This is a genomic window from Candidatus Nitrosopumilus sp. bin_7KS, assembly GCF_054095835.1.
In genome coordinates this window covers 1-56,607 of the sequence record NZ_JBSWSO010000005.1, presented here as the reverse complement: position 1 = coordinate 56,607, position 56,607 = coordinate 1, and the positions used below count along the sequence as shown (strand labels likewise).

Here is a 56,607-nt window from a genome sequence, read left to right as displayed (position 1 = left end):
TATTAGAATTTTGTATTTGATTAAAGTCTTTGATTTTCAGATAGAAATAATCTTGCTGGGAATATAGACAAAGCCCTAGAAATGTCACAAATAATAAGAAATTAAAAAAAACAGATTGGTAAAATATAAGCGATCTTATCGATAATCACTTTTTAAAATTGATTGTTTACCACACAATTCTGTGGCTACACCTATGAATTACTTTATGAAAGAGAATATTTAACAGATTTTTATGGTCGAAAAGAAATTACGGATTTTTGTAAGCGGTAAAGAAGATGAACTTTTCAATGAAAGAATTATAGCTAACGATACAATCGAATCTTTTGAATTCTTACCCGAAGGGTCTGAAAATCGCTCTGCATCAGATGATCCTATTGAATCCGAATTTTTAGAAGAGGTTAGAACATCCCACATCTATGTAGGGATTTTTGGAGATGAATATAGCTCTCCTTCAATTAAAGAGTTTGAAACTGCTCGCACATATCAGATTCCAACATTAATTTTTGTTCGTAATTTAAAAAAAAGTCGAGATGTAAAATTAACTGAATTTATCGATAAAGTTCAAGAATCCCAAACAGGAATTGTCTATAAAAATTTCAACAATGTTTTAGAATTACAAAAAGAATTAAAAAAATCCCTCTCACAAATTCTTTCAAAAAGATTTACCAAGTTTGAAGAATTTCGTAAGGAAAATGAAGAGTTAAAAAATAAATTAACTGCTAAAAAATCATCTGACAAAACATTGTCCACGCAGGATAGAATAACTGACACCTCATCCATTCAAATTATACCGCCTAAAAATTTAGCAGTCACTCCTTCTTTAGAATATGGGCGTATCAAAATTCAAAATTTCATTATTCCACAAAATATTGTTCGTGGCAAAAAATTTAGTGTATCTGCATCAATTAAAGGAAAAACCCGTAATGGATTTTTAGATCTTGTATTGATTTCACCTGATGATATGCATTATTGGATTCCTGACCCTACAAGTTGGAATTCGATAAATGATAATGGAACTCTTGAATTTGATGACGATATATTTTCAGCATCTTGGCTTTGTGAAATCCCACCCAATTGGGAGGTTGGGAAATATCGTGCAGTTATGGGAATTTATGAAAACAAAGCTGTAAATAGAAAATTACTTCACTATCTTGAAAATGAAGTTACAGTTAGCTAATTGAATTAAATTTCAATCACATCTATCCTAATGAGAAACAATAGTGAATCATATCTAGAACGCTGGAGGATTCTATTTTTTATAATCTGTTAGGACTAACTTCAACCATGGCTTTTTGGAATTCTTCCATTCCAGAATATCCAAATATTTCATTAAATGCATCTAAATATCGTTTTTGTTTCTCAAACATTTCTTTTTGAAACGCTTGGTTTTGATTACCAAAATTAGCTACATTTGCCCCATTATGATACGTTGCTGAACATATTGCTCTTTTTATCATTTTACTATGAATATCCAATTCAATACTATTTGATTCACCTAAAATCTTCAATAGAATTTCTGCAGAGTTTAACTCGTTGACGTACATGTATTTTAGGGCATCCGACTCAAAATCCTTCTTAGCGACTTTAAGTGTCATAAATTCTTTATATTTTATTAAAGAATCTTCCAGTAGATCTTTTGTAAAATTATCTAATTGTTTTAGAACCATATATGCATACTTAATCACTATGATTTAAATTTGATTATTCTCGTTTCTTATTTTTAAAAAATAGTTGTATTTCTATTATCAAATTATGAAATTAACATTTTTCCAATTTTTAATCTATATTGTATCTATAAAATTAATGTAAGTGCCTAACGACATTGACAAAGTGTCTTTGAAGGGTTTAAAGTTATATTTCATTAGGCTTTTTGAATTTATCCGGATCATAATTTGAATCAATATCAAATTCAGTTGCCAAAATCGAACTCCACATATGATCATATTTTACTTCTGCATGATCTGGAAGTGTTTTAACAAAATCTCCATCCCAATAAACTACAGATTTTCCACATTTTTTACAGATAGGGTTTGGAGTAGAATCTGAAATCATAGTATACACAATCAAACATTTTGGGCATCCACGATTTGACATTTTAGTTCACATATTGTTCTTGGTTCTAGGAGAATGTTCATCTCCTAGATCCGGAATTACTAAGGAATTAAACATGCTGGATAATGCATAAACTCTACTAGCACACTGAATACCAATTTTAACTTCTTCAGATTGATGTTCACATTCTATGTATTTGAGACGAACTAGAGTATTTTTTGCCCATGTATTGAGTTGTTCAAGAATTTGATATGTCTCAGTAATTGCATCAGGAATACCAAGTGGACAGTCACAAGGAAACCCATCCATCACAAAATGATCACATTTTTGAGAATGATTGTGAAAACACATAGAACAAACCACTACATTAACAGATTCATTTTCCATACTGTATAGTACGGTTCAGTACTTTATAAGATTATTGAAAAATATTCTGAATCATAATCGATCTAGACATTATTTAGAGAAAATTTTAGATATTTTTTCTAAGATCTTCTTTCTAAGTATGATTCTCTTACTACTTTCCAGTTTCTTTTTCAACCTGTAAAACTCTCTTCTATCCAGTCCAATTTCTAAAGCCTTTCTCAAAGTCAAACTTACAATAATTTCTCTAATCCTCTTTTGTTCATTCACATACTCGTTGCTATCCTCTGCAAAGGCACCCCTTACCATTGAAAATTCAATATTGTTTGCCTCTTTTCCAATGTATTTGATGGAATTTTTGTCAATCTCTAGGTGTTTGCGCTCTAAAACTCCGATATCCCCGTTTGATTTTGCTTCATCATGATTGATGTAGTCCTCAAAGACCTTATCAAGCATCTTCCAATATTCTTTGGCATCTAACGAGCCTTCATGAGGATAGACCTTGCCTGTCTTGTGATCAAGGAATTCCATGTATGGCACTTGAGTGTGTTTTGATGAATCAACTTTTGGAATCATCGGTATGATTGGTTCGCCCGTTTCAGGATCAGACAGAACAGCAGTTCCAATGGTAAAAAAATTAAATGCAGTTATCGAATCAGAGTATAATTTCCCCTTGTTTAGTTTTGAAAATCTTTCATAGATTGGAAAAGTGCTTACTCGCAGTGTAGAAATTGCAGGTCTGTTTTTGTATTTTGAAATAATCTCGTCTTTTCTTTCTGGATGGTAATGACATTCAAGAATATCTTTCCACCATTGCTCATGGTCTACTCCTTCTAAATGTCCTAGTCCATGTGAAGAATACTTGTAAATTTTAATCTCGTCATTTTCAAATCCGTAAAGAACATACCTCTTTGCAGATATTCCGTAAAACCAAACATCGTCTGCCAAATGTTTTTTCTTGTTTTCATCTTCATACTCTTCAATCTTGAACATCTCCACGTCATGTTTGTACGGGTTTAGTGGCTTGAAGAAATCCTGAACCAATTGAACATGTTCGGGGGAAATGAAAACTGCATCAGTGTCACAGTATGCCATGTAACCCTTATTCTCTAAAACAAGTGATTCAGATGTTGCCAAGATTAGTCTGGCACCAGATGTCAGAAAAACACCCATTATAGGATTGAAAAAAGTACCGTTCTTCTCTATTCTCTCCACACTGGTCTCAAATGACTCATCAGAGCCAAACACTGAAACGTCATTGCTTTTGTTTGGATGTTCAATATCTTGTTGAATAAAAATTCCATAGGACGCGGAATTTGCAACTATCTTGAGATGATTCTGGATTAATTTTGAGATGGCACCATCAAATGGCATGATGTTATTTTTTATCTCCAATCTCTTTTCAATTATTTTTTGGATAAAATCCTCATCAGGTTTTACCGTTATCCCTTCAAAAATATCAATTTCTTTGAGATTTTCCTGCATTCCTTCAGGAACAAATGTAAATGATTCTAGTATTTTGGGCGTTTTTCCGGATAAGAATTTGGAGCCAATCAAGTCATGCAATGTAACCCAAATGGCAGTACTATCACGTGATTTTAGATAATTTATGCCTATATTGGTAGTATTTTGTGTGTTGTACTTTGATCTGGCAGGCAGTATGTCATCATTTGGAATGACCTTGCAGATGGTTATCGATTTTTTCCAAAATTCTTTGTTTGTAATGTCTTGTTTTGTTACGGTGTCAAGTAATTTCTGAGTTTCCTTTGTGGATTTATGATGAGTTATCTTTTTTGCTTTAAGGAATTTATCCATCTGTAATAAAACGTAGATTGTTGGATACATGCTAGTAAAGTCAATGTAGGATACTTTGGTTGGGGTCTTTCTAATCCTACAATCAGTTCTGCCACCATAATATGTCATCATGACATAGCCCAACAGTTCCCTTGAAAAATCTGGATTTTGTTTTAAGAACGGCACTATTCCAATTTGTTCTAGATATGATTTCCCAATTGAAGCCGGAGAGTATAATTCACTTTCATGCTTGCGAATATGATAAGTCAGATATCTCTTCATTGCTTGCAAGTACAAGTCATGTGTTGCTAGAGTGTCATTGATGTTGTACTCTACATAATTTTCAGACATTACACCATGTTCGTCCGTATCTAATTTTCTAAATTTTGAACCAAAATCTATCAGAGCATTTTTTAGAGTATAGGATTTGTTTGTAAGTGCAAATGTAAACGTCTTGAGATCAACAAAACAACCGCGATAGGTTCTAGATTTTTTCTCAGTTTCTGTTTTAGAGTGAGATGCAAACTGGATGAATGCTGATTTTCCATCAAGACTTTTAATTACAATTCTAGGATTACTTTTATTTTCTGATAATTTTAAAGAGAATCCATTGTGTTGAAGTTTTGATTTTCCAGAGTATATTGCAAGTCTGGATAAATCAAAAGGCAGATTAAATCCTACACAGATTGCCCTTGCACGATAAACATTTGGAATGAATACTTTCTCTACAAAGTCTTTTCTTGAGAGTAATTCGCATTTGTGCTTTGATGCAATTTTTACGAGTTTTTCAATGTCTTGATCTGATAGATTGTCATCATAAAATATGTAGAATTGTCGTAACTTTCCAAATGACCACACCCCGCACGAGCCAAAGACCAGTCCCTGAAATTCGTCAGATCTTGTCTCAGTGTCCAAAACTAGAACGAGGTTTTGATTTGCCTCTAGTTTTAGGCGTGGTTTGTCCTTTTTCTTGCCTTTTTTCTCAGTGTAACATCTAAAATAGAGAGGCAATCCGGTCATTGCCATCTTTCCAAAAGGACGTTTATCTTTTCATTGTATGAATAGGCTAATTCTGTGTAAATACTGTTTCCTGTCTTGATTGTCTTTAATTCCAAAATGTTTTGCAATCCCAAAAGGAAAAATGCCTGTCTGAGATTTTTAGGTTGGTTCTTTTCAAGCCATCTTTTGTCCCAAGTTTTCTGCTTGTCTGATAGCCATCTGTGACAAGCAAGACATGCAGTTATAGTTCGATAATCATGTTTTCTCCCAGAGATATGGTGAAGTTCTAAATTACAAAGATCCTCTTTTGAATTACAAATTTCACATCTTTGTTTTTTGATTTTTGATTCCCGTTTAGTTTGATGGAATAAATCATCAATCCATTTTTGCGCATTGTCGATTTCTGATTTTGTATTATCAAGTAATTTCATAATTCTTTCATTTGAGAAAACAGATAATGCTAAAACTATATCACTATTCAAATTCATACACCTGTGGTCTGTCTGGCTCTTGCTCTACACGCTCCTCGATTTCAATTATCTTCTTAGGTCTTGTCTCTAAAGAATGAAGTTTTCCATTGCTGTCTCTGATTTTCTTTTTGGAAAACTCTGATAATTTTTTCCTGTTTCCTGTGTTGAGAAATTCTTTTTTTGCATTGTGATATTTGCCAATGGTACTGGCATGCCTTGAATCCCTAATCTCAACTGAAATCATTTTTCCCTTTTCGTTTATTATCATAGAGCGGGAAATCTTGTCAAACCTTTTTGCAACCCACCTTCTGCTTACTTTTTTGAAGGCATTGGTATGACTGAGAACTGTTTTTACTGAGAGTTTGTTTTGTCTTGCAATTTTAGTTAGTGATTTGTTTGTAGTACGTGCCTCATTAACAACCTCAAGTGACCTTATGCGAATGTCTTTTTCTTCGGGACTGAGGCTACTCCAAGATTTTTTGTAAATCGCGGTTTTCTTTTTGAGAGTTGGCACATGGGATTTTGCATTTGAGCTATACTTATTTACTTAACTAAGTATAGTAACTATACCATGTATGACTCATACCACGCACAAAAATCCACTAGAGACAAGAACAAAGCAGTAATTTTGGATGCTCTAAAAGATTCTCCACAGAGATTTACAGAACTGCTAAAAATAAGCGGACTGTCTCCAGCAGGTATCACAAAACTTCTACTAGATATGGTCAAGGAAGATTTGATTCACAAAGAATCTGACAAAAGATATTCTGTCACAAATACTGGCAAAAAGATTCTTCAATCAGCAGATATTTCCTACATTACTAATCGTATACGAAATGAAGGAGGAACATATCACCCCCGATATTCCGGAGTAAAAGAGGTCTTGAAGAATTTTAGACTGAATGATGCCATCTATCCGTTTCTGTATGTTGATAAGAATCTGGATTCAGAAATTCTTTCTACATCGTATGTAGAAAAAATCCAAGAAATGATTTTAGAAAAAATCAAAAAATCAATTGAGAAAGAAAAGAAGAAAGACAAATTTTCAGGACAGATGGTCTTGGGGTTTGTAATTGATTACACTGAAGCAAAAGATCTTTTAAAGCCAACGGAGAAAAAACAAAGATGAACCCTTTGTTAATTTCAGGATTTGGAACATCCATCAATGTTGATAAGAGAAAACTAGTCATTACAAACAAACTAAAAAAAGAAAAACTTGAATTCTATCCTCACAAGATTGATCACGATAGTATTATCATTGATTGTCATACTGGAAACATTTCATTTGAGGCAATGCGATGGACTGTAAAACATGGAATCAATCTATCTTTGTTAAACTGGAATGGCAATTTGCTATCAGTTACACTTTCTGAGGAGCCAAAGTCAGGAGGATTGAAAATTAAACAGTATCAGAAATACCTTGATGACTCATTTAGACGAAACATTGCTACCAAGATTATCCAAGTAAAAGTAAATCATTCTCAGAATCTATTGGAGCAACTCTCAAAATATTACAATGTAAATTATCCAAAAATAAAACAATCATTTGAAAAAGAATCAAAATGGCTAGAGACAAACTCTGAAAAAATCTACTCTGATCTTATGACGTATGAGGGAAGGATTGCGGGAATCTATTTTGAGCAAATATCCAAAATAATCAATGAAATTGTGCCTGAATTTGGGTTTAATGTGCGTAAAAGCAAGGAAAACTCTAGGAACTATAACGCATCAGACGAGGTAAATGCCCTGTTCAATTATGGATACGCTATTTTAGAATCAGAGATACGAAAAGTAGTAAATTCAGTAGGACTTGACGGCTCCATAGGATTCCTGCATGAAATCACGCCATCTAGAACTCCATTGATTTATGATTTACAGGAATTGTTCAGATGGATTATTGATTTATCTATAATACAATTACTGGAAGATAAAAAACTCAAGAAATCCGACTTTATCGTTACTGAGAATTACAACATGCGACTGCGTGAAAAGACTGCAAAATTACTGATAGACAAAATATCTGCAAACTTTAACACCAAAGTTCCATACAATGGCAAGAATTATTTTTATCAAAATGTATTGTTTGACAATATTCGCAATCTTGCACACCACATTTCAGATAAAAAGATAAAGTTTGACTTTGATGTTCCAAAATTAATTATTCAAAGAGAGGATACGATTCAGTTAAGAAAGAAAATTCTTGCACTGACTCCTGAAGACAGAAAGAGACTTGGAATCAACAAGTCTACTTTGTGGTATATCAAGAAGAATATTTCAGACGGAAAGACTACAAAAATCTATGAAAAAATAATGTACAAACTAAATTGTATAAATTAATTCTTGTTTACCTCATATTGAGACAATGATATTCATAATGAGAACAAGTTTACAAAATGAATTATTCAAAATGTGAATATATTCATTGAGGAAAAGACTTGAATTTACTAAATTTTAGGCGTTAATTTACAACAATTTATGTATGTGTGAAACAAAAAGAGATTACTTTTGTAAACAGTCTAAAATTGTTTTACTGTATTTACAAAACTAGTTTTCATTTGACTGAGTAAAATTTACAATTCCTCATTTTGTATTAATTGAAAACATAGTAAATTTTACAGATTGTGTTTTTTCTAAAATACAGTAAACTCGTGAATAAATTTACAAAAATAGTGTAAAATTTACAGATTTAGGCGTGGATTTTACTTGTAAAATGAATAATTTAGGCATGAAAAATGATGTTATGAGTGTACGATTTTACTGATTTTTAGTAAAGTTTTCAAATGTAAAGTGATGGAAAAAACTATTCAATCAGGAAAGAGAAATGGATGAAGAATTACCATATAAAATTTTGAAAATAATGCGGGATATTTACAATAAAGATCCTACTGGGTACATGGGGATGGATTATTTTGAACCAGCACTAAATCTCTCTGAAGAAGTCATTCAAGGTGCATTAATTTATCTAAAAGAAAAAGGATGGGTAAAGTCAAACGCAAAGTGGTGGTCAGATGGGGCGATTCCGTCTGAGGAGTTTGTCAGGGGATTGCAGTATTTGGTGAAGATGGGAATAATTCGTGTTTGATTTGTTCAATTGATAAAATGTTTGACGGTAGACAGAGTATGTGGATTTTCAAAAAAGACTACGGGAAATTATTGAGGATTTGACTTTGGAAAAGGCTTTAGAAATTGGACTGGACAAAAGAGAGTTTTACAGGTTGAAAAAGAAACTGGAAAGCGATAAACCAATTGTATTTCGAACAAAGACATTAGAAAAAATTATTGAAAATAATTAAAATCTCTTAACATCAAAAATGTATTAAATCTCACAAATGACTTCGCTGTTCTTGCTTCCGTCATACAGCGATGCTATTGCATCCACATTACACTCTGAAACGTAAGGAAATTCAGTCTTAATGATAGGATGCATCAGATCCTCAGAAGCTGTAGAATGAGCAAGACCTAGTGCATGACCCATCTCGTGGCGCAGTATGGTCTCAAACTGTGCCTTGGACAGGTTTTTTGCATCGTATATCGTAATCTCCGATTTTAAAATCTGATTTTGTGAGCTATCTGCAATTGATTTTGTAAACCCTGAATACCCGTCACCGCTTCTCATGTCAGTTAGCCTGATGGTGATGTCGCCTTCCCCCGAATTGGATTCTATTATCTCTAGCTTGTCTGGGATGTATGTCTCAGTGGGTTTTTTGGATGCTTCTGCCAATGCTCCTGCCCATCCCAAATAATACAGTGATGTAGTTCCCTTTGCCCCCTTGTGCAGCAAGGAATTGTCGATCTCTATTGCCTCATCTGAGTTTACAACCTTTCTTATGATGTCCATTCTTTCAGGATATTTTTTAGAGTCAATTACATTCACATAAAGTGTGGTTCCTTCAACCAATCTCCAAGAAAGCCAAGTGTCCATTGTTTCTCCTCTGAGATTCTGTATGACATAACTTGACTTTACCTCCCCTATGTCAGCCACTCTGTATTCTTGACCCATCAGATCTACTATCAACAAGGAATAACCTCCAGAAATTGCTGCTATCGCTATGCCAGCCACAGCTATTGTTAGAAGGTGTTTTTTGGAAAGGTGTCTATTTTTCTCTTGTTCTGTTTTGATGGATTTGTTTAGAAATATCTTTTTTTGGTCAGATTCTAGTTTTTCATGTGACAGATTTTTTATTGTTTTTTGAAGATCATTCTTTTCTTCCTGTAGCTTATCCAGACGGCTTGTTAAAGAATTATTTAGTTTTGCTGTTATCTTTTTTTCCTGTTTTAATTCATCTATTTCGTGTTTTGTTTTACCGTCTTGATTTTGTATTGGTGATAATGTGTCATCTAAGGAGTTAATTGTGTCTAGTAATTGTTTGGTGTTCTCATGGATGATCTGTGTTTTTTTCCTTTGCTCGTCATTTAATGAACCGAATTTATCTGCAAGTAACATCTCAGTGTATGCCAATATCGGAGTCATCGGAGTGCGGAGACCATGATGTACTTTCTCCAATGTGCCTTTTACATCTGTGGCTTCTGTTAGTAATTTTGAGATCTTTTTTGTCACATCATTTGAGGAATCTAGTGTATCAAGTATGAATGGGAAACCCGAGTTATCTGTATTTAATTTGCTTTGCGAGGCAAGTAATTCTGATGTCTTTTTTTGAATCAGCGCTAACTGTTCTAGTTCGTTGATAACATGTTGGTCATTCATGTATGTGCATCTGTTTTTTGATTTTGCTTACATAATCTAGTAGATCATCCGGATCAATTGGTTTTTTCAGTATGGAATGAACGCCTCTTTTCTTCAGCAAATCTTTTTCCTCGTCGGAAATAGATGATGCAGTTAATGCAACAATCAATTTATCACTAATCAAATTACGGCTGTAAAGAGACTCGACAATGTCAGATCCTGAAAATTCAGGCATTGCTATATCCATTAGAATTACATCAAATGAATTGTTTTCAATCATGCTTAACGCATTTTGTCCATTATTTGATACAGAGCACTCGTGACCTAGATGAATAAAATATTTAGAAAACGCAGTAGATATGTCTTCATTATCATCAATCATTAATATTTTCATAGGTGCATACTAGCTTCACTCATACTATATTACAATTTCATAATGCCACTATTGCATTTGACGGTAATCGTATGAAAAACGTTGTTCCTGTTTTTACATTACTTTGAATAGAGATGGTGCCTCCCAATTTCTCCATTATGCCCCTTGAGATTGCAAGTCCAAGTCCAGTTCCACCAGCAGATCTTCTTTCCGATGTGTCAATTTGATAGAATTTTTGAAAAAGATTTTTCTGTTTTTCTGGTAACATCCCAATACCATTGTCTTTTACATAAAAAATAAGAGCGTCGCTTTCTTTCATGGAGCCTATCTCGATCTTTCCCTTGTTTTTTGGGACAAACTTTATTGCGTTACTTAATAGATTATCAAAAACTTGTCTCAATCTTGTTTTGTCTGTTTTTATAACCATGTTTTTGGTGTGTAAATTTGTAATAAACTGATGTTGTTTATTTTCCATGACTCTCCTATAGTCTGAATCAATACTGGAAAAAAACTTGTCCAAAGATAAATTACCTATGTTGAATTTAAGCTGGTCAAGATCAAGCTTTCTTACATCCATGATGTCCGTTATTAGCGTCTCAAGTCTTTTGGCATTTTTTTCTATTATTGTAACTGCATCTGCTTGCTCCTCATTTATTTTGCCAAGCATTGATGTTTTAAGCATCTTACAGTATACTCTTATTGGTACAAGTGGAGTGTTTAACTCATGAGTTATCATTGTAGAAAATTCGTCCTTTGCAACTCCTTTTAGTTTTTCTGATAATGCAGTTGCATCAGTGAGCTCCAACTGTGTTTTTGCTTTTGCATCAGTGAACTCCAACTGTGTTTTTGCTTTTGCATCAGTGAGCTCCAACTGTGTTTTTGCTTTTGCATCAGTGAGCTCCAACTGTGTTTTTGCTTTTGCATCCGTGAGCTTCAACTGTGTTTTTGCTTTTGCATCCGTGAATTCTGCTAGTAATTGTTCAACCTTCTTTGTTTCAGTGATATCTCTTGCTGCAGCAAATACACCTAACACATTACCTTCGTCATCTCTATAGACAGATGCATTGTAAAGTACGTCGGTGATTTGTCCAGATGAATGTTTTATGGATAAGGGATAGTCTCTGACGGTACCTTCCTTGAACACTCGCTCATATCCCTCTCTTGCTTTTATTGGCTCTGTGAAATAATTGGAAAAATCTGTGTTTATTAGATTTTCACGAGACATGCCTGTAACAATAACAGTAGCTTCATTTACGTCAGTAATCTTTCCTTCTGGACTGATTGTAACTAGCGGATCCAGACTTGCTTCGATAAGACTACGTGCATATTGTGATGTTTCATAGAGGTTTTTTGCTTTTGCATCAATGAATTCCATTTGTTTTTTCTATTGACTATTCAATATGATGCGTTATAAGGAATCAATAAGAAAACATGTAATTAAACGCTAAACCAGACCATGGTCTTTTTTAAATTTCTCATTATTTGTGACATTTCTAGGGCTCTGTCTATATTCCCGAAATAATCATGCTGGGGATATAGTTAGCCGCATGGATTTTGCACTAACTTTCCCTTATTCTTTAGAATTTAGAGGGTTGATTTTGCACTAAATTTGATGTGTTAGGAGTTTTTGATTTCTTGTCCTTTAAAAAATAAAATCAGAATTACTATGGCTATAACAGCTGCCCCTACCAAGTTTCCGGCTACAACATTATTCCAAAGGTTTGGTAGTTGACTGGTTGCGGCATATGATATTATTGTTCCAACAAAAATAAGACCTAGAATCCGTATATTTTCTTCGCCTTGGTCTAATCCTAGACGACCTTTCCAAATTGCTATACCGATACTTGCTACAAAACCTACACTAGTTAATGGACTAAGGTTCCAAAGTGTAACCGCCATCTCTTTGAAAACAAAAATTCCAACAAAAATTACAAGTCCAATTATGATTAGAGATACTATTGTCTTGGGAAGATCCATAATGGTGTAACATTGAACAAATAATAATACTGATCTAGGAATTTGAGATTTTTCCTGAAATTAAGAGTCGATTTTGCACTAATTCCATCATCTATTTTTGTGAGTGTTTCATCATAACGATATGGTAGATATTACCGAGTTTTCATCAAATGATTTCCTAGAGATGGCACTTCGTTGCAGACATAATTCAATAGTTCTAAAGGATTCTGCAAAATTGTTACAGCAAAATGAATCTAGTAAAAGACATGGATTATTCTTGTACTATACTGCATCTGAAGAGTTTCAAAAGGCGTTGTTTTGCATGTTTGCCCATCGTGGAATAATGCGACCTGAGCAATTAGGAATCATATTCAAAAAACATGAGACAAAGACCACTCTTTTTCACATGATATTTCGTAATCATAATTTCTGCGTAAAAGATGGTAAATTCTACTATGGGGATACTTTGCTAAAGAATATGAATTTGAGGGATTTGACAAATAGTGATCCTGACTATGTAAAGCAATACAATTCAAAAAGAGAGGACTCTCTCTATGTCAAACCCCATGATGACGGAACATCTTATGATCCTAGTCAACAACCAATTGATGTCGGTGCAGAATGGGAAAGAATCCATGATGAAATCACATATCTTAATGGAATCTTTGACTTGGTCTGGACTAATGACTTCTCTGGGGATTTGGGTGATTTTGATTACTACGTACTAACACCAAAGGATCTACCAAAGAAATACAATTTCACATTCAATGGTTCAGGGGAATTAATCAAACGAGAGCAATACAAACCAGATGGATTTGATGAGAGGATGGGACAACCAAGTAGTTGAGATGATCATATGATTGAAAAAGACTTGACAATTCCAAAAAAACTAGAAAAACAATTTGATAAAGAATATGAACGATTTTGTAACTGGGCAAGGGTAAAAATGTCAAAATCTGAATTTCTTGAATTCAGCATGTTACAAACCCATGATCAAATACTTCATCATAGGGCTATGTTGTTATTTTTTTCAATAACTCCAACTAAAATAGGAATCTTAGACAGAAAAAACAAAGAAAAAATAATTGTAAAAAGAGTTCATGATTATCTATTGTGTAAGAAAGATAATGATATTGCATGTTTACATTGTAATTTCTGCCAAAATGATAAAGAAGTGAAAAAATCACTCAATCCAAAATATGCTTTTTATGTAAGACAAGTTTTCAAACCCAAAATTGAATGGCCTGAGTTCAAGGGACAAAAACTTGATTTTGATACAATAATTGGTAACAAAACCTTTTTTGATGATATTCCTACTGGAGATTATTCATTAGAACTTTAAAAAACACCTAGTTTTTAGGAATTTTCTTTTTAACATATTCTGCAAAAAGAGTAGTACTTATTTTTCCTTTTTTGAGATTTTTGATTAACTCTTCTAACTCTTTCTTGCTTAATACGCTGACTCCATTCAACACACACTCTCTTCTTGCTAGATCATCTGTGAATGTATCATCAGCAGTGCAAACCAAAATTGGATACACTATGAGTTTGCTCCATGATTTGTATTCTTCTTCATATTCAATTTTTCGACCGACGATTTGATCTACTTTCTTCTTAGATATCTTTCCAGTGGTATTTTCACAAATACATATTATTTCGTGTAATGAATCAATTGCAATAACATCGATATTTCCTGCAATAACAGGATCATAAATTTCAGTATCAAAACCTGACAAGTGTAATAATTTATCTACAAAACGATCCAATACATTGCTGTTTTGATTTTCAAGATTTTTTAGTAATTTTTTGAGGTCGGGATCTAATTTGTTATATGCTTTCAGTCTGGTTTCTCTTTTTTTCTTTTCTATTTCATTTATAGTTGCATTAACTTGATTTTCAGAATATTTATTTTCAGATGAACCCTTATTCATCGCATTAGTGACTTTGATTGCTCTTTCAAGAAAATTTATGTCATTTAGTAAATCCCATGAAGGTTGAAAAAGTGAAGCATCATCAGGGGTTTGTTCATTGTTTAATTGAAGTGCAATGGAATAAAGTTGTGTGGCAGATTGAGTAATTTTTTGTGTGTATTGCTCCCAACTATCATGATTTAATTCATGATTAATTTCGGCAATTCTTGTCACTATTGACTCTGATATTTCGATGATCTGATCTCTTTCATTTTGTTCAAGAGCAAAAGCAGGCAAACAAACCCAAGCTCTTCCACTAGCATCCTCTTTTGGAAGATGATCATTCAATACTGTTCTTACATAATCTACATCTTTTTTGATTGTTGTAATATGATCTAAAACAAGATCAAATCCCATATTTAATCACAAAATCAATTCATAATTCACATTTAAACAATTTTTCTATTTTGGGTATTTTCACATAGCAAATACTCAAATGCAAAAATTCTGCGTAATTAAACCTAATATTTCATAAAATATGAATTCTCTCTAATGTCAAACTTAGAAAAAAACAAAGAGTTTGAAAAAAATGTAAAATTACAGAAAATAAAAGATACAATTTTAGGTTTTAGTGGCGCCTTATCTATTGCAGGAGGGATAGCAAGTGGAAATCCTTTATTGGCAATAGGTGGGGCTACAGCTGTTTTTGGAAGTATCGTTAATCCAACTATACAGAAAAGACGAGAGGAATGGTGTGAAAACCTCCTTTTGGACTATTATGAATTAACTCAAAATAAAAAAATAGATTTAGAATCATTATTAAAAAATGAAAAAATCATAGATGCCATAATTCAAGCCTCACTTATTGCAATCAAAACTAGATATGAAGAAAAAAGAAAACTACTACGTAATGGAATTTTGAACGTTTCTCAAGGGACATCATTAGAAGAAGATATGCAAACCATGTTTTTTCAATGGATTGATGAATTGACTTTAACTCACATACATCTATTATTGTTTTTTAATGAACCATCAAAGTGGAAAGAAATTGATGGGAAAGATTGGCAAACAAACTTTCGTGGAACATTTAGCATTAATGACTATTTTACAGACAAATTTCCCAAATTAACAGGTTATGAACAATATTGTAGAGAATTGCATTCTAAAGGATTATTACATATTTTACATCATGAAGCAACACACGAAGAAAATGAAATGTGGAGAAAACCTCTTTTGTATTCATGGACGTCTGAACTTGGAAAAGACTTTCTCAAATTTATTAAAGAATCCTAAACATCAATTTCTTTAAAATTTTTTCTTTAAGTTTTATAGATTCTCTGTGTTTTAATTTCTCTTTCAAATAGTAAAATTCTCTCCTAGAAATTCCAATCTCTAATGCTTTCTCCAAAGTCAAATTCTCAATTATCACTCGTAACCTCTTTTGAAAATTCACATACTGTATTGTATTCTCTTTTGATACTCCGAAAACTTGTGATTGCTCCAGCTCATTTGATTCCTTGCCGATATACCGTATGGAATTCTTGTTAATTGTAAGATATCTTTTCTTCAAAAAACCTACATCTCCCTCATATTTTGACTCTTTATGATCGATATAGTCATCATTTAACACAGATTTCATGTCTTTCCAGTAATATTGAGGCTCAAGTGAGTCCTTGTGAGGGTATTTTTTTCCTGTCTTGTAGTCTAGAAACTCCATAAATGGAATCTCATCAAGTTTGTCCATTTCTGATAAAAATGGAATTATTGATTCATTGGTATTAGAATCCTTTCTGCAAGCAGTTCCAACTGTTGCAAAGTTGTATGGTTTTATCTTTTTAGAGTATGGTCTGGATTTGTTTATCTCATCAAATCTTGACAACATTGGATAGTTTGTAATGGATATTTGAGATATTGCATATTTGTTTTTGTACTTTGATAGGATAGCATCTTTTCTTTCTGGATGGTGAAATATCAATATTAAATCCCTCCACACTTTTTCCCCATCAATGCCTTTTAGATAACCTAATCCATGTAGAGAATATTTGTAAATTGTAATCTCTTCTGTTATCTCATCATAGTCATACAGTACGTATCGCTTGGATGAAATAGCAATACACAACACGTTATCTAAAATCTTTTTTGTTTTCTTGTCATCTTCTATTTTGAACATCTCCACATCTGCGTTGTATGGATTAAGAGGCTTGAAAAATTCTTGAACTAGTTTTACATGTTTTGGTGATATGAATACACTGTCCGTATCACAGTATGCAACATATCCGTTATTTTTCTCAACTAACTTTTCAGCAGAAGATAAAATCAGCCTTGCCCCCGCAGTAAGAAACACTGCCATTATTGGATTGAAATATTTTCCTTCAATCTCCGTCTTGTCCACCATACAACCAAATGATTCCAGCCCATGTACTGTTACCTTTTGATTCTTTCTGTGTTTGGGATCCATCTGGATAAATATTCCATATGCTGTTGCATTTGCAATTATTTTTAGAATATTCTGGTTTAGTTGTGATTGTCTGTCTGAGTTCTTTTTGATGTGTAATCTCTCTTCAATTAATTTTTTTATAAAATCCTCTCCGCTTTTAACATGGATTCCTTTTAGAACCTCGATATCTTGCAGTCCTTCTTGGATTCCTTGCGGTGAAAAAGTGATTGCCTCTTGAATTATCGGAGTTTTTCCAGATTCTATCTTTGATGCTACTAAATCAGGCAGAGCATACCAAATTGCAGTATTATCCGTACTTTTGAGATGGTTAATTCCAATGTTTGTAGTATTTTTGTTCCCATATCTTGATCTTACAGGCACAATATCATCATCAGGTATGATTTTGCATATTGTAGTTAGGTGCCTCCAAGTCTCTTGTTTGCGAATATCGTCAATAGTTATGCCATTGAGAAATTCCTGAGTTTCCTGTGTCGTATAGTTGTAATCAATCTTTTTTGCAACCAAGAATCGATACATTCCGAGCAACACAAAAAGCGTTGGATACATGCTTGTAAAATCAACATAACTTACAGGCATCGAAGTACCTCTGATCATCACTCCTGTTTTACCTCCAAAGTATGTACTCATGGTATAGCCTAGAATTTTTTTAGGAAAATCAGGATTTTGTTTGAAAAATGGTTTTATTCCAATCTTTTCAAGATAACCTTTCCCAATTGATGCAGGTGAGAACAGTTTGTTTTCAGATTTTGCAAGACAGTAATTTTCATACCGTTTCATTGCATGCCTGTACAAATCATATGTTGCCAAGGTATCATTGATGTTGTATCCGATGTATTCTTCTGAAATAATTCCATGTTTCTTTGCATCTAGTTTTTTTAGATTACATTCAAAATTCTCCAATGCACTCTTTAATGTATATGATTCATTGCTCAATGAAAATGTAAATGTCTTACAGTCTATGAAACATCCCTTGTAAAGTTCTTTTTTCTGCTCATGTTTTTTTCTTAGTGGTTTTGTAAATTCTATGAACTGTGATTTTCTGTTTAGACTTTTAATTACAATATTTGGATTCTGTTTGTTTTGCGATAGTGTAAAGGAGAATCCGTTGTGATGCTTTCTTGACTTTGTATGGTATGTCGCAAGTCGTGACAAATCAAAAGGAAGATTAAATCCAATACATTTTGCTCTAGATGTAAAGACTAGCGGATAAAATACATCGTCAACAAACTTTGATCTTGAAATTACTATTACGTTGTATTTTGAACAAATTCTCTGAATCTTGTTGATATGAGATTTCCTTAAATTATCATCATAAAAAATATAAAGTTTATTCAGTCTTTTGTTAACCCATACTCCACAAGAACCAAAAGTTAGTTGTTTTGATTCATCAGATGTAGTCTCTGTATCTAAAACTAATTCAATAGAATTATTGTATCTAGGAGGATTCTTAGGCGTAAAATCACCATTATAGGAAGGATTTTCAACAAAACATCTCAGAAAAAGTGGAATCTCGTTCATTTTAGCCTCGTTTTAACAGTTCAAAAATGATTTCAGTGTAGGAATATCCAAGATTCTCATAAAGGAAATTTTCAGTCTTTTTTGATTTTAAAATTAGAATGTCTGCTAATCCTTGTAAAAAGAATACTTGTTTCAAATTCTCTGATTGATTTGATTTTAACCATCGTGCATCCCATTTCTTTTGCATCAATGATAACATGTCATGACATGGAATGCAGGATGTAATTTGCCTAAAATCATGCTTTCTTCCTCCTATGTGATGTCCATCAAATCTTATCTCTAAACAAGTACAAATTTCACATCTATCTTTTCTGATTAGAGATTCTTTGTGGGATTGGTTGATTATATTGTTTAACCAAATTTCCATTTCATTAATTGTATAATGAGTATCATCACGCAATGCTCCAATTTTTGAATTAATTATTACTGAAATATTTGAAATGGATGTCAAATTCAATTTCCGTCTCCATAAATTTCACGAAGTTCTCTACTCTCAACTTTCTCCTCAATTTCTATTATTTTTTGTAGATTTGTTTCAAACTTGTGACTCTTTCCATTGACATCTTTAATTCTCTTTTTTGAGAATTTCTTTAGTGATTTAGGATTTCCTGTATCCAAATATGTCTTCACTGCATTATGATATGATCCAATAACAGAAGATACTCTGGAGTCTTTTACTTCTATTGACTTTGCTTTTCCATTTTCATTAATTACTAACATTCGTGAGATTCTATCAAATCTTTTTGGAATCCATTTTCCATTTTCTTTTTTGAATGCATTGGTATGATTTTGAACTGTTCTAAATGAAATGCCTTTTTCTTTTGCAATGACTGATAATGATTTTTTAGTATTCTTTGACTGTGTAATTACATCTAGAGACTTTACTCTCTTATTCTTTTGTCTTGGAGTGAGTTCATTCCAAGATCTTTGATGTATTGGAATTGTTTTTTTCTTTTTTACTGTTGGCACATGTTATCTTGCACTTAAGATATCCTTAACTACTAAGTTGGGTATAGTAACTATATCCAAAACCATGCCTGAAAGACCATATCAAGCCCAATTTGACACAAAAAACAAGAACATTGCCAAAGTCTTGAATGCGTTAAAGGATTCTCCAAAACTAAACAAAGATCTGAAAAGAATTTGCAAACTCTCAGATGCAGGTCTATCTAATATTTTAAAGCGTATGATGAAAAATAAACTAATAGAGTACGATTCAAAAAACAGAAATTACTATATTGTAGATAAGGGATTTAGGGCTTTAGAAGAGTCAGACATTTCATACATTACAAACAGAATAAGAGATGATGACGGTACATTTTATAGATATTATTCAGGGGTATATCAAACACTTATTCCACGAAGAAGGGTAGGGGCGATAAAACCATTCATGTATATCGATAAAAGTTTGGATTCATTGAATTTGTTTTCAACTGAAGATGTAGAAGAGATTGAAAAACTTGCATTCAAGAAACTATCTCAAAGCATAAAGAGAAACAAATTAGTTGAAAAGAATACTGGAGATATTGTATTGGGGTTTGTAATTGACTATCGTAAAGCAGAAATTCTAGTAAAGACAGGTAAAATGAAATGAAACCATTACTGATATCTGGATTTGGCACATCCATCAATGTTGATAAGAGAAAACTAGTAATTTCAAACAAGATAAAGAAAGAGCATATGGAATTCTACCCACACAAGATTGATCATGACAGTATAATCATAGACGGACATACTGGAAATATTTCATTTGAGGCAATGCGTTGGACTGTAAAGCATGGAATCAATCTATCTTTGTTGAACTGGAATGGCAATCTTTTATCAGTTACACTTCCTGAGGAACCAAAATCAGGGGGATTGAAAATTAAACAATACCAGAAATATCTGGATGATTCATTTAGAAAGAATATTGCGACAAAGATTATCAAAGTAAAAGTAAATCATTCTATGAATATGTTGGAGCAACTCTCAAAATATTACAACATCACTTATCCTAAAATAAAACAATCATTTGAAAAAGAAGCAAAATGGCTAGAGACAAACTCTGAAAAAATCTACTCTGATCTTATGACATATGAGGGACGAATTGCAGGAATCTATTTTGAGCAAATATCCAAAATAATCAATGAAATTGTGCCTGAATTTGGATTTAATGTGCGTAAAAGTAAAGAAAATTCTAGAAACTATAATGCATCTGATGAGGTAAACGCTCTATTCAATTACGGATATGCTATTTTGGAATCAGAGATACGAAAAGTAGTAAATTCAGTAGGACTTGATGGCTCTATAGGATTCCTACATGAGATTACACCATCTAGAACTCCCTTAGTATATGATTTACAGGAATTATTCAGATGGATTATTGACTTGTCTGTTATACAATTACTTGAAGAGAAGAAACTCAAGAAATCAGACTTTATTGTAACTGAGAATTACAACATGCGACTTCGTGAAAAGACTGCCAAATTACTAATTGAAAAGATATCTGCAAACTTTAACACCAAAGTTCCATACAATGGTAAGAATTATTTTTATCAAAATGTATTGTTTGACAATATTCGCAATCTTGCACACCATATTTCAGATAAAAAGATAAAGTTTGACTTTGATGTTCCAAAATTAATTATTCAAAGAGAGGATACGATTCAGTTAAGAAAGAAAATTCTTGCACTGACTCCTGAGGACAGAAAAAGATTGGGAATCAACAAGTCTACTTTGTGGTACATCAAGAAGAATATCTCTGATGGAAAGACTACAAAAATCTATGAAAAAATAATGTACAAACTAAATTGTATGAATTGATTCTTGTTTACATCATATTGAGACAATGATATTCATAATGAGAACAAGTTTACAAAATGAATTATTCAAAATGTGAATATGCTCATTGAGAATAAGACTTGAATTTACTAAATTTTAGGCGTTAATTTACAACATTTTGTGTATGGATAAAACAAAAAGAGATCACTTTTGTAAACAGTAAAAATTGTTTTACTGTATTTACAAAAACCAGTTTTCATTTTACTGAACAAGTTTACAATTTTTCATTTTGTATTAATGGTAAAACTAGTAAATTTTACAGATAGTGTTTTTTCTAAAATACAGTAAACTCGTGAATAAATTTACAAAAATAGTGTAAAATTTACATTTTCAGGCGTGGATTTTACTTGTAAAATAGATATTTTACGCATGAAAAATATGACATGTACGAGTAAAATTTCCTGTTTTTTCTTTGGAAAATTTACTAGGTTATTTTACAAATTGTTTTTTCTACAAATTTTATTTAGATTTTTGATTTTTTCTATACTCTTTTGTTTTTATCGAGAAAAATATGTGTAACTCATTTTTCTTTAGTTTTTGTTCTTTGAATTGTACGAATGTTTCAGCAAATTCAAAAACAAGTCGAAGAAAATGATATGAACCGTCCCACAATTGCTCAAAATATTCGGGTTTTTTTCTCATTTTATGAGGAGTTCTCATTGTGTGTACTATTTCATTTCTAATTGAAAACATCTCAAAAAACTCTTTTTCATTAATTTCAAAGTGTTCTGCTTCAACTTTATCTAGTAAATTATTTTTTGTAGCGATTTTCCCAAATTCAATTAAATTTTCAAAAAGTTTTATCCCTAGCAAGGTAGAAAATACCCAATTGGCTTCTTGAGGGTTTTGGAAATTAAAAGACATCGCAGTCATTTTCCCAATTGAAAATTCCTTTTTTCTTACATCGTCTAAATTGTTTAATTGTAAAGTGACCGTTCCGTCAGGAAACAGTTTGTTGATTTTTATTCCATGTTCATCAATTAAATGAGCAATAAGGTATTTCAAATGAGATTCAATTATAGTGACAAGTCTAATTATGATATATTTTTTTAGGTGTATTGAAATTTTGCTTCTTGGATTTTTGATGTTGTTAAAAATATCTGGAAATTCATTGAAAAGTACCTCATCAATCTCTTTGTTTGGTACAATGTTTCCAAATTTCTGAAATTCCCCAAAATGAAATTTTGGCTGTTTTTTAATTTTGGTCATGTTTTCTTTCCAATGTTTTTTTATTTTCTTCCAATATGGCGTTAATGTGAGATAATGCGATAGACAGATCATGGGATATGTTTTCTATGCTCAATAAATGAGGAATAGCCCATACGTGACCTCCTGGTCTGGGCACTTGAGAACTAACTTTACTTTTATCATAATCTTGTGGGATTGGAAAACGGACAAGGTTCTCACACATGTCTTCCATTGCAGTTGGAGAAATACAAATCAAAGGTTTTCTTTTTGACATGAATTCTTGAAACACACGATTAATTTGATAGTCTCTGAACGAAAATCCAATTACAATACATGCATCATGTTGTTCCATACGGTTTGAAAATATATTTAGAAGATCTGCATATGGAGAAGTTTCTTCCTCGTCTTTTGGTGTTCTGGTAGGCATTATTGCAATATGGCGGATTATGTTTGGATCGTCAATTTTTGTTTCAGATGTTTTAATAATTCCATGAGTTTTGTGGTCTTTCCAATTCAATGAGCCATGAAGCTTGAATAATCTGATTGGGGTTATGCTCTCGGGTGTCTTTATGTCGTAATTTCCATCCCAAACACTAAATTCACTATATGGAGGATCACGAGAAAAACCATCGATTAATTGATTAAAGGAACTTCTTAGATTGCAATACTCTTCTACGGATCTGTCATAATTTGTTGTAAAAACTGTAATGGATTCAGAATGAATTTTTAGAAAATTAAAAATTTCATCATATACGCTGAGTAATTCATTATCAAAGTCATGATTCCATCTATAAGTTTCATAAATCTCACGTTCTAGTTCTTTTTCCACATTTTCTAAGTGTTCAAAAAATTTTGAATATTGGATATTATTACTATCAAAATTCAGATAGGTGTTTTTTGTATGGTTGGAGAAATATTTGCCTCCAAGGGATTTTGAGAATTTTATAATATCTCGGATTGATTGCAAAACGTATTCTATATCCTTGTGCTCATGTGGTGAAAAAAACGACTGAAAAATAACTTCATCTAAGGATAGTGTGCCATATTTTCTTAATTTGTCTCTCATTTCTACAGTTGTAGGTTTTCCAAAAATTTTTGATGCGCCTGCACCCAAGAATAATGCTATTTTCATAGATTTTCATATATCTAATCCCAAATTAACTAATTGGCTTATAAGCACTCATACAATATGAAAATTATTGGGTACCGAAGACAACGTTGGAGATGATTCAAGACAAAATAAAAAAGACAAAATCAACAAAGCAAAATCTTTCGTCTCCAACATGTTGCAATTTTACTATGTATCTTTACCTTTACAAGTTGCATTGATTCTACTTTGGCAAATCGACAATTTTAGAAAAATCCCTGATCTTCATTCGCCATTACTTGAACCGGCATTTGAAATAGGATTACTTTTTGTAGTGATGGGTTCCACAGGAGCATTGGCAGTATTAGCCCAATCCAAATTGGAAACACGAAAACTCCGAAAAGAAATTAACCAATTAAAAAATTCCACTGATGAAAAAATTCACAGTATTGAAAGAAGTTTAAAACCTGATCTTTATTATTCTGCTACATACGCCAAAAAAATGAAAAAAACAGAAAATAAAATTAACTCTATGAAAAAAATTCCCTCAATTTCGTGGGGGCTATTAGTTGTGGGAGCAATTTTGTTACTAATTGGCATTTTTCTTTATCATGATGCTAGCATAAATGATAGATCAGGAATCCAAACATGGAATGGAATTAATTTTTACAAAACAAAATCTCTGTCACACACAGATGTGGATATGAATTTCATTGTGAAGGATGATGAATCTCTTATCCATATTTTCTACTCCACGAATAATATACAAAATGGCACCTTTATTGGACTATATTTGCCCTATGAAGGACAATTAACGAATAATCATGATTGGAACGTTCTTCCAATGGCAGAAAATTCTTCTTTTATTTACAAAAAATTTGATTGTGACGAAAACAATGAATGCAATTACCACTATTTTGAAGATTATTATGGCAATCCAGACGGAAATGATCAATATAATTTACTATTCAAAATAGATGGATTAATTGATACAAAAGAAGCATACACTCATACAATTGGAATTCCTTTTGGCGGAGCTAATCCTAATGACGTAATGGAGATGATTCAATTTGAAATTAGTGATGAAGGTGTTTGGTCTTGGCAAGAAAACTGGGAAAATGTTGATGCAAGCTTGTCAATATCTATTCAAGACGATGCCACTGAAATCAACCTTATTCCTGATGCACATCCAAAGTCACATTTATTCAAAGCCACCGATGTAACAAGAACCATTTACTCTTGGGGAATTACTAGTCAACAGACAGTATATCATTTAGACTACATCATGCCAGAAGAAAAAACACATTATGAGAACTATCGAACATGGGGCATTGTTTTTGTGAGTAATGGTATTTCTATATTGGGAGTGTTTATTGGCACAATAAAATGGAAAAATCGTTTTTCATAAATCTCTAGATGTTTAGTGCAAAATCAGAGCCTCTAACTTATCTATGACTTAGGTATTCGTTTTTTATTGAAAACATGGATTAAGGTTCTCATCATAGGAGTAATCATACTATTCATTGGAATGATCATGGCAGGAAATGCAATGATGACAAAACAATTCCAGTATGGCGGGTTAGGATGGGCTTTGTTTTATCTTGGAGCAATTCTGATTATGGTTGCCATAATAGCGGCTGCTAAAAGATTGTTTAGAAGAATGGTTAATGATTAGTTTTCAGATAAACTGCAATACCTGATGGAATCAATATGATTGAGATTATGATAAAGTTGTATAGTCTAGGGTAATCAAGCATGGGTTGACTACTTCCTACAGGTAATGTTTTGAAATATTCTATGCTTGCTTGAATTTCAACAAATGATATGATGCTCAAAAATGTAAACCCTAATCCAACTATCAGTAATCCAATTCCTAAAAAAGATATTTTTTTCATGGAACTTACTATCAAAATACAAACAAAAAAGTTGTTGGTTTAACCATAATCAACAATTTAAGTTAATGTCGATTTTTACACCTCCTTGCCATCTAGTTAAATCCGTAATTTAGTGCAAAATATGAAGGGCTAACTATATCCCCGAAATAATCATGCTCCCATCGGGATTTGAACCCGAGTCTTTGGCTTGAGAAGCCAAAATGCTTAACCGGACTACACTATAGGAGCTTGATAAAAAACAAATCAAATCATAATTTAAAGGAAATGTTTTGACTTTGAATGAATTTGTAAAACTTTGTGAGTTGATTCCTTTATAGAAAAATCAAAGATATGACATTCTATGGAGATTCAAAAATTCATCAAAGAAAATCAATTATCTGGAGGTCCTATCGGTCTTGGTGGGTGTAGAGTTTCTGATCTATCTTTTGATTCATGTGACTATGATCTTTTCATCTTTGATGAAAAATTAGAACCTGCAAAAATAGTCAAAGATGGAGATGAATTTGTAACCATTCATCATGCATCTTTGTCTGAAACAAATTCTGAAAAACTTCTCCAATATCACAAAATAGAAATTCTTCAAGACGAATCTTGGGATCTTCGAATGCTTCTCTCAAAGATTGAGGAAAAACATACTTTGTTATATTCTGATTTTGCAAAAAATTGCCTTATTGAATCTCAATTTTGTTCTCAAAAAACAATTGAGGCAATTCAATCATCAGATGTGTTTGCTCCATGTTGGCAAAAATGCGCCACATACTATTTGGCAAAATCTATCTCGTCGATTAACAATCTACGTCCTAGTCCATCGCACATGCTTGATTCGCTTCGAAAATTAAAGAAAAACACAATCAATGAGCATATCTCAGTTGTAATGCAAACAGTTGGGATTGAGAGGGCTACGCCAACACTACTTGAAAGAATGCTAAAATCAACTATAGGTTTCTCTGATATTATAGAAAAAAATAACTATTCTCAAATTATTCAACAAAAATATGATTTCTTTGTAAAAAATTCAATGCTTTCTGATTGCTATTTTTATCTGGGATATCTTAATCAAGAAAATTTTGTAAAAATCAAAGATTCCTTAAATCACGAGCAGGATTTGATGCATATTCTAAAGATTGCATTTGATGTTGAGGTTGATTCTAATCTTCTTGAACAGCAATCAGCACTAGTTCAAAAATCATGTAATGACATTCTTGGGATTCTTTCAAGTGCGTAAGTGTTCTATCTGGATGTACTAACCTTTTAAAATAAGTAAAATCTCTGGATTATCATGGTAGATCAAGCATGTGGATGCGAAGCTGACAGCGGCGATCCAGATTATTCCTGCGATTGTGCAATGCAAGGTCATTGTATATGCAGTGCTGATTGCAAATGTAATACAGACGTTTGTAAAGAAGCAGTTAAAGAAATGTAATTGGATTAGATCCAATACTAATTTTTTATTTTTTAATTAATCGTCTTCATCCTCAAAGCCCCATGATTTTACTAATTCTTTTTGGAACTTGTCAGCTTGTTTTTCATCTAGTGCAAATCCGCAGTTCTTATGAGTAGGGACTACGGTCATTCCATCTAGTTTGAATTCAACTTCAAACAGGTGGACTTTGGAACATTCGCACATTTCTGGAATTTCTGTACTTATTCCTCTATATTTGCTTATTTGAATAAGATTTCACTGCCTGGTTTTCTTATTTTTTACATTTTTGAAAAACGTTTAACTATCCGTTTTGACAATTTTTTTTAGATTGAAAGCATCATTCTTACTAATTTCAGCTATTACTGTACTCCTTTTTGGATCATTGGCAGCACCTTCTGCCTCTGCACAATTCCAATCTGGAGGTGTTGATAAAGAAGGTACTTGGTATGCTGGTGAAGGTCTCAAACAGGGAGATTTCTTTTCTTACTCGATGTGCCATGTGGATTACAAGGAATGTACAAACTTTGAATTGGACATGTGGATTAAAGGGGATAAACAAGTTGGCACTGAAACCAAATGGTTAGCTGATGTTGCAGTATTTGATGGAAATAAAATAATAGTTGGTGAAATAGAATTTGGAAAAATTGCACCAGAACCAACAGGTGGTAGTTCAGAATTAGGACTTTATCGTGGAGCTTTCAAATCTTCTATAGTGTGGTTATCTGCATTTGCAACCTCTGATGATAGTTCAGGTGGTAAAGGTCCAAAAAAATTCAGTGATAAATCTTGGGGTAAAATTGGAAATATTGGTGGGGAACAAGTTGTCCCTATGAAACTTGAAACAATCGTAACACCTGCAGGAACATGGGATACTGTTCAAATTGGTTGGAAAACTGGTGGTGTTACAAGTAAGGTTTGGATTGTAGATGATTTTCCATTCCCTGTTAAAGCTAAAACATACACTCATGTATCAGAAGGAATCCCTCCAACAGAATACGAATTTTCATTATTAGATTATAAACAAAATGTTCAAAAGTCTCCTATTGATCAATACAAATCTACCAGTACTGATGTGACTCAAGCTGGATGTGAAACTAATATTGAAAAATCAGTCAGCATAAAAAAACCTACAAATAATTTTGATTATCAAATTCACATTAACTATGGTCCTGAAGATTTAGTTCAAGGATGTGAGTCTCAATGGCTCATTAAATTTATCAGTAAATACGATGACACTGAATTTCTAAATCAAGTTCAGTATGATTTCTTGGTTGTAGATAATAATTTGACTCCATTAAGATCCATGGCTCAAGAAGAAGGACAGTCTTTCTTGTATTCTCCATCCGGACAGGCCATACTTGATTTTATTGTTAAAGAAGAACCTGGTACAGCAAAATATGTTGTGTGGATATATGGTCTAGCACCTCAAGGAATTGTACCTAGTGTTGCATCCGACTATCTACAATTCTCTGTTCCAATATTTGCCAGTGATGGAACCGCACCTGTACAAAAAATTCCAAGTTGGATTAAGAACAATGCAGGATGGTGGGCAGATGGTTCAATTGATAACAATTCCTTTGTTGAAGGAATAAAATTCTTAATCAAAGAAGGAATTATGAAGATCCCTCCTACAACTCAGGGTAGTGGTGGAAGTACAAGTGCAATTCCTGATTGGATCAAAAATAATGCAGGATGGTGGGCAGATGGCTTAATTGATGATGACTCATTTGTACAAGGAATTCAATTCTTAATCAAAGAAGGAATTATGAAGATTCCAACTAGTAAAACTACGACAAGTTCCGGTTCAGAGCCTCCTGCATGGTACGACTGATATTTTATCTAGTTTACATTCAAATTACAAAAATCTATTCCAAATAACGAGCAAATATGGCAGGCCTTTTCAAACATCCTAAACGTCGCATTAAGAAATTACTTAGAGATGGTGAATATGATGAGGCCATAGCATTTGGCAAAAGCTTAGAATCCCAATATTCTAATGATCATGATTTTATGTTTATTTTAGGTAGTGCTTTCTTTATTGTAGATGATGCAAAAAGGGCATTACCGTATTTTGAAAAAGCATTCCAATTAGATAATGAAGATGTGGAGACTCTTTCTCTTAAAACCAATGTGCATTTAGCATTAGAGCAAAAAGATGAAGCTATTGCTTGTTGTAAATATATTATAAAACTTGAACCAAAAAATACAGAAGCTCAGGATTTGTTAGAACAACTTGAGAGTGTTTAATTTAGAAAATTATTCTTTACTTTTCATCTCATAAGCATTTTCCATTAACCAATTACAAAATGCTGTGACTTTATCATCAAAGTCAGTCCAAATGTGAACTGAATGAGGTAAAATATCTATTTTCCAATTATCAGTAAATACTCTAACTCCTTCTTTATTTTCATACATGTATGCATCTTCAGTCTTTACATCCCCTAACATTTCAATTGCTTTTTGTTTGATGATCTCCCTATCTATTGGAAATCTTTTCTTGTCATAATCAATGATTAAACTCAAATCTCTTTTGCCATATTTTTCAAACTCGTCAATTCTGCCTTGCTTTGGAAAATTCACAATTAGTTTGATGTTGTATTTCTTACCAACTTCTTTTCCAATCTCGACAATTCGTGTATATGCCATGGCGGGATTTTTCTTTAACAGAAATCTGATTTGTGCTAGTTCTTTTTTTAGTTCAGATTGCAAGTCTGCGACCACTTCTGAAAATATCATGCTTTCTATCTGAAAATTTCCTATTATAACCATTAATTTCTCTCAAGATTAGTTTTTTTAGAACTTCGATTAGTTCAGAATATGGCAATGCCTATGGATTTTGATGGAATGAGAACAGATGATGCTTCGCTGAGAACAGATAACGTCGATGACTATAGACGAACATGTATGGATTTTATCGAGGATATCTCACATGATTATGAGGCATGGGTTGATTATTACAAATTGCCTGAAGATGAAGATAAACGACGACGTGCAGGAATCTGTGCCACAATTACCCGAACAAATGACTGGATAGCAAAAGTAGCTCAGTCAATCAAGGCAGTTGATGTTGTAATGAATGATGGAATTCAAAAAATGGCAGAAGCTACTGCAGGAAAGCCACTAGAAATTGGAGTCTTTGTAAATCACAAATCAGGTTACACTGAAACTAGTCCTGGAGTAATTGATGTCAATGTAAAGGGTGCAGGACGGGAAGGGAGAAAGATGAAACTTGGATTTCATTTTAAAGATGACAGGTTTAGAATTGAATCTACATGTGATGCGTATTTGGATGAGGAAAATTTACCTGATAAGGAATTTGATGTTTTAGATATTAATCTTAAACTTCATGCAGAGAATGCAAAACCTCGTGATGTTATCTCATTTACTGTAACTCTAAGTGAAGTTGAAAATGATGTTGAAATTGATAGACGTGGAGTTTCGACTATTGTTCATCTGGTATAGCTTCACGAATAAGTTCTCCTCCAATATAATCAATAAATTTTCCAGTGTTTTCAAGTTTTATTGAATTTATCTCATCCAAATTATTCAAAGAATTCATCTTCAAATATCCTTGAGAAGCAGTATACAAGACTTCATCAATGTAGAAACTTCTAGCATTACTCATTCCATAATATCGTGAATCCTCTGCAGAATGTGTTACTGTTCCTTTAAGATCGAATCCATCTGAAGCATTCACATCAAATACATAGAATCCACTCCAGCGATTATAATCTGGGGCAATCTTTTTTGCATTTGAGATCCCATTGAGGCTTTTTACATCTCCACTAATGGGAATTGATAGCACTCCGCTTTTTTTATCAAAGAAGAATGACTTGTGTTCGTATAGTGCTTCTGAATGAGTTGAACTATCGCCAATTATGATGTCATCTGCGACTTTGGGGTTTTTCACATCTGCCACATTAAACAATGCAATTTTGATGCCTAATTGCTGAACTCTACCATTATCTACTTCTTTTGTATCTCGTCCAATTCCAATAACATGTTCTTCATCATATGGGTGCAAATAGTTTGAAAATCCTGGAATTTTCAACTCTCCTAGAATTTTAGGCGTATCTGTTGATAAATCAATTACAAAGAATGGGTCAATTTGCTCAAATGTCACCAAGTATAGTCTATCCCCCATGAATCTTGCAGAGAAGATACTCTCATCTGGTGCAATTTCATCTAATTCACCTACTATCTTTAGTTGTTCATCTAAAACATAGACTGCATTTGCACGAACTGTACCTTGATGTTGAATGTAATATTCTGTAGTTGTTGCTACTCTGAATCTATCTCCATTTTCATCCATGGAAAATTGATTTAGTAATCTGCCGGGAACTGATCCTTTGGCTATGTATTCGATTTTATCCTCATCAATTGAAATTTTATGAATTATTGTTTTTCTAGTGTCTTCTTGGATTTTAACATCGTATTCATTAAGGGCTTCTCTGATTTTTTCAAATAATTTCTCTTTGTCATTTTTATCCATCTGGTTGTAAGATTTTTGCATTAGTTCTGAAATTTTTATCCATTGCACTGATGAGCTAATTGAAGAATCATTTTGTATTGCTTTGATTTGTTCTTGAATGTTGTTTGGTAACAATGGTACAACTACATCAAAGAATCTGTCTCGTGATGAATTCTCATAGAACCCAAATGGCATATTTTGTTGATATGTTAAATAGAAATTATCTTCCGAAACGTAGAATGCTCCTGTATATCCCATGAGAAATGACTCTGAATTTATTTTATCTCCAAAAATATCAATTGCAGTTATTGTGTTAAAGTTTGAAAATTGTTCCATATTATCAAAGTAAAATGCATCTGGTGTCATTATTCTAATTGAATCCTCCATTATTACTGGGAGTCTTGGATATTGATAATCGACATTACTGTTTGTAACAAAATAGGCATAATTTCCTATCATTCGTGCATCCATGAAATGCCCATCGATAGAATAGTCTTTTAGGATTGTTGGGTTCTCTTTGTCTGATACATCTACAATTAATGCATGTGTGACTGAACTGTATGAGCGTCTTGGAATAAAGTCATACTGTGGGATGACTTCATCATCACTTTGACCGTTGTAGAAAATTACTAGTCTGTCGTCATTTAGGAACATGTTCTGAATGTATTGTGATTCTATGTCTAATGCAATTTTTAAAACTAATTTTGCAGATTCTGCCGGATATGCGTCAATGATTGAAAGTGTGTTCTGAGATACAATGTATACGTACTTTGAATCGTTTTTGAGATAGTCTGGTTCATCTACATTTTGTACTTGAACATTTGTTGTTGAGTATTCTGATCCTCCAGTTTTTGCTACTCCATCTGAAGGCATAGGTGCAACTGCTGGAGCTCCTGTATTTTGAGCACTATCAAAACTTGCTGATTCTTCAACTGCAAATGATCTTACCATTCGGTCATCAAAGAAATTACCGCCTTGTGACGATGATGCTTCGAGAATACCTTTTAGCTCATCTTGAGATGATATTTTTTTAACATTGTTAGTTCCTTTGAAGAACTCTGAAACTGTTTTTTCAACATAGACTATTTCAGTTTGAGGGGTTTGTGTGATTTGCGGCTGATTATCATTTTCTACTGAAAACATAATTCCGGCAGTAACTATTACCGAAATGGCGATTACTATTGGTATTGTTATTTTTTGATTCATTTTTCTTTCCTCACTTTATCCATTTTTTGAAAACAGACATTTAGTGATTACTATCGTTTTGTAGGTTGGGATAAAAGGTTTAGTGAAATTCAAATTTCACCAAACAATTTACATATACTAGAATTAGATAATCAACTCGAATGTCCACTGATAAGTTACCTGATGATGGATTAACTGAAAATATCAGAATCCTTGCAACTGATGATGAAAAAATAAAATCATTTGGGGAGATACTCACCAATGATTCCAGTCGTGAAATCCTCCAATTACTATTCAATGATGAATTAACTGCATCTCAGATTGCACAAAAAACAGATGTCTCTCTTCAACTTGTAAAGTACCATCTCAACAAACTACAAGATCTTGGAGTAGTTCAAATATCTAGGATTGAAAAAAATTCAAAATCACAAGACATGAAAGTTTACACTGCATCAAAATTCAGTATTGTCATTGTTCCACCTAAACTCTCTGAGAAAACAAAGGAGAGTAAATTACTAGTTCGCTCTTTTAGGAATATCTACAAAGTTGCAGGACTTGGAATTGCAACTGGATTTTCTGGATTACTTTCACTATCTCAATTTCAAAACAAAACTATTCCTGTAGATGATTTTGCAATGGATGGTGGAATTCCTGTTATTGAAGAATCAGCTAAAAAAATACAATCACTACCAAATGATGAATCTGTAGAGTCCATCTCTGCTTCTCCGATGATTGCAGAATTTGAATCACAAGAAATTGCTCAGCGTAGTATGGATGTTGTAAATACTGCAGTAAGTTCTGAGATGACTGTAAATTCTGATTTCTTTTTACCCCTTGTTGTTGTTACTATAATTCTAGGTGGACTGACAGTATTCTATATGTGGAAATCTAGAAAATCTAGTTTAACGTAACTTCGATTGTAACTCTTTTCTCTTTAGCTCTTTCTTCTCCAGGATATTTTAGAAAAGAAATTTTCTCATCTAGTGTTTTGTCTGTAACTAATTTTGCATTTCCAATGAATTCATTATCGTTGTATTGTATTTTGACTAGTGGATTTACCAATGCGTTTTGAAACCAATCCCCATCTGGTTTATGCCTTGAAAAGTAAATTTTTCCATTATGATTAACTGCACGAAGCATAACTTTATGCTCCCTTCCTGTTTTCCTTCCCATTGTAATTAGGATTGGGCGAAACAATTCCTCCTTTATTTCCATGCGTGATTTCCTTCTGTCAAGTAATTTAACCTCATTGATAGAAATTTCTGATATTCGGTGTGATAAGCAAATCTGTTGATTTGGTGACATGTCCGTAAAACTTGAAGGCATGCCTACCAATTTGGCAACTGCAGATACATTTACTGGAAAAAAAGTCATTGATAGAGAAGGAATCGAATATGGTAAAGTCAAACATATTCACATCAACCAAGACACACTAGCTGTCAACGGTGTAACTATCCATCAAGGATTCAGAAGAGATTACTTTCTATCTGAAGATTATATTGACAAGTTTTCTGAGGAGACATTGCTACTAAGCAGACCTCCTGTGAGAACTGGAATTCCTGTAACTGATATTGATAGACACAAAATTGGTAAAGTAAAGCGATTGCATAAAAACCCAGATACAAATGAATTGGAATCAATTGAAGTCACTGATGGTTTAATGCATTCTAAAATCCTATCCAAATCTGAAATTTGGGGTGTAGGAGAAAAAGTCATTTTAAGAATGACTAAAGAAGAATTCAAAAAACTTGAATAATTTCTTTTAATTTTCTTTTTTCAAAATTCATCTATTGTTTAATCTGTTTTTTAGAGCAGACGTCACAAACAGGAATTCCTTCATGAACTGCAACTTCAACATTTGATGAGTGACATTTTTGACATAATCCTTTCATGCATTGAATTCATTATGTGGTCTTTAAATTTTTTATGAGGATCGGCTCAACCAATACTTAGCAATTTATAATTGATAACTGCGATCAATGTGATGTATTCTATAGAGACGCAATCTCTAACTAAATCATTTGGTGATACCATTGCAGTAAATGATATTTCCTTTTCAGTTAAAAAAGGAGAAATTTTTGGATTCCTTGGTCCAAATGGTGCTGGTAAAAGTACCACCATGATGATTCTGACTACTTTACTCAAACCAACATCTGGAAAAGCGATAATTTCAGGATTTGATGTATCTTCAAATCCAAAAAAAGTTAGAGAAAGTATTGGCTATGTTCAGCAAGAGTCAACAGTAGATGAATACCTGACAGGGCGAGAAAATCTCCTATTGCAAGCAAAATTAAATCACATCTCAAGAAATGAAATCAATTCACGAATTGATGATGTTTTAGAATTAATCGAACTTGTTGACAAACAAGATCAAGCTGTTGTGACTTATTCTGGTGGGATGAGAAAAAGATTGGATATTGCAGGGGGGCTATTACATAGACCTAAAGTATTGTTTCTAGATGAGCCTACAGTTGGATTAGATATTCAAACTCGTAGAAAAATTTGGGAATATATCAAAAAAATCCACACTGAATTTGATATGACTATTTTTGTTTCTACTCACTACATGGAGGAGGCTGACCAATTGTGTGATAGAGTTGGAATTATTGATGGCGGTAAAATTCAGGTAATTGATTCTCCAGAAAATATGAAAAATGCAATGGGTAATGAAGTGATTTCTATTGTAATTAATGAAGGTAAAAATCATGAAACTTTTATCTCTAAAATTAGAGAAATTGAATTTGTAAAGAAAATTAATGAAGATGGTTCAAAGCTTACTCTTTTTGCATCAAACGGCACTGAAGTGATTCCTAAAATTTTCCAAATTTCTTCAGAACTTGAAATTAAAATAAAATCTATCTCTCTAACGCAACCAACACTTGATGATGTTTTCATTTCATACACTGGACATGAAATCAAAGGTGATGATGCTGGATACAATAGAAGACGTGAGCATGCAAAAATGAAGAGGTTACGTGCATGAATCACTTACTTTATGATACATACACAATTTTTTGGAGGGAGTTAAAGAGATACAAAAAATCCCGCAGTGGTGTTCTAATTCGTTTAATTCAACCTGCAATTTGGATTATAGTAATTGGCAATACTTTTTCTGGAACTCAGCCATTAATTCAGTCAGTTGGATTTGAAGGTGAATATATTGAATTTATGGCACCTGGCGTCATAATTCTAACTGCAATTTTCACAAGTATTTTTGGTGGTGTCAATACCTTGTGGGATAGGCGATATGGGTTTATGAACAAGGCTTTGTCTTCTCCAATTTCTCGCTCTTCAATTGCATTAGGAAAAATGGCTGCGATTTCTTTGATTGCTGCATTGCAAGCTAGTTTGATTATAGGAATTGCTTTAGCTATTGGTGTTAATTTCCCTAATCCAATAATGATTGCACCAATAATGGCAATAGTTATTTTATTTTCTTTAGGATTTTCAGGAATATCTGTAATGATTGCAGCTACTGCAAAGTCTCAAGAAACCTTTTGGGGTATGATTAATTTTCTTGGTATGCCCTTATTCATGCTCAGTCCTGCACTATTCCCATTAGAGTTACTCCCTGATTGGCTTGCAGTAATTGCCAAACTAAATCCTGTAACTTACACTGTTTTGCTTGTTAGGGAATTAATGACGGGGGTTTCTGAAGGTGGAATTCCTATAATTTTGAGCCTAGGAGTTTTAATTGCATTTGTTTTGGTGATGGTGGGACTTGCAAGCTATGTCTTTACGCGTGAAGTGAATAAACCATTTTAACAAAAAATTGACAATAATTACAACATAAGCTAACTCTGGTTATGTTTCTCATATTTTGTTATCATTGATTGTTGAAATTATTCCTATCCTTGATGATTCTTTTTACAGTGTTATTGACTAGCTCATTCATACAAACATCATTTGCATCTGAAGATTATGATTTATTACACAAGTGGGGAAATTATGGACCTACAGACCCTAACAATTTTGCTTTTCCTCAATTTATTGCAGTAGGCGAAGATGGTAGTATCTATGTTAGTGACTTTGGTAACAAACGAATTCAAAAATTTTCTAGTAGTGGGGAATATGTAACTCATTGGGGAAATAGTGGAAAACAATTAGGGGATTTTTACAATCCTACTGGAATTGTTGTAAGTGATGATTCAGTTTTTGTAGTGGATCGTGATCTAAATAGAATTCAAAAATTTTCTTTGGATGGTGAATTCATTTCATCATGGGGTACAAAAGGAACTGCTGAAGGACAATTCTTCTATCCTAATGAGATAACACTGAGTAATGGGCTTTTGTATGTAGTTGATACGGGAAATCAAAGAATTCAAGTATTCTCCACTGATGGGAAATTCATTTCATCATTTGGTTCTAGTGGTTTAGGCCCTGGAGAATTCCTTAATGTTTCTGGAATTGATGCAGATGAATTTGGAAATATTTTTGTCACTGATAAAGGAAATGGAAAAATTGAGAAATTTAGCGCAGATGGAGAACTTTTACAATCATTTCAATTTTACTTTCCAAGTTATGTCTTTGCTCCTGAAGCAATAGCAATTGATCCTAATGGAGACATGTTTGTTGTGAATTCTCACACTGGTAAAATTTTACATTTATCTCAAAATTCTGATTTACGACTAATTCAATCTGAACAAAATGGTCCTTACACTGATTCTTTTAAACAAATCACTGACATGGCAATTGGGATTAATGGTGAATTACTAGTTGTAGATTCTCCAACGCATTCAATAAAATCATATGAAACTTCATTTTTTGAACCTCCAACTGAATCCTACTATGTTGCTCCTGCTGAAGTCAGACCTCCATCTAGAGATCAAATTAAACCTGTAATCGCTGCCCCAGAATCAATTACTGTTGAGGCTGAAGATATGTTTACTGATGTGTTTGTTGGAAATGCAGTCGCTACTGATGAGAGTGGAATTAAAATTATCATAAACAATGCCCCTGATGCATTCAAACCCGGTATCACTAATCTGATTTGGATTGCCTTTGATAATTCTGGACATAGTTCAACTGACACTCAAAGAATCACTGTCAATACATGTGGAAACAACCATTCTGATTATAATCTCATAGAAGGAACTTCTGGAGATGATATTATTTTTGGAACTGAAGGAAATGATCTTATCTTTGGATTGGGAGGGAATGATCTAATCTCTGGAGGTTTAGGAGATGATTGCATCTTTGGTGGTGATGGTGATGATATTATTTCTGGTGATGAAGGAGATGATGTGATTAGAGGAAATTCTGGAAATGATATTCTAAAGGGTCAATCTGGCAGTGACTTGATTTATGCTAATTCTGGTTCAGATGTGATTGATGGTGGCTCTAACTTTGATAGATGTTACTTTGATTCTAGCAAGGATCTACTGATAAATTGTGAATAACAGAAATTTACTATATGAAATAATTACCCCCATCTAGAACTATGTTCTACAAATAGAAAACCATCTTACAGCTTATAGGGTCAACATTTTATTTTCATTTAATGACTTTTAAAAATACCCAAAACATTGCAATTTTTGGAATTGTTGCGCTATTCACACTAGTCTCCTTTGGAATTACTGATGCATATGCAGAAGAAAATCAAGGATACAAAATGGTAGGTGATGTGCAACCTGTTCTAACGTTTATGTTCAGAGATGGAGTTGAAACATATGAATTTCCTGTCTTTAAAATGGGTGAAAGTTTTTCAGATAATTCTGGAATTTCATTCTCAGTAGAAGGAACTGTTACTGATTCGCCATTATTACATAAAGCAATGGATGAGGCATACAAGTACAGATTTTCTAATGCAGCATTTGATCATCAAATGAAATATTTTGATGTTGATGTTAATTTTGTAAAGGAGGGTGAATCAATTATTACAATTGATTACAATACTTGTAGAATAGATAATTATCAAGTTGAAACACTTGATTCCAATGATTATGAAAGCTATTTCAAAGAAATTGGATTTGCTATAGTCGATAAGATTGACTTTGTATGCAGTGGTCTAAATTTAGATAGTGATTCCAAAATCCCTAGGAGTTATTCTTTAACTGATTATGGTGATTCTGGATTTACATTTGCCAGCAATATGAGCACCTCAGTAACCTTTAGTTTTGAGAATGGAGCAGAAAAAATTCATTTCCCAGTGTTTAATCTAATTTCAGGTTATGGGGAATCCTCTGAAAATGTTATTGCAGAATTTGCAGTAGAAGGAGTTTTAGATTATTATCCATTGTTGTTTAACGCAATTGATAGATCGAGTCAAGTATCTGGACTATCTACTGCATCCAATGTTGATTTTGATGCATTGGTGGAATTTGCAAATAATGAATCCACCCTGAGGGGTTTTGATTTTAAATCTTGTCGAATATCTGATGCTCAAATTACAACACAGGCTGACAAAGAAGAAGGGTTTATTGGAAAAAGTGGATTTGTCCTAGTGCTTCAATCTACCTTTACTTGTTCTGGACTCGATGGAATGAACATGTATTATGATTCTCTGAGAGGAGATACTCCAACGTGGAAAACAGCACAATTTACAAATGAGTATGTAGAATCAATTCAAAATACTGATGGTGGCTTAGATGTCATTTCTACTTTTACATTTGCAGATGGTGTTGAGATAATAGAATTTTCAATGTTCAAACAAAGCCAAGTTCTATCAATCACTGAGGATACTAATACTGAAACAGTAACTGACAAAGCAACATATCCTACAATAGAATTTAGAGGAATCGTCGGTGATTATCCAATGCTGTATAATCATGTGGATGATAAGAACAAAGTTCAGGGAATGGCCGGTACTAGTCTTGTAGATCTTGTTGATATTGATGTTGATATTGTTTCTGATGGCAAAGTAGTTCGTGGCTTTAACTATGTGAATTGTAGAGCCATTGATTATACCGTTGAAACACATCCTAACACTGAAGAGAGTTATGTCAAGAATAAATTCGCTCTAGAAAATGTTTTTGATTTTGAATGTCAAGGATATCATCCAAACAATCCAGCATATGATGCAATGTATAAAGTAGAAAAAGCAAATACTCCAAGTTCAAAAGATCTTAGAAACACACAAGATTGGCGTTTTGATTTCACATCAAAGTAGATCTTTTTTTCTTATTTTTTATTTTTTTTAAAATTATTTACATATCCGATCAAAATAAAATACACTCTTTGATCGTGTCACTATATAGAACAATAGACATTATGTTCACTAGGCTTATGTTACCAAACACATTCCATGAGTTATGGGACAATGGTTATCTTGGATTAAATCCAATGAAAAAGAACTTTTAAAGATTTTAGATGATTTGGCAAAAAAAGCAGTTGAAACCTCTGAAGCCGTAGTGGTTTTATTTGATGATCTTACTAATGTTGAACAATCAAAAAAAATTCATCAACTTGAAACTGAAGCCGATGTTTTGACACGTGATATCTTCTCTGAACTAAACAAGACCTTCATCACTCCTCTAGATCGTGAGGATATGCAGAGAATTGCATCAAAAATTGATGATGTGATTGATTTCATGGATGGGATTGCAGCCAGGATTTACAGCTACAAAATTACAACTCCTCCACCATACACAGTTGAAATTGCACATGAGCTAGTCAAAGCTACCAAAGAAGTAGAGTATATGGTTTCAAAGTTACATCATATCAAAAACCCAAAAGATATGATTCAGCATTGCAGAAATACAAGTGATATTGAGCACACCGTTGATGACTTGTATAGAGAGGCCATCAAAGAACTCTTTGAGAGTACTGATGCAATTAAAATCATTAAACTAAAAGATATCTATGAAACCATGGAAACTGCATCTGACAGATGTGTTGATGTTGCAGATGTCATTGAAGATATCGTTTTAAAATATTCATGAGATGATTAAATGATAGAGATAGCAATAGGCGCAATCATAGTTGCATTAATCTTTGATTTTGTAAATGGGTTTAATGATTCTGCAAATTCTGTTGCTACTGTTATTGGAACCCGTGTTCTAAAACCAATTCATGCTGTAGGGTTATCTGCAGCAATGAATTTCATTGGACCTTTTGTTTTCGGTGTTGCTGTTGCAACTACTATTGCAAAAGGAATTGTCAGTCCTGATGACATTACAGTTTACATGATTGTTGGCGGATTAGCCGGAGCAATTGGGTGGAGTACTCTATGTACTTATTTTGGACTGCCTATTTCAAACAGCCATTCTCTAGTTGGAGGAATTATGGGTGCAGGTATCATGGGATTAGGATTTGAAAAATTAGTTTATGGTGGATTAACCAAAGTTCTTGCGGGAATTGTTATTGCTCCGGTTGGAGGAATAATTTTTGGTCTTTTGTTGACCACTTTGATAATTACGGTATTTGCAAGTCGTAGACCTGGACCAGTCAATAAAACATTTGGAAGATTACAAATAATTTCTTCAGCATGGTTTGCCTTAACTCATGGGGCAAATGATGGGCAAAAAACAATGGGTATTATCGTTTTAATTTTATTCTCAGCAGGATTGATCCCTGAACTTGATATGCCATTATGGGTAATTCTTGCTGCGGCAAGTGCTATGGGCTTAGGTACTTTCTTTGGAGGCTACAAAGTCATCAAAACACTTGGTGTAAAAATTACCAGACTCAGACCATACCAAGGATTTGCAGCAGAAACTGGAGGTGGACTGATGCTTGCAATATTTGCAATATTTGGTATTCCTGCTAGTACTACACATGCAATTACTGGAACTATCATGGGTTCAGGCGCTGCCCGAAGAAAACGTGCAGTAAGATGGAATGTTAGTAGACAAATTGTGTTTTCCTGGATTATCACAATTCCAGGTGCTGCTGCAATGGGAATTGGATTTACTTTTCTAATTCATCTATTTGTTTAATTTTCAATAATACCTTGATTTTTATTTCAGCAAAAATTTTTTGAAATATTCAAATGGAAATTTTACAATTAATTCAGTCAAATCTACTTACTCCGATAATTCTATTCTTTTTGTTTGGAATTATTGCAACTAGAATAAAATCTGATTTAAAAATTCCTGAAGCTATTTCTGAATTTTTACCAATCTATCTTCTTGCAGCAATTGGACTTCATGGTGGAATAGAGATGAGAAATACTGGATTTGAAAACATGTTGATTCCAATGTTAGTTGCAATTGGATTGTCATTGTTGTTTACATTAAATCATTATCAAATTTTAAGAAGGTTGGGCAAGTTTAATATTTTTGATTCCTATGCATTAGCATCTACATACGGTGCAGTAGGGGCCGTTACATTTTCAGTTGGGTTGTCATTTTTAAAGAATCAAGGAGTTACATCTGAAGGATATCTTGCAGCAGTCTTGGCAGTTTTAGAACCTGTTGCATTCATTATGGCAATATTTTTGACAAACATGGCAGTTTCAAAACAAATTCGTCAGAAAAAAGAATCTGTTTCTAAGGAGGATACATCTAGTTTTGATGTGGGTATTCAAGAAACAAAAACAAAACTTTCTCAGGTATTACATGATTCAATTACTGGCAAAGCAATTGTAATTCTCTTAGGAAGTATAGTTATTGGCTATGTTATTGGAGAAGATGGATTTAGCTCAATTAGAATTGTCTTTGATGAAATGTTTACTGGTGCTATTGTAATTTTTATGATTGAGATGGGAATAATTGCAGGTCAAAGATTAGAAGATATTAAAAAAGTTGGAATTTTTCTTACTGCATTTGCAATAATCATGCCAACCTTTAATGGAATAATTGGTGTTTTAGTTGCAACTGCCATGGGATTGAGCCTAGGTGGAGCAGTAATGTTTGGTTTACTATTGGCTAGTGCTTCATTTATTGCAGCACCTGCTGTACTACGCCATTCAATCCCTCAGGCAAAACCAAGTCTATACATTACATCTGCATTGGGAATTACATTCCCGTACAATATCATAATCTTACTTCCTATCATGTTTACAATCTCAACATTCCTTCACAGTGGCGATGGATCGATAGACTTATTCCATTATATCACAAAGGGTTGGATATGAAATTATACACCGTAAAATTACTTACAATTACCTGTGAGATTCTTGCTCAAAAGAACATTATTGATATTTTAGGTAAACATGAAATCACCGGATACACAACTTATGAGGTTGATGGAAATGGTGCACGTGGAATTCGTGGACAAGGATTGAAAACTGAAAAAAATGTTAAAGTCGAAGTAATTATGCGCGAAGAAAAATTACAAGATGTCGTTGAAGAAATTTCAAGAACGCTATTTGCAAACTTTGCAATAGTTCTCTATGTCAGTGATGTTGGCGTAGTGAGAACTGAAAAGTTTTAACAGCACTTTTCATCTGAACACAAAATTGGAATCTTTTTACTTGCTTTTGTAACGTTTGAAATTAATTCTGATAGTTGATTGCTTGAAATTGCATACATTGCCTTTTTACCCTCATCCCTTGATTTGACTATTCCACATTTTTTTAATGTCTTTAAATGATGTGAAACTAGCGGTTGATCTTTTTCTAATTTTTCTACGAAATCATTTACACATAATTCTTTATTTTTTTGCAATAATTCTAAAATTTCAAAACGTGTCTCATCACAAATACATTTTAAAAGACTTACTCCATTCATATCAATTTAAATTTATATAAACTAATATTTATGTGATAGTGAGGAATGCCTGAAAATATTCTGTTTGTATGCGTAGAAAACGCTGGAAGGAGCCAGATGGCAGAGGCTTTTTTTAGAAAATTTGCCTCAACCCAATTCAACGTGTCTAGTGCTGGCACGACACCGTCCTCCCAACTTAATCCAATTGTAGTTCAGGTAATGAAAGAAATTGGTATTGACATGACAAACCAACAACCAAAACTATTGTCTGATTCAATGATTGAGAATTCTTTCAAAACTGTTAACATGGGATGTATGGACAAAGAATCATGCCCTTCATTGTTTGTTAAAGATATAGTTAATTGGAATATCTCTGATCCTAAAGAAAAATCACTTGATGATGTAAGAAAAATTCGAGATGAAATAAAATCTGAAGTAATTCACCTAATTGAAACGCTTAAGGAAAATGACTAATGGCATATTCTAATTTACATATTTTTACAGTCGAGCTAGTTGGAACATTTATTCTTGTAGTCTTTGCAACTGGTTCAATAGTTTATGATGCTAAAGTTTTTGATGGTCAATTGGGAATTCCATTTGCAGCTGTAGCCCCATTTATTGCACTTTTAATTGGAGTCTATTCTTTTGGAAAAATTTCTCTTGCCCATTTTAATCCTGCAGTAACTATTGGTTATTACATTACAGGACATATTTCAAAAATTCAAATCCTGTATTATTTAGCAGCAGAGATAATTGGTGCAATACTGGGTTCTCTTTTTGTTTTATTATTAATTGGAGATGATGCAAATCTTGGAGCAAATGCTCCTAATCTTGATTTTTCAATATTTGTAATTTTTCCTGTTGAAGTTTTAGCATCTGCAATGCTTATGGGTGTCATTTTTTATGTTGTGTATACTAAAGGGCTTAGAGGATTTAGCGGGGTTGCTATTGGCGGAATCGTTGGATTGGATATTTTATTTTTAGCTTTTATCTCTGGAGCATCTATGAATCCTGCCAGAGCATTGGCACCTGCGTTATTGTCAGGAACGTTTGAAAATCTATGGCTCTATTGGACTGCTCCATATGTTGGGACTATGATTGCCGCATTTCTATTCAGAAAGAAATTCCAAGCACAAAGAGCAACAAATTACGAATAATAATGACTAAAAATACCAATTGTGTGGTGTCCGAATCCAAAAAATTATTCAATATTGCTAAAACGGTGATCCCTTCTGGCGTTAACAGCCCCGTAAGGTATTTTGAGCCATATCCATTTTTTACAAAAAAAGCAAATGGGGCATACATTTGGGATGTTGATGACAAGCGTTACATTGATTTCTGCAATGGTTATGGTGCATTACTTTTAGGACATAGACGTAAAGAAATTCTCAAATCTGTTTCCACTCAATTGAGCAAAGGTACTCTTTACTGTACTCCTACTGAGTCTGAAATTGAACTCTCAAAACTAATCATTGGAAATTTTCCATCTATTGACAAAGTGAGATTGATGAATACTGGTGGTGAGGCTACGATGACTGCAATTAGATTGGCACGTGGTTTTACAAAAAAGAAAAAAATAATAAAATTTGAAGGGTGCTATCATGGTGCACATGATTCTGTTCTAGTAAAAGCAGGATCAGGATCTGCACATAACGGAATATCTGTTTCTGATGGTGGACTATATGAGGTTTCAAAAAATACTTTGGTTGTAGAGTATAACAATATTGAAGATTTACAAAAAACTATTCAAAAACATAAAGATATTGCAGGAGTTATTGTAGAACCAATCCTTGCTAACATGGGTTTGATTTTACCTGAAAAGAATTTTCTTTCTGATTTGAGAAAAATTACTAGAGAAAATAACATCCCATTAATTTTTGATGAGGTAGTTACTGGTTTTAGAGTTGCACCTGGTGGAGCACAAGAGCATTTTGGAATTAAACCTGACATCACCACAATGGCTAAAGCACTAAGTAATGGATTTACAATTTCAGCAGTTGGTGGTAAAAAAGAAATTATGGATTTGCTTTCTCCTGGCGGTAAAGTTTACCAAGCAAGTACATTTGCAGGAAATCCAATTTCTGTTAGTGCTGCAATTAGTTCAATTAAAACAATAAACAAAATAAAAAATAAACTCTATTCAAAACTTGAAAGATTCAATCTTTTGTTTTCTACTGCACTAGATGACATGGCCACTGATCTGAAAATACCTCATCAAATTAACTTTACAGCCTCAATGTTCCAAATTTTCTTTACAAACAAGCCTGTTGTGGATTATAAAACATCAAAGAATGCAAATGCAAAGAAATTCCAAAAAATGTTTCAGACTTTATTAAAAAATGGAATTTTTATTGCACCATCTCAGTTTGAAGTAGTTTTTCTCTCTGATGCACATACTCAAACTGATCTGAACAAGACACTTGATGCATATCATTTGGCATTAAAATCGGTGAAAAATTGAAGTACATAGTCGGAGCTAGAGGAAGTCAGTTATCAGTTGCACAAACCAACTGGGTAATTTCTGAATTAAAAAAAGTCAATCCTGATTGCGAATATGAAATCAAACCAATTACTACAAAGGGTGACACTGATGCAAGACCGTTATTTACAATAGATCAAAAGGGAATTTTTGAAAAAGAAATTGATAGGGCTGTTGCTCTAAAGGAAGTCGATTTTGCAGTACATAGCTTAAAGGATGTTCCATCAGAACTAGATGAAAATCTGATACTTGCATCTATTCCTAAACGTGAGGTAGTTAATGACGTGTTTATTTCATCAGACGGTTCAACGTTAGATGATATCAAAGAAGGTTCAGTGATTGGAACTAGTTCATTAAGACGTGCAGTTCAGGTTTCAAGAAAAAGATCTGATGTAATTGTAAAACCGATCCGTGGAAACATTGAAACTAGAATAAAAAAAGTGTCTGGAGAAAACTATGATGCAATAGTTCTTGCACAAGCTGGAATTTCGAGAATTGGCTCGGATGTGAAATATTCTCCACTATCTATTGAAGATTTTTCTCCATCTCCGGGACAGGGTGCAATTGCAATTGTTGCAAGGGCTGATGATGCTCAAACTATTTCAATGCTTAAAAAAATTGAAGATCCTGATTCTCGTTTAGAGATTGAGGCTGAGCGTTCCCTTTCTGACTATGTTGATTCTGGATGTAGATTCCCGTTAGGGGCATATGCAAAATCAAATGGTTCTGAAATGACTTTGTCAGTATCCGCATTTTCAGTAGATGGAAAGCAATCACTTTTTGTAAACAAAACTGGAAAGAAGGATGATCCTGCATCTTTGGGAAAAAGTGTTGGAATGGAACTGCGTGAGAAAGGAGTAAATGATCTTGCATTAAATTGGAGAGAAAAAGTAGAGGAGTGGAATAAGTCATGACTGGAAAAGTGTATCTTGTTGGTGCAGGACCTGGAGATCATAAATTAATTACATTACGTGCAGTTGAATTACTTGAAAAAGCAGATGTGGTTTTGTATGATAGACTAGTTAGCAAAAAAATAATTTCTATGATTCCAAAAAAAGCCGAAAAAGTCTATGTCGGTCGTGCAGTAGGGGATGATACAACGCATCAAAACACCACTAATGATTTAATGGTACAATATGCAAAATCTAAAAAAAATGTAGTTAGGCTAAAGGGCGGTGACCCGATTATTTTTGGACGCGGTGGCGAAGAGGCAGAATTTCTTAAAGAAAACAAAATAAAATATGAAATTGTTCCAGGGATTACTTCTGGAATTGGTTCTGCAACATATGCTGGCATTCCGTTAACTCATCGAAAATATGCCTCATCCGTAGTCTTTGTTACGGGACATGAAGATCCAGAAAAGAAAAAAGAGATTGTCAAATGGAAAAATCTTGCAAAATCAGTTGACACAATTGTAATTATGATGGGCTTGTCTAGAATTGATGTTATTTGCAAACAACTAATTGCTGGCGGAATGGATAAAAAAACTCCCGTAGCTGTAATTCAAAATGGAACTACTCCTCAACAAAAAATGATCAAAGGAACAGTCACAAATATTGCAAAAAAAGTTAAAGAAAATAAAATTACCCCTCCAACAAATATTATCATTGGATATGTAGTTGATTTATCCGATACTATAGGGTGGAAATAATGCTTGATGGAAAAACAATTGCTATAACTCGCTCAAAAGATGATGCATCAGAATTCATTTCTCTTGCTGAACAAAACAAAGCAATTCCAATTCCATTACCTACTATAGAGCTTGTCAGTAAGGGTGAAAAAATTGTTGATGATTTTTTGAAACTAGTTGAAACTGAAAACCCTGATTATTCTGTATTTTTAAGCTCAAAGGCAGTAAAGATACTATTTGACACTGCAAAAAATATTGGAAATTTTGAAAAGTTGCAATTAGCAGTTGCAAATACTGCAGTAATGTCTGTGGGTCCTAAAACTACTGAATCTCTCAAATCATATGGCATCAAAGTAAATCACGAACCAAAAAATTATTCTTCAGTTGGAGTTGGAGAAGAATTTTCTCAAATCCATGCTGTTGGTAAAAAAGTAATTATTCCTCGCAGTGGTGCATCAAATTCTTTTCTTAAAGAATTACTAAACAAGATTGGAATTGATGTTGTAGAGATTCATCTGTATGATGTATGTGCATTTAGAGATACTACTCAATGGAATGGTTTTAGAGAATTATTTTCTCAAAACAAAGTTGACGGTGTTATCTTTACTAGTGCATCGTCTGTTCGTGGATTCTTTGAAATTATGCACAAAGATTATGAAAAATCTGATCTGATTGATCGTCTCTCAAAATTATCTCTAGTGTGTATTGGTCCTTTCACTTCTGAGGAATTAAAGAAATTTGATGTTTCTTATGTCATATCTGAAACACATACAGTTGTAGGTGCATTTGACGCAATGAAAAGTACTTTGACTGCCTAGTGAGAAATTTAGCTGAAGCTATTTAGCTGTGCCTATTTTTCCTCATGTATTTATAATATAACGGGGTTATGTTGGACATGACTGCTGAAAATCTAGATATGGATTATTCAAAATATGATTTTAAAGACACTACAGAAATGTATGTCCACCTTAGCAAGAAAGGCCTGTCTAAGGACACTGTAATAGAAATTAGTAAAATGAAAAAAGAGCCACAATGGATGCTTGATTTCAGACTACGTTCTTATGAAATATTTATGCAAAAACCAATGCCAACTTGGGGTGGAGATCTTAGTGTAATTGATTTCCAAAATATTTACTATTATGCAAAAGCATCTGACAAAGTAGAAAAGAACTGGGATGATGTTCCAGAAAATGTCAAGAACACATTTGACAAACTTGGAATTCCAGAAGCTGAAAAGAAGTTCTTAGCAGGTGTCGGTGCACAATATGAATCTGAAGTTGTATATCACAGTCTGAGAGAAGACTTGGCAAAACAAGGAGTTCTCTTTTTAGATACTGATGCAGCTCTTAATGAACATCCAGAGTTATTCAAGAAATACTTTGGTAAAATTATCCCTCCAGAGGATAACAAATTTGCAGCACTTAACAGTGCAGTGTGGAGTGGTGGCTCTTTCATCTATGTTCCACCAGGTGTCAAAGTTGACATGCCTCTACAAGCATACTTTAGAATTAACGCAGAAAACATTGGTCAATTTGAAAGAACATTGATCATAGTTGATGAAGGTGCAGAAGTACATTACATTGAAGGTTGTACCGCCCCTGTCTATTCTTCAGAATCACTACACTCTGCAGTTGTAGAATTAGTTGCACTCAAAGATGCAAAACTAAGATACACTACAATTCAAAATTGGAGTGCAGATGTTTACAACCTTGTAACAAAACGTGCTTATGCACATGAAGGCGCAACTGTTGAATGGATTGATGGAAACATTGGTAGTAAACTAACAATGAAATATCCTGGTGTTTATCTTATGGGTGAGAGAGCCTATGGTGAAACACTATCAATTGCATTTGCAGGTAAGGGACAACACCAAGACACAGGTGCTAAAATGGTCCATCTTGCACCAAATACTACTTCCAAAGTCACATCTAAGTCAGTAAGCCGACTTGATGGACGTTCTACTTACAGAGGAATGTTACATGTAGCAAAAGGTGCTACTGGTGTAAAATCTACTGTAAGATGTGATGCATTGCTTTTAGATGATACATCTAAAACTGATACCTATCCATACATGGAAATTAATCAAGAAGATGCAACAATTACCCACGAAGCAACTGTTGGAAAAATTGGTGATGAACAAATCTTCTATCTTATGAGTAGGGGATTTAATGAGGAAGAAGCACTATCTCTAATTGTTAATGGTTTCATGGAACCATTTACAAAAGAATTGCCGATGGAGTATGCTGTTGAATTAAACAGACTCATCAAACTAGAGATGGATGACTCAGTGGGATAGTCTCCCAAAATATAATTTTGATAAATCATGTCTCAAGCCCTTCTCTCAAAACTCAATACGACTCATATCGATGAGATATCCTCATCTCGAAATGAACCTGATTGGCTAAAAGATTACAGAAAAAGTTCTCTATCTGTCTATGATGGTTTAGCACTTGAGCTATCTCCACTTTACAACAAATACACTGATGCCAAAAAAATGGATCCAGAAAAAGTATCTCTTTCAACATCTACAACTGACACAGTTCCTGATTTTCTTAAAAAAAGATTAAGCGAACTTGACAATGAGATTTGTATTATTCAAATTGGAACTAATATTCATAAAATAAATCTCCCTGATGATTTAAAATCTAAAGGATTAGTAATTTCCTCAATATCTGATGCAATTAAAAATAATCCTGACTTGGTAAAAAAAGCACTAGATGCATCAAAATCACAAGAGGATAAATTTACTGCACTAAATAATGCTGCATTTAATTCTGGAATATTCATTCACATTCCACGCAATTTAGTCTTGGAGAAACCTGTTTACTTTTTGACATGCCTATCTGATGATGATCACTCTGTAATTTCTAGAAATATAATATTTGCAGATGAAAGTAGTAAAGCTGCAATAGTCCAAGAGTTGTATTCTCCAAAAACTGAAGCACAACAAGCATATCTTGAATTGCTAAACACCAATCTTGCAGCAAATGCACAACTCGATATTACCAGTCTTCAAATGATGGACCAACACGCTGTAACATTTACAACAAGACGAACTGATTTAGCACAAGATTCCAAAGTTAATTGGTACTCTGGATTGTTTGGTTCAATGTTATCTAGATACAAAATTGAATATTTCCTTAATGGTAATGGTGCATCCTCAAATGACTCTGAAGTAATTTTTGGAAACAATGAACAATCATTTGACATTCAAACTAACGTAAACCATGAAAGCCCATCTACTGAAGCAAGAGTGGTTGAAAAATCCATTCTAAGAAACAAATCAAAATCTCTCTTCAAAGGAATGATTAGAATCAAAGAAAATGCTGCAAAATCAAACTCCTTTTTGTCTGGTCGTTCTATTCTTTTAGATAAAGATGCAAAATCTGATGCAATTCCTGGATTAGAAATTTTCACTAATGATGTAAAGGCTACTCACTCAGCATCAGTTGCACAAATTGACGAGGAGCAAATATTCTATTTGAAAACTAGATGTCTTACTCATGCAGAAGCTGAGAGAATAATTATTGAAGGATTCTTGGAACCTCTTTCAAGAAAAATGTCAATACAAGTAAGAGCATGGATTGCTTATCTTATTGAATCAAAATGGGAAAATAGAGAACTTACAATTAACACTGATGAAGAATTAGCCAAATTTGTTGAAATTGAAGAGACTCGTTACAACGAAGACTCTGAAATGGAACAACACTACAAGTATCGGTGATATTTTGTCTGAATGGATTAAAGCTTGCAGTGTGGAGCAGGTCAAAGAGGGACAACTTTTCGGGTTTGTTCACGAAGGTAAAAAACTACTCATTGCAAATCTAAAGGGTAAAATTCATGCTACTGATTTAATTTGTACTCATGCTGATGCAGACCTTTCTACTGGATTTCTTAGTGATGAGGGTGTTCGATGTCCGTTACATCTTTCTGTTTTTAATTTAGTAAATGGTGAACCACAAAACCTTCCTGCAGAAACTCCTCTTTCAATATATAATGTTAAAATAGATGCTGACGAAATTTACGTGGAGATTTAAGATATGCAAAGTACAGAGTCATTATTTGAAAATATTAAAAATGATTTTCCAATTCTAAAAAGAACTGTTAGAGAAAACAAACAGCTTGTTTATCTTGATAATGCATCCACTACACAAAAACCAAATCAAGTAATTGATGCTATAACAGATTATTATCAAAATCACAATGCAAATATCCATAGAGCAGTGTATGCTCTTGCTGAAGAAGCAACTGAAGCTTATGAGGCAGTACGAGATAAGATTGCAAATTTTATTAACATAAAAAATCGCCAAGAAATTATTTTTGTTCGTGGTACAACTGAGGCAATTAATTTAGTTGCATATGCATGGGGTAGAACTCACATCAATGAAGGTGATATTATTGTTACAACTGAATATGAACATCACAGCAACATTGTTCCATGGCAACTTCTCACTCAAGAGAAACATGCAAAATTAGAATATGTTGGAATGGATGATAACGGGGAATTAATTTTAGATGATCTTGACAAATATCTTGCAACAGGAAAGGTTAAACTTGTAACTTTTAGTTTAATGTCCAATGTTCTTGGAACAATCACTAATGCTGAAAAAATTATTGAGAAATGCAAAGCAGCAGGTGTACCTACTCTAATTGATGGGGCCCAAGCAGTTCCTCACATGAAAGTTGACATTGAAAAATTAGGATGTGATTTCTTTGCATTTTCTGGGCACAAAATGCTCGGACCTACAGGAATTGGTGTCTTGTGGGCCAAAAAATCTGTTTTAGAAACTATGAGTCCATTTCATGGTGGTGGTGATATGATTAGAGAAGTTCACAAGTATGAAACCACATGGAATGATTTGCCTTACAAATTTGAAGCAGGCACTCCAAATATTGCAGATGTTGTAGGTTTGGGTGCAGCAATTGACTATCTTACTAAACTTGGAATGGACAATATACGAGAACACGAAATCGAATTAACAAAATATGCTATTGAAAAATTATCTGAAGTTAAAGGACTTCATATCTATGGTACAAAAGATATTTCAAAACGCGGTGGAGTTATCTCATTTAATTTTGCAGATGTTCATCCTCATGATGTTGCTCAAATTATTGATGGTGAGGGAATTGCAGTTAGATCTGGCCATCACTGTGCACAAGTATTGATGGAGAGACTAAATGTTGCAGCCACCTCTCGTGCTAGCTTTTACATTTACAATACTAAACAAGACATTGATATTCTGGTAAATTCATTAAATATTGTGGCAAAGGTGTTTAAACTATGAGTAGTAACGCAGACATTTACCATGAGATGATAGTTGATTATTCAAGAAATCCAATAAACTATGGAGAAATTGAAAATCATGATGTTACATTCCACGACTCTAATCCGTTATGTGGGGATAGTATTGACATTGATATGAAAATCGATGATGACAAGGTTACTGATATTAAATTCCATGGAAAAGGCTGTGCAATTTGTATGGCGTGTACTTCAGTTTTAACTGAAATCACAAAGGGGAAAAGCATTGATGAAGCAAGGGCAATTGAAAAAAATGATGTATTAAGTGAATTGGGTCTTGAACATCTACAAGCAGTCAGAATCAAATGTGCCCTACTTTCACTCAAAGTACTCAAATCTGCTCTTTACACCTACATTGGAAAGAATCTGAGTGATACTCAAGATGTGGATAAATTGAAAGAAGAGGCAGATAATCTGTACTAGTATGAGTGATTTTACTCCCAAAGTTCCAATTGCACTTCAAATTAGAAAAATAATCTTTGAAAAATTCAATGACGTTGATACTAAATTTACAAATGATGAAATTTTTGAAATTATAAAATCAAATGGTGATATGGATCCTTCCTGGACAATTAATGATACTGAATCTATTTTTACAGATATTTGTGATTCTGGTCTTGCAAGAAATATTGCCCAGAACTTAACTACAGTGTATTTGAAATTGTTTGATCCTATGGAAAAACTTCATTGCAATGCTTGTAACAATGATGTTCATCTGGGTACATCCGAAGAAAGACTGTGCCGAAATCCTTCTTGCAAATCTACTCTTTAGCTCTGTGTTTTATTGCAGCATCTTCTAATGCTTTAATCATTGGTAGTTTCTCTCCAGTAAGGTATAGTACTAGTGCGCCACCCGCAGTACTGACATGATTAATCTTATCTGCTAATCCTTGCTGTTTTAATGCCGTGGTGAGATGTCCTCCACTTACAATAGTTGTTGCCATTGAATTTGCAACAGCATCAAGTAATGCTTTTGTTCCATAGCTGAAATTTTCTTTTTCAAAAAATCCTGCAGGTCCACTGATAAATACAGTTCCAGCACCTGCAATTAATTTAGAGTAATACTCTACAGTCTTTGGACCTAAATCAAAAATCTTATCCCCTTTCCCCATCTCTCTTACGTCCATCTCTACTCTTTCCCCATCTTTGTTAATTGCAATATCTACAGGAGTGGCAAAAACATCTGGATATTCCCCAATCAATGCATGTGCCTTTGCAACAACTTCGTCTTCTCGTTTTATTCCAAGTGGCGATTTTATTCTAGCTTGAGCACGCATGAACACATTTCCAATTAATCCAGTTAACAAAACATGATCTGCACGACCATTTTGAATTAGTAGTTTAATTGCCTCCAATCTGTCAGGAATTTTAGAGCCACCTAAGACAATTACGTGAGGTGCTTTGGCAACTGTCATTATTTCATTTAGGTTTCTAACTTCTCTTTCTACAATCCTTCCTGCACATGCAGGTAATACCTGTGCAAATCCAACTATTGACGGATGTGATCTGTGTGCACTAGGAAATGAATCCAACACGCATAGATCAAATAATTTTGATAAACGAGAAACCATAATTGTTTTAGCTGCATTTTCTGGCTTAAATTCATAATTCTCTTCTGCACACAATCTAAGATTATCTAAAAGTAAAATCTCTCCATCTTTTAAATTCTTGATTGCATTCTGTGCAGCTTCTCCGATTGTATCTTCAACATATTTTATTTTTCTACCTGTTAATTTTTCAAGAACTTTGGCATGTTTGTCCATCCCTGTATATTCATAATTTCCAACTCTTCCTTGGTGAGATCCGATGACTACTTTTGCCTCTTTTAATGACTGTAAAGTTTCAATTGCTTCTTCAATCCTTTTTGTCCCTGAAATCTCCAATGTCTCAGGATTAATGGGACAATTCATGTCGACTCTCAAAAAAACGGTTTTACCTTTTAGGTCAAAATCATCTAGTGTGAGTACCTTCACAACTTGTCTATTGGTACCTTGGTTAAATTCTTTGAGTCGATCTAAGTTTCAATTCTGAATTATAGTTAAATTTCAAAACTTATCTATTGACAAAAATTAAAAGACACGTGTTTGAGGTTTCGATAATTGCAAAATTGGATTTTTGATATTAGGTCTCGCTCATTTGTTCTTCTTACAATTTTATTTCTAATTATCACTACCCTGGTATATTCTGGCGCTACAGAAACTTTTGATCAAAATGTTATATTGTATTTTTCTGAAAATGTTGGAAATTCATCCCTTGACCTCATAATGCAATCTATTACTGAAAGTGGGGAGGCTTTGTGGATGCTGGGTTTTGCAATTCTGATATTGATAATCCCAAGAACAAGAAGAGTAGGAATTACTTTGATGATTTTAATTGTCATCTCTACATTGCTTACTGGTTATGTGAAATGCGGTGTGGATCGTGATAGGCCTGATTTTGAATATGATTCAGTAGAATTTCCTGTACCTGTAAGTAAAGATACCTTTGCTTTGTTTTGTGAAGGTGGATATGACGCCTCATATCCGTCTGGACATGCTGCAAGGTCGATGATATTTGCAATCATTTTAGGTTATGCGCTATCTGATAGATTCCCACGTGGAGCATATTTGATGTTCTTGTACCCTATCTTGATTTCATTGAGTAGACTCTATGTTCTAGAGCACTATCCAATTGATGTGATTGGTGGCTCTGTAATTGGAATTATGTTGGCAGGAGTAATGGCCAAGAGAACTAAACTATACAAAATTTTTGATAAATCAAAAACCTAATTCTGTCAAAACATCTCTGTGTACCAAAACAATTGCAAAATGTTCATCATCATGATGGTATGTCCAATATTTGATGTCTCTATCTTCCTTTTTTTGTCTCAATCCTGTAGTTATTCCAGTAGTGACGGTGTATCCTATTCTTTTTGCTAGTTTTGATTCTTTTGGCATTAGTACTTTGTATCCTTCCTTTTTTCCCTTGAATCCTAGATTTACCATGTCTTCAACTGCACTAATTGCTTCTTTTTCACTTTTCAGATCATATGTTTTTGCTATTGCCAAATCTTTTGGATGAAATTCCATGTTGTATGCTATTTCTTTTGACTAATATTTTTTAAAAAATTTGTTTTTGCGATCAAACTATGTTAATTTTCTTTACATGAAAGTCAAATCATGGTCATATTCACCACTTAACCGACTCTTTTATCATGATTGATTCATTGGCATCATTAGAAAAATTAGTAATTCAATTACGAAAAAAGAAACAAGAAGCAACAAAACTTCGTCAAAAAGCTGAAAAACAAGTTAAAGAATTTCAATCAGCAGAAAAACGCTCTTCATCTGGTTTACATACAATTGATAAAAAAATTGAATCAGAAAAAGAAGAGTCAGGTGATGTTTCAACTGTTCTTCTAAGAAAAAATGCCCAATTGGAAAGTATTGGAAGATTGATAGCAGTAGCAGAAGAACGTCTATCTAAAGAAAAAGAGGCAATCGAGCAGGCAGAGCAAGAAATTGAATTCGCTGATAGTCCTGTAGAGAAGGAAAATGCTGAGGCTAGATTACGCTCATTAAATGACCATGTAAGTGAATTAGCTGAAGAAATCAAAAGTAGAGAAAAAACTGCAAAGAAAATTTCAGGTGATGTTGAAAATTTCTCTAATATTAAATCAAAAATTGTTTCAAAAATTCAAAAACAAACTCAATCCAAACCATCTTTGCGTGATGCCCAAGTTTCAAGTCGCAAGGCCGCACAAAAATTCCTTAAGGAATTAGAAAGAAGAACAAAGGCTGAAGAATCTGCTCAGAAATCTTTAGAGAATGCATATTCAAAATTAAAAGAATCGGTGGAAAAGAAAAAGACTGCAGCTAAAAAGAGACCAGCAAAGAAAAAGACTGCAGCTAAAAAGAGACCAGCAAAGAAAAAGACTGCAGCTAAAAAGAGACCAGCAAAGAAAAAGACTGCAGCTAAAAAG

The 56,607-nt window shown here is 33.4% G+C and carries 65 protein-coding genes and 1 tRNA gene; 41 read left to right on the top strand and 25 right to left on the bottom strand.

The genetic code is table 11. The features are described from left to right. The first annotated feature begins 232 nt into the window (after window positions 1–232). On the top strand, window positions 233–1,177 hold the full coding sequence (locus ACW9W4_RS05755; protein WP_457761524.1) for a DUF4062 domain-containing protein: 945 nt from the start codon (window positions 233–235) through the stop codon (window positions 1,175–1,177). A 79-nt stretch (window positions 1,178–1,256) separates the two neighbouring features. Here the strand turns inward: ACW9W4_RS05755 and ACW9W4_RS05750 are convergent, their stop codons facing one another. From ACW9W4_RS05750 to ACW9W4_RS05725, 6 genes are all read right to left on the bottom strand, one after another. Next, window positions 1,257–1,667: a hypothetical protein gene (locus tag ACW9W4_RS05750; RefSeq protein WP_457761523.1), complete on the bottom strand. Its 411-nt coding sequence runs from the start codon at window positions 1,665–1,667 to the stop codon at window positions 1,257–1,259. A gap of 184 nt (window positions 1,668–1,851) precedes the next feature. After that, a complete protein-coding gene (locus tag ACW9W4_RS05745; RefSeq protein ID WP_457761522.1) occupies window positions 1,852–2,094 on the bottom strand; it encodes a hypothetical protein in 243 nt (80 codons plus the stop codon). Between the two features lie 6 nt (window positions 2,095–2,100). Then, a complete protein-coding gene (locus ACW9W4_RS05740) occupies window positions 2,101–2,439 on the bottom strand; it encodes a hypothetical protein (RefSeq protein WP_457761521.1) in 339 nt (112 codons plus the stop codon). Between the two features lie 69 nt (window positions 2,440–2,508). Then, the gene (locus tag ACW9W4_RS05735) at window positions 2,509–5,229 is read right to left on the bottom strand and encodes a hypothetical protein (RefSeq protein WP_457761520.1); all 2,721 of its coding nucleotides are present in this window, start codon (window positions 5,227–5,229) and stop codon (window positions 2,509–2,511) included. Then, entirely contained in the window at window positions 5,226–5,690 is a 465-nt protein-coding gene (locus ACW9W4_RS05730) for a hypothetical protein (protein ID WP_457761519.1), read from the bottom strand. The genes ACW9W4_RS05735 and ACW9W4_RS05730 overlap by 4 nt, the downstream gene beginning before the upstream one ends. After that, window positions 5,683–6,192 (bottom strand): hypothetical protein, encoded by a 510-nt coding sequence (locus ACW9W4_RS05725; protein WP_457761518.1) that lies wholly within the window; start codon window positions 6,190–6,192, stop codon window positions 5,683–5,685. Before ACW9W4_RS05725 ends, ACW9W4_RS05730 begins: the two co-directional genes overlap by 8 nt. Window positions 6,193–6,249: 57 nt before the next feature. Between ACW9W4_RS05725 and ACW9W4_RS05720 the strand changes: the two genes are divergently transcribed. The 4 genes from ACW9W4_RS05720 to ACW9W4_RS05705 all read left to right on the top strand — a co-directional run bounded on the left by ACW9W4_RS05720 (window position 6,250) and on the right by ACW9W4_RS05705 (window position 8,971). Continuing rightward, complete coding sequence (locus ACW9W4_RS05720) at window positions 6,250–6,807, top strand: winged helix-turn-helix domain-containing protein (RefSeq protein ID WP_457761517.1); 558 nt, start codon at window positions 6,250–6,252, stop codon at window positions 6,805–6,807. Continuing rightward, the gene (gene cas1 / locus ACW9W4_RS05715; protein WP_457761516.1) at window positions 6,804–8,015 is read left to right on the top strand and encodes a CRISPR-associated endonuclease Cas1; all 1,212 of its coding nucleotides are present in this window, start codon (window positions 6,804–6,806) and stop codon (window positions 8,013–8,015) included. The genes ACW9W4_RS05720 and cas1 (ACW9W4_RS05715) overlap by 4 nt, the downstream gene beginning before the upstream one ends. Window positions 8,016–8,499: 484 nt before the next feature. After that, complete coding sequence (locus ACW9W4_RS05710) at window positions 8,500–8,760, top strand: hypothetical protein (protein ID WP_457761515.1); 261 nt, start codon at window positions 8,500–8,502, stop codon at window positions 8,758–8,760. A 40-nt stretch (window positions 8,761–8,800) separates the two neighbouring features. After that, complete coding sequence (locus ACW9W4_RS05705; protein WP_457761514.1) at window positions 8,801–8,971, top strand: hypothetical protein; 171 nt, start codon at window positions 8,801–8,803, stop codon at window positions 8,969–8,971. Between the two features lie 23 nt (window positions 8,972–8,994). Here ACW9W4_RS05705 and ACW9W4_RS05700 read toward each other — a convergent pair whose 3' ends face one another. The 4 genes from ACW9W4_RS05700 to ACW9W4_RS05685 all read right to left on the bottom strand — a co-directional run bounded on the left by ACW9W4_RS05700 (window position 8,995) and on the right by ACW9W4_RS05685 (window position 12,712). Continuing rightward, window positions 8,995–10,383 (bottom strand): matrixin family metalloprotease, encoded by a 1,389-nt coding sequence (locus tag ACW9W4_RS05700; RefSeq protein ID WP_457761513.1) that lies wholly within the window; start codon window positions 10,381–10,383, stop codon window positions 8,995–8,997. Next, complete coding sequence (locus ACW9W4_RS05695) at window positions 10,376–10,756, bottom strand: response regulator (RefSeq protein WP_457761512.1); 381 nt, start codon at window positions 10,754–10,756, stop codon at window positions 10,376–10,378. Before ACW9W4_RS05695 ends, ACW9W4_RS05700 begins: the two co-directional genes overlap by 8 nt. A 37-nt stretch (window positions 10,757–10,793) precedes the next feature. Continuing rightward, entirely contained in the window at window positions 10,794–12,110 is a 1,317-nt protein-coding gene (locus ACW9W4_RS05690; RefSeq protein ID WP_457761511.1) for a PAS domain-containing sensor histidine kinase, read from the bottom strand. A gap of 242 nt (window positions 12,111–12,352) precedes the next feature. Next, the gene (locus tag ACW9W4_RS05685) at window positions 12,353–12,712 is read right to left on the bottom strand and encodes a hypothetical protein (RefSeq protein WP_457761510.1); all 360 of its coding nucleotides are present in this window, start codon (window positions 12,710–12,712) and stop codon (window positions 12,353–12,355) included. A 121-nt stretch (window positions 12,713–12,833) separates the two neighbouring features. On the opposite strand from ACW9W4_RS05685, the gene ACW9W4_RS05680 reads away from it, so the two are divergent. Together ACW9W4_RS05680 and ACW9W4_RS05675 are read left to right on the top strand one after the other, a co-directional pair. Continuing rightward, the gene (locus ACW9W4_RS05680; protein ID WP_457761509.1) at window positions 12,834–13,538 is read left to right on the top strand and encodes a hypothetical protein; all 705 of its coding nucleotides are present in this window, start codon (window positions 12,834–12,836) and stop codon (window positions 13,536–13,538) included. 9 nt (window positions 13,539–13,547) lie between these two features. Beyond that, complete coding sequence (locus tag ACW9W4_RS05675; RefSeq protein ID WP_457761508.1) at window positions 13,548–14,033, top strand: hypothetical protein; 486 nt, start codon at window positions 13,548–13,550, stop codon at window positions 14,031–14,033. Between the two features lie 7 nt (window positions 14,034–14,040). Here the strand turns inward: ACW9W4_RS05675 and ACW9W4_RS05670 are convergent, their stop codons facing one another. Further along, window positions 14,041–15,018 carry a hypothetical protein gene (locus tag ACW9W4_RS05670; protein ID WP_457761507.1) on the bottom strand — a complete coding sequence of 326 codons (978 nt, stop codon included), beginning with the start codon at window positions 15,016–15,018 and terminating at the stop codon, window positions 14,041–14,043. A gap of 135 nt (window positions 15,019–15,153) precedes the next feature. Here ACW9W4_RS05670 and ACW9W4_RS05665 point away from each other — a divergent pair, with 135 nt between their 5' ends. Continuing rightward, window positions 15,154–15,894, top strand: coding sequence for a hypothetical protein (locus ACW9W4_RS05665; RefSeq protein ID WP_457761506.1), 741 nt, complete (start codon window positions 15,154–15,156; stop codon window positions 15,892–15,894). On the opposite strand, the gene ACW9W4_RS05660 is transcribed toward ACW9W4_RS05665, so the two are convergent. The 3 genes from ACW9W4_RS05660 to ACW9W4_RS05650 are packed head-to-tail and all read right to left on the bottom strand — an operon-like array spanning window position 15,881 to window position 19,546. Then, window positions 15,881–18,577: a hypothetical protein gene (locus tag ACW9W4_RS05660; protein ID WP_457761505.1), complete on the bottom strand. Its 2,697-nt coding sequence runs from the start codon at window positions 18,575–18,577 to the stop codon at window positions 15,881–15,883. The genes ACW9W4_RS05665 and ACW9W4_RS05660 overlap by 14 nt on opposite strands. A gap of 1 nt (window position 18,578) precedes the next feature. Next, window positions 18,579–19,034: a hypothetical protein gene (locus ACW9W4_RS05655; RefSeq protein WP_457761504.1), complete on the bottom strand. Its 456-nt coding sequence runs from the start codon at window positions 19,032–19,034 to the stop codon at window positions 18,579–18,581. Next, window positions 19,031–19,546 carry a hypothetical protein gene (locus tag ACW9W4_RS05650; RefSeq protein ID WP_457761503.1) on the bottom strand — a complete coding sequence of 172 codons (516 nt, stop codon included), beginning with the start codon at window positions 19,544–19,546 and terminating at the stop codon, window positions 19,031–19,033. The genes ACW9W4_RS05655 and ACW9W4_RS05650 overlap by 4 nt, the downstream gene beginning before the upstream one ends. 37 nt (window positions 19,547–19,583) lie before the next feature. On the opposite strand from ACW9W4_RS05650, the gene ACW9W4_RS05645 reads away from it, so the two are divergent. Together ACW9W4_RS05645 and cas1 (ACW9W4_RS05640) are read left to right on the top strand one after the other, a co-directional pair. Next, the gene (locus tag ACW9W4_RS05645) at window positions 19,584–20,171 is read left to right on the top strand and encodes a MarR family transcriptional regulator (protein ID WP_457761502.1); all 588 of its coding nucleotides are present in this window, start codon (window positions 19,584–19,586) and stop codon (window positions 20,169–20,171) included. Further along, complete coding sequence (cas1, locus tag ACW9W4_RS05640) at window positions 20,168–21,379, top strand: CRISPR-associated endonuclease Cas1 (protein ID WP_457761501.1); 1,212 nt, start codon at window positions 20,168–20,170, stop codon at window positions 21,377–21,379. Before ACW9W4_RS05645 ends, cas1 (ACW9W4_RS05640) begins: the two co-directional genes overlap by 4 nt. A gap of 477 nt (window positions 21,380–21,856) precedes the next feature. Here cas1 (ACW9W4_RS05640) and ACW9W4_RS05635 read toward each other — a convergent pair whose 3' ends face one another. Next, window positions 21,857–22,606: a hypothetical protein gene (locus ACW9W4_RS05635; RefSeq protein ID WP_457761500.1), complete on the bottom strand. Its 750-nt coding sequence runs from the start codon at window positions 22,604–22,606 to the stop codon at window positions 21,857–21,859. Then, window positions 22,593–23,717 carry an SIR2 family protein gene (locus tag ACW9W4_RS05630; RefSeq protein ID WP_457761499.1) on the bottom strand — a complete coding sequence of 375 codons (1,125 nt, stop codon included), beginning with the start codon at window positions 23,715–23,717 and terminating at the stop codon, window positions 22,593–22,595. Before ACW9W4_RS05630 ends, ACW9W4_RS05635 begins: the two co-directional genes overlap by 14 nt. Before the next feature lie 67 nt (window positions 23,718–23,784). Here ACW9W4_RS05630 and ACW9W4_RS05625 point away from each other — a divergent pair, with 67 nt between their 5' ends. Beyond that, on the top strand, window positions 23,785–25,080 hold the full coding sequence (locus tag ACW9W4_RS05625) for a hypothetical protein (protein WP_457761498.1): 1,296 nt from the start codon (window positions 23,785–23,787) through the stop codon (window positions 25,078–25,080). A 66-nt stretch (window positions 25,081–25,146) separates the two neighbouring features. Then, entirely contained in the window at window positions 25,147–25,347 is a 201-nt protein-coding gene (locus ACW9W4_RS05620) for a hypothetical protein (protein WP_457761497.1), read from the top strand. On the opposite strand, the gene ACW9W4_RS05615 is transcribed toward ACW9W4_RS05620, so the two are convergent. Continuing rightward, window positions 25,337–25,567, bottom strand: a complete 231-nt coding sequence (locus ACW9W4_RS05615; protein WP_457761496.1) for a hypothetical protein — start codon at window positions 25,565–25,567, stop codon at window positions 25,337–25,339. The genes ACW9W4_RS05620 and ACW9W4_RS05615 overlap by 11 nt on opposite strands. A gap of 153 nt (window positions 25,568–25,720) precedes the next feature. Further along, window positions 25,721–25,795 (bottom strand) — tRNA-Glu (locus tag ACW9W4_RS05610). Between the two features lie 112 nt (window positions 25,796–25,907). Between ACW9W4_RS05610 and ACW9W4_RS05605 the strand changes: the two genes are divergently transcribed. Together ACW9W4_RS05605 and ACW9W4_RS05600 are read left to right on the top strand one after the other, a co-directional pair. After that, entirely contained in the window at window positions 25,908–26,792 is an 885-nt protein-coding gene (locus ACW9W4_RS05605; RefSeq protein ID WP_457761495.1) for a hypothetical protein, read from the top strand. Between the two features lie 54 nt (window positions 26,793–26,846). Further along, window positions 26,847–26,990: a hypothetical protein gene (locus ACW9W4_RS05600; protein WP_457761494.1), complete on the top strand. Its 144-nt coding sequence runs from the start codon at window positions 26,847–26,849 to the stop codon at window positions 26,988–26,990. A gap of 36 nt (window positions 26,991–27,026) precedes the next feature. Here the strand turns inward: ACW9W4_RS05600 and ACW9W4_RS05595 are convergent, their stop codons facing one another. Continuing rightward, window positions 27,027–27,194 carry a hypothetical protein gene (locus ACW9W4_RS05595; protein WP_457761493.1) on the bottom strand — a complete coding sequence of 56 codons (168 nt, stop codon included), beginning with the start codon at window positions 27,192–27,194 and terminating at the stop codon, window positions 27,027–27,029. A gap of 124 nt (window positions 27,195–27,318) precedes the next feature. Between ACW9W4_RS05595 and ACW9W4_RS05590 the strand changes: the two genes are divergently transcribed. Both ACW9W4_RS05590 and ACW9W4_RS05585 read left to right on the top strand, forming a co-directional pair. Beyond that, the gene (locus ACW9W4_RS05590; RefSeq protein ID WP_457761492.1) at window positions 27,319–28,821 is read left to right on the top strand and encodes a peptidase; all 1,503 of its coding nucleotides are present in this window, start codon (window positions 27,319–27,321) and stop codon (window positions 28,819–28,821) included. 56 nt (window positions 28,822–28,877) lie between these two features. After that, the gene (locus ACW9W4_RS05585; protein ID WP_457761491.1) at window positions 28,878–29,237 is read left to right on the top strand and encodes a tetratricopeptide repeat protein; all 360 of its coding nucleotides are present in this window, start codon (window positions 28,878–28,880) and stop codon (window positions 29,235–29,237) included. 9 nt (window positions 29,238–29,246) lie between these two features. Here the strand turns inward: ACW9W4_RS05585 and ACW9W4_RS05580 are convergent, their stop codons facing one another. Then, window positions 29,247–29,726 (bottom strand): hypothetical protein, encoded by a 480-nt coding sequence (locus ACW9W4_RS05580; protein ID WP_457761590.1) that lies wholly within the window; start codon window positions 29,724–29,726, stop codon window positions 29,247–29,249. Between the two features lie 81 nt (window positions 29,727–29,807). On the opposite strand from ACW9W4_RS05580, the gene ACW9W4_RS05575 reads away from it, so the two are divergent. Then, window positions 29,808–30,452: a hypothetical protein gene (locus ACW9W4_RS05575; RefSeq protein ID WP_457761490.1), complete on the top strand. Its 645-nt coding sequence runs from the start codon at window positions 29,808–29,810 to the stop codon at window positions 30,450–30,452. Here the strand turns inward: ACW9W4_RS05575 and ACW9W4_RS05570 are convergent. Beyond that, a complete protein-coding gene (locus tag ACW9W4_RS05570; RefSeq protein WP_457761489.1) occupies window positions 30,433–32,667 on the bottom strand; it encodes a beta-propeller domain-containing protein in 2,235 nt (744 codons plus the stop codon). The two genes, ACW9W4_RS05575 and ACW9W4_RS05570, sit on opposite strands and share 20 nt — an antisense overlap. Window positions 32,668–32,807: 140 nt before the next feature. Between ACW9W4_RS05570 and ACW9W4_RS05565 the strand changes: the two genes are divergently transcribed. Then, window positions 32,808–33,557, top strand: a complete 750-nt coding sequence (locus ACW9W4_RS05565; RefSeq protein ID WP_457761488.1) for an ArsR/SmtB family transcription factor — start codon at window positions 32,808–32,810, stop codon at window positions 33,555–33,557. On the opposite strand, the gene ACW9W4_RS05560 is transcribed toward ACW9W4_RS05565, so the two are convergent. Further along, on the bottom strand, window positions 33,544–33,861 hold the full coding sequence (locus ACW9W4_RS05560; RefSeq protein ID WP_457761487.1) for a nitroreductase/quinone reductase family protein: 318 nt from the start codon (window positions 33,859–33,861) through the stop codon (window positions 33,544–33,546). The two genes, ACW9W4_RS05565 and ACW9W4_RS05560, sit on opposite strands and share 14 nt — an antisense overlap. 88 nt (window positions 33,862–33,949) lie before the next feature. Here ACW9W4_RS05560 and ACW9W4_RS05555 point away from each other — a divergent pair, with 88 nt between their 5' ends. The 9 genes from ACW9W4_RS05555 (at window position 33,950) to ACW9W4_RS05515 (ending at window position 42,960) form a co-directional block, all read left to right on the top strand. Next, window positions 33,950–34,402 carry a hypothetical protein gene (locus ACW9W4_RS05555; RefSeq protein WP_457761486.1) on the top strand — a complete coding sequence of 151 codons (453 nt, stop codon included), beginning with the start codon at window positions 33,950–33,952 and terminating at the stop codon, window positions 34,400–34,402. A gap of 228 nt (window positions 34,403–34,630) precedes the next feature. Beyond that, entirely contained in the window at window positions 34,631–35,629 is a 999-nt protein-coding gene (locus ACW9W4_RS05550; protein ID WP_457761485.1) for an ATP-binding cassette domain-containing protein, read from the top strand. Continuing rightward, a complete protein-coding gene (locus tag ACW9W4_RS05545; RefSeq protein WP_457761484.1) occupies window positions 35,626–36,411 on the top strand; it encodes an ABC transporter permease in 786 nt (261 codons plus the stop codon). Before ACW9W4_RS05550 ends, ACW9W4_RS05545 begins: the two co-directional genes overlap by 4 nt. A gap of 92 nt (window positions 36,412–36,503) precedes the next feature. Then, window positions 36,504–38,045 (top strand): 6-bladed beta-propeller, encoded by a 1,542-nt coding sequence (locus ACW9W4_RS05540; protein ID WP_457761483.1) that lies wholly within the window; start codon window positions 36,504–36,506, stop codon window positions 38,043–38,045. Between the two features lie 101 nt (window positions 38,046–38,146). Continuing rightward, entirely contained in the window at window positions 38,147–39,754 is a 1,608-nt protein-coding gene (locus ACW9W4_RS05535) for a hypothetical protein (RefSeq protein ID WP_457761482.1), read from the top strand. A gap of 142 nt (window positions 39,755–39,896) precedes the next feature. Continuing rightward, a complete protein-coding gene (locus ACW9W4_RS05530; RefSeq protein WP_457761481.1) occupies window positions 39,897–40,526 on the top strand; it encodes a DUF47 domain-containing protein in 630 nt (209 codons plus the stop codon). 9 nt (window positions 40,527–40,535) lie between these two features. Beyond that, complete coding sequence (locus ACW9W4_RS05525) at window positions 40,536–41,522, top strand: anion permease (protein ID WP_457761480.1); 987 nt, start codon at window positions 40,536–40,538, stop codon at window positions 41,520–41,522. A gap of 53 nt (window positions 41,523–41,575) precedes the next feature. Then, a complete protein-coding gene (locus ACW9W4_RS05520) occupies window positions 41,576–42,661 on the top strand; it encodes a sodium-dependent bicarbonate transport family permease (RefSeq protein ID WP_457761479.1) in 1,086 nt (361 codons plus the stop codon). Then, window positions 42,658–42,960, top strand: a complete 303-nt coding sequence (locus ACW9W4_RS05515) for a DUF3240 family protein (protein ID WP_457761478.1) — start codon at window positions 42,658–42,660, stop codon at window positions 42,958–42,960. The genes ACW9W4_RS05520 and ACW9W4_RS05515 overlap by 4 nt, the downstream gene beginning before the upstream one ends. Here ACW9W4_RS05515 and ACW9W4_RS05510 read toward each other — a convergent pair. Continuing rightward, on the bottom strand, window positions 42,957–43,256 hold the full coding sequence (locus tag ACW9W4_RS05510; RefSeq protein ID WP_457761477.1) for an ArsR/SmtB family transcription factor: 300 nt from the start codon (window positions 43,254–43,256) through the stop codon (window positions 42,957–42,959). The genes ACW9W4_RS05515 and ACW9W4_RS05510 overlap by 4 nt on opposite strands. A gap of 45 nt (window positions 43,257–43,301) precedes the next feature. Here ACW9W4_RS05510 and ACW9W4_RS05505 point away from each other — a divergent pair, with 45 nt between their 5' ends. From ACW9W4_RS05505 to ACW9W4_RS05450, 12 genes are all read left to right on the top strand, one after another. After that, window positions 43,302–43,709: an arsenate-mycothiol transferase ArsC gene (locus ACW9W4_RS05505; protein WP_457761476.1), complete on the top strand. Its 408-nt coding sequence runs from the start codon at window positions 43,302–43,304 to the stop codon at window positions 43,707–43,709. Beyond that, complete coding sequence (locus tag ACW9W4_RS05500) at window positions 43,709–44,392, top strand: MIP/aquaporin family protein (protein WP_457761475.1); 684 nt, start codon at window positions 43,709–43,711, stop codon at window positions 44,390–44,392. Before ACW9W4_RS05505 ends, ACW9W4_RS05500 begins: the two co-directional genes overlap by 1 nt. A 26-nt stretch (window positions 44,393–44,418) precedes the next feature. Continuing rightward, a complete protein-coding gene (hemL, locus tag ACW9W4_RS05495) occupies window positions 44,419–45,696 on the top strand; it encodes a glutamate-1-semialdehyde 2,1-aminomutase (protein ID WP_457761474.1) in 1,278 nt (425 codons plus the stop codon). After that, window positions 45,693–46,628, top strand: coding sequence for a hydroxymethylbilane synthase (gene hemC, locus ACW9W4_RS05490; protein WP_457761473.1), 936 nt, complete (start codon window positions 45,693–45,695; stop codon window positions 46,626–46,628). The genes hemL and hemC overlap by 4 nt, the downstream gene beginning before the upstream one ends. Continuing rightward, on the top strand, window positions 46,625–47,365 hold the full coding sequence (gene cobA, locus ACW9W4_RS05485; protein ID WP_457761472.1) for a uroporphyrinogen-III C-methyltransferase: 741 nt from the start codon (window positions 46,625–46,627) through the stop codon (window positions 47,363–47,365). The genes hemC and cobA overlap by 4 nt, the downstream gene beginning before the upstream one ends. Next, window positions 47,365–48,162, top strand: a complete 798-nt coding sequence (locus ACW9W4_RS05480) for a uroporphyrinogen-III synthase (RefSeq protein ID WP_457761471.1) — start codon at window positions 47,365–47,367, stop codon at window positions 48,160–48,162. The genes cobA and ACW9W4_RS05480 overlap by 1 nt, the downstream gene beginning before the upstream one ends. A gap of 77 nt (window positions 48,163–48,239) precedes the next feature. After that, window positions 48,240–49,640, top strand: coding sequence for a Fe-S cluster assembly protein SufB (gene sufB / locus ACW9W4_RS05475; RefSeq protein WP_457761470.1), 1,401 nt, complete (start codon window positions 48,240–48,242; stop codon window positions 49,638–49,640). Window positions 49,641–49,667: 27 nt separating this feature from the next. Then, the gene (gene sufD, locus ACW9W4_RS05470) at window positions 49,668–51,068 is read left to right on the top strand and encodes a Fe-S cluster assembly protein SufD (protein ID WP_457761469.1); all 1,401 of its coding nucleotides are present in this window, start codon (window positions 49,668–49,670) and stop codon (window positions 51,066–51,068) included. 4 nt (window positions 51,069–51,072) lie between these two features. Further along, a complete protein-coding gene (locus ACW9W4_RS05465; protein ID WP_179363221.1) occupies window positions 51,073–51,381 on the top strand; it encodes a Rieske (2Fe-2S) protein in 309 nt (102 codons plus the stop codon). Window positions 51,382–51,384: 3 nt separating this feature from the next. Beyond that, entirely contained in the window at window positions 51,385–52,629 is a 1,245-nt protein-coding gene (locus ACW9W4_RS05460) for a cysteine desulfurase (RefSeq protein WP_457761468.1), read from the top strand. Continuing rightward, entirely contained in the window at window positions 52,626–53,069 is a 444-nt protein-coding gene (gene sufU, locus ACW9W4_RS05455) for a Fe-S cluster assembly sulfur transfer protein SufU (protein ID WP_457761467.1), read from the top strand. The genes ACW9W4_RS05460 and sufU overlap by 4 nt, the downstream gene beginning before the upstream one ends. Before the next feature lies 1 nt (window position 53,070). Next, entirely contained in the window at window positions 53,071–53,418 is a 348-nt protein-coding gene (locus tag ACW9W4_RS05450; protein ID WP_457761466.1) for a hypothetical protein, read from the top strand. Here the strand turns inward: ACW9W4_RS05450 and ACW9W4_RS05445 are convergent. Further along, window positions 53,408–54,619 carry a phosphoglycerate kinase gene (locus ACW9W4_RS05445; protein ID WP_457761465.1) on the bottom strand — a complete coding sequence of 404 codons (1,212 nt, stop codon included), beginning with the start codon at window positions 54,617–54,619 and terminating at the stop codon, window positions 53,408–53,410. The genes ACW9W4_RS05450 and ACW9W4_RS05445 overlap by 11 nt on opposite strands. Before the next feature lie 126 nt (window positions 54,620–54,745). Here ACW9W4_RS05445 and ACW9W4_RS05440 point away from each other — a divergent pair, with 126 nt between their 5' ends. Next, window positions 54,746–55,414: a phosphatase PAP2 family protein gene (locus tag ACW9W4_RS05440; RefSeq protein ID WP_457761464.1), complete on the top strand. Its 669-nt coding sequence runs from the start codon at window positions 54,746–54,748 to the stop codon at window positions 55,412–55,414. Here ACW9W4_RS05440 and ACW9W4_RS05435 read toward each other — a convergent pair. Beyond that, window positions 55,403–55,714 carry a hypothetical protein gene (locus ACW9W4_RS05435; RefSeq protein ID WP_457761463.1) on the bottom strand — a complete coding sequence of 104 codons (312 nt, stop codon included), beginning with the start codon at window positions 55,712–55,714 and terminating at the stop codon, window positions 55,403–55,405. The two genes, ACW9W4_RS05440 and ACW9W4_RS05435, sit on opposite strands and share 12 nt — an antisense overlap. 125 nt (window positions 55,715–55,839) lie before the next feature. Here ACW9W4_RS05435 and ACW9W4_RS05430 point away from each other — a divergent pair. Then, the coding region (locus ACW9W4_RS05430) for an ATPase V (protein ID WP_457761462.1) at window positions 55,840–56,607 on the top strand (768 nt) is incomplete at its 3' end.

What these genes read in the sequence shown, in the direction of transcription:
- ACW9W4_RS05695 (WP_457761512.1), bottom strand. Translation starts at nt 10,756, where the DNA reads ATGAAAATATTAATGATTGATGATAATGAAGACATATCTACTGCGTTT.
- ACW9W4_RS05630 (WP_457761499.1), bottom strand. Translation starts at nt 23,717, where the DNA reads ATGAAAATAGCATTATTCTTGGGTGCAGGCGCATCAAAAATTTTTGGA.
- ACW9W4_RS05745 (WP_457761522.1), bottom strand. Translation starts at nt 2,094, where the DNA reads ATGTCAAATCGTGGATGCCCAAAATGTTTGATTGTGTATACTATGATT.
- cas1 (WP_457761501.1), top strand. Translation starts at nt 20,168, where the DNA reads ATGAAACCATTACTGATATCTGGATTTGGCACATCCATCAATGTTGAT.
- ACW9W4_RS05500 (WP_457761475.1), top strand. Translation starts at nt 43,709, where the DNA reads ATGGCATATTCTAATTTACATATTTTTACAGTCGAGCTAGTTGGAACA.
- ACW9W4_RS05690 (WP_457761511.1), bottom strand. Translation starts at nt 12,110, where the DNA reads ATGGAATTCATTGATGCAAAAGCAAAAAACCTCTATGAAACATCACAA.
- ACW9W4_RS05435 (WP_457761463.1), bottom strand. Translation starts at nt 55,714, where the DNA reads ATGGAATTTCATCCAAAAGATTTGGCAATAGCAAAAACATATGATCTG.
- ACW9W4_RS05720 (WP_457761517.1), top strand. Translation starts at nt 6,250, where the DNA reads ATGTATGACTCATACCACGCACAAAAATCCACTAGAGACAAGAACAAA.
- ACW9W4_RS05560 (WP_457761487.1), bottom strand. Translation starts at nt 33,861, where the DNA reads ATGGAAATAAAGGAGGAATTGTTTCGCCCAATCCTAATTACAATGGGA.
- cobA (WP_457761472.1), top strand. Translation starts at nt 46,625, where the DNA reads ATGACTGGAAAAGTGTATCTTGTTGGTGCAGGACCTGGAGATCATAAA.
- ACW9W4_RS05710 (WP_457761515.1), top strand. Translation starts at nt 8,500, where the DNA reads ATGGATGAAGAATTACCATATAAAATTTTGAAAATAATGCGGGATATT.
- ACW9W4_RS05570 (WP_457761489.1), bottom strand. Translation starts at nt 32,667, where the DNA reads ATGAATCAAAAAATAACAATACCAATAGTAATCGCCATTTCGGTAATA.
- ACW9W4_RS05535 (WP_457761482.1), top strand. Translation starts at nt 38,147, where the DNA reads ATGACTTTTAAAAATACCCAAAACATTGCAATTTTTGGAATTGTTGCG.
- ACW9W4_RS05700 (WP_457761513.1), bottom strand. Translation starts at nt 10,383, where the DNA reads ATGAATGACCAACATGTTATCAACGAACTAGAACAGTTAGCGCTGATT.
- sufD (WP_457761469.1), top strand. Translation starts at nt 49,668, where the DNA reads ATGTCTCAAGCCCTTCTCTCAAAACTCAATACGACTCATATCGATGAG.
- ACW9W4_RS05670 (WP_457761507.1), bottom strand. Translation starts at nt 15,018, where the DNA reads ATGGGATTTGATCTTGTTTTAGATCATATTACAACAATCAAAAAAGAT.
- ACW9W4_RS05510 (WP_457761477.1), bottom strand. Translation starts at nt 43,256, where the DNA reads ATGAATGGAGTAAGTCTTTTAAAATGTATTTGTGATGAGACACGTTTT.
- ACW9W4_RS05735 (WP_457761520.1), bottom strand. Translation starts at nt 5,229, where the DNA reads ATGACCGGATTGCCTCTCTATTTTAGATGTTACACTGAGAAAAAAGGC.
- sufU (WP_457761467.1), top strand. Translation starts at nt 52,626, where the DNA reads ATGAGTAGTAACGCAGACATTTACCATGAGATGATAGTTGATTATTCA.
- ACW9W4_RS05660 (WP_457761505.1), bottom strand. Translation starts at nt 18,577, where the DNA reads ATGAACGAGATTCCACTTTTTCTGAGATGTTTTGTTGAAAATCCTTCC.
- sufB (WP_457761470.1), top strand. Translation starts at nt 48,240, where the DNA reads ATGACTGCTGAAAATCTAGATATGGATTATTCAAAATATGATTTTAAA.
- ACW9W4_RS05460 (WP_457761468.1), top strand. Translation starts at nt 51,385, where the DNA reads ATGCAAAGTACAGAGTCATTATTTGAAAATATTAAAAATGATTTTCCA.
- ACW9W4_RS05575 (WP_457761490.1), top strand. Translation starts at nt 29,808, where the DNA reads ATGGCAATGCCTATGGATTTTGATGGAATGAGAACAGATGATGCTTCG.
- ACW9W4_RS05585 (WP_457761491.1), top strand. Translation starts at nt 28,878, where the DNA reads ATGGCAGGCCTTTTCAAACATCCTAAACGTCGCATTAAGAAATTACTT.
- ACW9W4_RS05580 (WP_457761590.1), bottom strand. Translation starts at nt 29,726, where the DNA reads ATGATATTTTCAGAAGTGGTCGCAGACTTGCAATCTGAACTAAAAAAA.
- ACW9W4_RS05635 (WP_457761500.1), bottom strand. Translation starts at nt 22,606, where the DNA reads ATGACCAAAATTAAAAAACAGCCAAAATTTCATTTTGGGGAATTTCAG.
- ACW9W4_RS05505 (WP_457761476.1), top strand. Translation starts at nt 43,302, where the DNA reads ATGCCTGAAAATATTCTGTTTGTATGCGTAGAAAACGCTGGAAGGAGC.
- ACW9W4_RS05755 (WP_457761524.1), top strand. Translation starts at nt 233, where the DNA reads ATGGTCGAAAAGAAATTACGGATTTTTGTAAGCGGTAAAGAAGATGAA.
- ACW9W4_RS05665 (WP_457761506.1), top strand. Translation starts at nt 15,154, where the DNA reads ATGTCAAACTTAGAAAAAAACAAAGAGTTTGAAAAAAATGTAAAATTA.
- ACW9W4_RS05480 (WP_457761471.1), top strand. Translation starts at nt 47,365, where the DNA reads ATGCTTGATGGAAAAACAATTGCTATAACTCGCTCAAAAGATGATGCA.
- ACW9W4_RS05680 (WP_457761509.1), top strand. Translation starts at nt 12,834, where the DNA reads ATGGTAGATATTACCGAGTTTTCATCAAATGATTTCCTAGAGATGGCA.
- ACW9W4_RS05450 (WP_457761466.1), top strand. Translation starts at nt 53,071, where the DNA reads ATGAGTGATTTTACTCCCAAAGTTCCAATTGCACTTCAAATTAGAAAA.
- ACW9W4_RS05565 (WP_457761488.1), top strand. Translation starts at nt 32,808, where the DNA reads ATGTCCACTGATAAGTTACCTGATGATGGATTAACTGAAAATATCAGA.
- ACW9W4_RS05520 (WP_457761479.1), top strand. Translation starts at nt 41,576, where the DNA reads ATGGAAATTTTACAATTAATTCAGTCAAATCTACTTACTCCGATAATT.
- ACW9W4_RS05605 (WP_457761495.1), top strand. Translation starts at nt 25,908, where the DNA reads ATGGAGATTCAAAAATTCATCAAAGAAAATCAATTATCTGGAGGTCCT.
- ACW9W4_RS05615 (WP_457761496.1), bottom strand. Translation starts at nt 25,567, where the DNA reads ATGAAAAAAATATCTTTTTTAGGAATTGGATTACTGATAGTTGGATTA.
- ACW9W4_RS05740 (WP_457761521.1), bottom strand. Translation starts at nt 2,439, where the DNA reads ATGGAAAATGAATCTGTTAATGTAGTGGTTTGTTCTATGTGTTTTCAC.
- ACW9W4_RS05600 (WP_457761494.1), top strand. Translation starts at nt 26,847, where the DNA reads ATGGTAGATCAAGCATGTGGATGCGAAGCTGACAGCGGCGATCCAGAT.
- cas1 (WP_457761516.1), top strand. Translation starts at nt 6,804, where the DNA reads ATGAACCCTTTGTTAATTTCAGGATTTGGAACATCCATCAATGTTGAT.
- ACW9W4_RS05540 (WP_457761483.1), top strand. Translation starts at nt 36,504, where the DNA reads ATGATTCTTTTTACAGTGTTATTGACTAGCTCATTCATACAAACATCA.
- ACW9W4_RS05750 (WP_457761523.1), bottom strand. Translation starts at nt 1,667, where the DNA reads ATGGTTCTAAAACAATTAGATAATTTTACAAAAGATCTACTGGAAGAT.
- ACW9W4_RS05675 (WP_457761508.1), top strand. Translation starts at nt 13,548, where the DNA reads ATGATTGAAAAAGACTTGACAATTCCAAAAAAACTAGAAAAACAATTT.
- ACW9W4_RS05595 (WP_457761493.1), bottom strand. Translation starts at nt 27,194, where the DNA reads ATGTGCGAATGTTCCAAAGTCCACCTGTTTGAAGTTGAATTCAAACTA.
- ACW9W4_RS05525 (WP_457761480.1), top strand. Translation starts at nt 40,536, where the DNA reads ATGATAGAGATAGCAATAGGCGCAATCATAGTTGCATTAATCTTTGAT.
- ACW9W4_RS05545 (WP_457761484.1), top strand. Translation starts at nt 35,626, where the DNA reads ATGAATCACTTACTTTATGATACATACACAATTTTTTGGAGGGAGTTA.
- ACW9W4_RS05685 (WP_457761510.1), bottom strand. Translation starts at nt 12,712, where the DNA reads ATGGATCTTCCCAAGACAATAGTATCTCTAATCATAATTGGACTTGTA.
- ACW9W4_RS05530 (WP_457761481.1), top strand. Translation starts at nt 39,897, where the DNA reads ATGGGACAATGGTTATCTTGGATTAAATCCAATGAAAAAGAACTTTTA.
- ACW9W4_RS05515 (WP_457761478.1), top strand. Translation starts at nt 42,658, where the DNA reads ATGAAATTATACACCGTAAAATTACTTACAATTACCTGTGAGATTCTT.
- ACW9W4_RS05555 (WP_457761486.1), top strand. Translation starts at nt 33,950, where the DNA reads ATGTCCGTAAAACTTGAAGGCATGCCTACCAATTTGGCAACTGCAGAT.
- ACW9W4_RS05550 (WP_457761485.1), top strand. Translation starts at nt 34,631, where the DNA reads ATGTATTCTATAGAGACGCAATCTCTAACTAAATCATTTGGTGATACC.